The 56,701-nt window shown below is 70.8% G+C and carries 53 protein-coding genes and 1 riboswitch (1 of these 54 cut by a window edge); of the genes, 22 read left to right on the forward strand and 31 right to left on the reverse strand.

Annotated features, from left to right (window positions below; all coding sequences use genetic code 11):
• Nucleotides 1-147: 147 nt before the first annotated feature.
• A complete protein-coding gene (locus ACH4SI_RS29680) occupies nt 148-693 on the reverse strand; it encodes a hypothetical protein (RefSeq protein ID WP_398300972.1) in 546 nt (181 codons plus the stop codon).
• A 145-nt stretch (nt 694-838) separates the two neighbouring features.
• On the reverse strand, nt 839-1,540 hold the full coding sequence (locus ACH4SI_RS29685; protein ID WP_398300974.1) for an NAD(P)-dependent oxidoreductase: 702 nt from the start codon (nt 1,538-1,540) through the stop codon (nt 839-841).
• An 87-nt stretch (nt 1,541-1,627) separates the two neighbouring features.
• Between ACH4SI_RS29685 and ACH4SI_RS29690 the strand changes: the two genes are divergently transcribed.
• The 5 genes from ACH4SI_RS29690 to ACH4SI_RS29710 all read left to right on the forward strand — a co-directional run bounded on the left by ACH4SI_RS29690 (nt 1,628) and on the right by ACH4SI_RS29710 (nt 6,006).
• Complete coding sequence (locus ACH4SI_RS29690; RefSeq protein WP_398300976.1) at nt 1,628-2,251, forward strand: TetR/AcrR family transcriptional regulator; 624 nt, start codon at nt 1,628-1,630, stop codon at nt 2,249-2,251.
• The gene (locus tag ACH4SI_RS29695; RefSeq protein ID WP_398300978.1) at nt 2,248-3,207 is read left to right on the forward strand and encodes a heme A synthase; all 960 of its coding nucleotides are present in this window, start codon (nt 2,248-2,250) and stop codon (nt 3,205-3,207) included. The genes ACH4SI_RS29690 and ACH4SI_RS29695 overlap by 4 nt, the downstream gene beginning before the upstream one ends.
• A 173-nt stretch (nt 3,208-3,380) precedes the next feature.
• The gene (locus tag ACH4SI_RS29700) at nt 3,381-3,920 is read left to right on the forward strand and encodes a hypothetical protein (protein WP_398300980.1); all 540 of its coding nucleotides are present in this window, start codon (nt 3,381-3,383) and stop codon (nt 3,918-3,920) included.
• A 15-nt stretch (nt 3,921-3,935) separates the two neighbouring features.
• Nucleotides 3,936-3,992: a trp operon leader peptide gene (locus ACH4SI_RS29705; RefSeq protein ID WP_198268090.1), complete on the forward strand. Its 57-nt coding sequence runs from the start codon at nt 3,936-3,938 to the stop codon at nt 3,990-3,992.
• A 97-nt stretch (nt 3,993-4,089) separates the two neighbouring features.
• A complete protein-coding gene (locus ACH4SI_RS29710) occupies nt 4,090-6,006 on the forward strand; it encodes an anthranilate synthase family protein (RefSeq protein WP_398300982.1) in 1,917 nt (638 codons plus the stop codon).
• A gap of 166 nt (nt 6,007-6,172) precedes the next feature.
• Here ACH4SI_RS29710 and ACH4SI_RS29715 read toward each other — a convergent pair whose 3' ends face one another.
• From ACH4SI_RS29715 to ACH4SI_RS29735, 5 genes are all read right to left on the reverse strand, one after another.
• Nucleotides 6,173-7,624, reverse strand: coding sequence for an amidase (locus ACH4SI_RS29715; protein WP_398301399.1), 1,452 nt, complete (start codon nt 7,622-7,624; stop codon nt 6,173-6,175).
• A gap of 290 nt (nt 7,625-7,914) precedes the next feature.
• Nucleotides 7,915-8,943 carry a 6-phosphofructokinase gene (locus ACH4SI_RS29720; RefSeq protein ID WP_398300984.1) on the reverse strand — a complete coding sequence of 343 codons (1,029 nt, stop codon included), beginning with the start codon at nt 8,941-8,943 and terminating at the stop codon, nt 7,915-7,917.
• Nucleotides 8,944-9,108: 165 nt separating this feature from the next.
• Nucleotides 9,109-9,792, reverse strand: coding sequence for a response regulator (locus ACH4SI_RS29725; RefSeq protein WP_398301401.1), 684 nt, complete (start codon nt 9,790-9,792; stop codon nt 9,109-9,111).
• A gap of 37 nt (nt 9,793-9,829) precedes the next feature.
• Nucleotides 9,830-11,098 carry a MacS family sensor histidine kinase gene (gene macS, locus ACH4SI_RS29730; RefSeq protein ID WP_398301403.1) on the reverse strand — a complete coding sequence of 423 codons (1,269 nt, stop codon included), beginning with the start codon at nt 11,096-11,098 and terminating at the stop codon, nt 9,830-9,832.
• A gap of 65 nt (nt 11,099-11,163) precedes the next feature.
• Nucleotides 11,164-11,952 carry a lysophospholipid acyltransferase family protein gene (locus tag ACH4SI_RS29735; RefSeq protein WP_398301405.1) on the reverse strand — a complete coding sequence of 263 codons (789 nt, stop codon included), beginning with the start codon at nt 11,950-11,952 and terminating at the stop codon, nt 11,164-11,166.
• A 126-nt stretch (nt 11,953-12,078) separates the two neighbouring features.
• Between ACH4SI_RS29735 and ACH4SI_RS29740 the strand changes: the two genes are divergently transcribed.
• The gene (locus ACH4SI_RS29740; protein WP_398300986.1) at nt 12,079-12,894 is read left to right on the forward strand and encodes an alpha/beta hydrolase; all 816 of its coding nucleotides are present in this window, start codon (nt 12,079-12,081) and stop codon (nt 12,892-12,894) included.
• Nucleotides 12,887-13,594: a hypothetical protein gene (locus ACH4SI_RS29745; RefSeq protein WP_398300988.1), complete on the forward strand. Its 708-nt coding sequence runs from the start codon at nt 12,887-12,889 to the stop codon at nt 13,592-13,594. The genes ACH4SI_RS29740 and ACH4SI_RS29745 overlap by 8 nt, the downstream gene beginning before the upstream one ends.
• Nucleotide 13,595: 1 nt before the next feature.
• Here ACH4SI_RS29745 and ACH4SI_RS29750 read toward each other — a convergent pair whose 3' ends face one another.
• The 6 genes from ACH4SI_RS29750 to ACH4SI_RS29775 form a co-directional block, all read right to left on the reverse strand.
• Entirely contained in the window at nt 13,596-14,390 is a 795-nt protein-coding gene (locus ACH4SI_RS29750) for an endonuclease/exonuclease/phosphatase family protein (protein ID WP_398300990.1), read from the reverse strand.
• Between the two features lie 18 nt (nt 14,391-14,408).
• Nucleotides 14,409-15,350, reverse strand: a complete 942-nt coding sequence (locus tag ACH4SI_RS29755) for an ROK family glucokinase (RefSeq protein ID WP_398300992.1) — start codon at nt 15,348-15,350, stop codon at nt 14,409-14,411.
• Nucleotides 15,351-15,407: 57 nt separating this feature from the next.
• On the reverse strand, nt 15,408-15,890 hold the full coding sequence (locus ACH4SI_RS29760) for a DUF5304 domain-containing protein (protein WP_398300994.1): 483 nt from the start codon (nt 15,888-15,890) through the stop codon (nt 15,408-15,410).
• A gap of 121 nt (nt 15,891-16,011) precedes the next feature.
• Entirely contained in the window at nt 16,012-17,397 is a 1,386-nt protein-coding gene (locus ACH4SI_RS29765; RefSeq protein WP_398300996.1) for an ArsA family ATPase, read from the reverse strand.
• Between the two features lie 136 nt (nt 17,398-17,533).
• Nucleotides 17,534-17,971: an SRPBCC family protein gene (locus ACH4SI_RS29770; RefSeq protein WP_398300998.1), complete on the reverse strand. Its 438-nt coding sequence runs from the start codon at nt 17,969-17,971 to the stop codon at nt 17,534-17,536.
• Between the two features lie 66 nt (nt 17,972-18,037).
• Nucleotides 18,038-18,808, reverse strand: coding sequence for a metallophosphoesterase (locus ACH4SI_RS29775; RefSeq protein ID WP_398301000.1), 771 nt, complete (start codon nt 18,806-18,808; stop codon nt 18,038-18,040).
• Between the two features lie 252 nt (nt 18,809-19,060).
• Here ACH4SI_RS29775 and ACH4SI_RS29780 point away from each other — a divergent pair, with 252 nt between their 5' ends.
• Nucleotides 19,061-20,857 carry an AMP-dependent synthetase/ligase gene (locus ACH4SI_RS29780; RefSeq protein ID WP_398301002.1) on the forward strand — a complete coding sequence of 599 codons (1,797 nt, stop codon included), beginning with the start codon at nt 19,061-19,063 and terminating at the stop codon, nt 20,855-20,857.
• Between the two features lie 56 nt (nt 20,858-20,913).
• Here ACH4SI_RS29780 and ACH4SI_RS29785 read toward each other — a convergent pair whose 3' ends face one another.
• The 6 genes from ACH4SI_RS29785 to ACH4SI_RS29810 all read right to left on the reverse strand — a co-directional run bounded on the left by ACH4SI_RS29785 (nt 20,914) and on the right by ACH4SI_RS29810 (nt 27,973).
• Nucleotides 20,914-22,056 (reverse strand): glycosyltransferase family 4 protein, encoded by a 1,143-nt coding sequence (locus ACH4SI_RS29785; protein ID WP_398301004.1) that lies wholly within the window; start codon nt 22,054-22,056, stop codon nt 20,914-20,916.
• A 356-nt stretch (nt 22,057-22,412) separates the two neighbouring features.
• Nucleotides 22,413-23,636, reverse strand: coding sequence for a hypothetical protein (locus ACH4SI_RS29790; protein WP_398301006.1), 1,224 nt, complete (start codon nt 23,634-23,636; stop codon nt 22,413-22,415).
• Between the two features lie 90 nt (nt 23,637-23,726).
• Nucleotides 23,727-24,839 carry an NlpC/P60 family protein gene (locus ACH4SI_RS29795; protein ID WP_398301008.1) on the reverse strand — a complete coding sequence of 371 codons (1,113 nt, stop codon included), beginning with the start codon at nt 24,837-24,839 and terminating at the stop codon, nt 23,727-23,729.
• A 205-nt stretch (nt 24,840-25,044) separates the two neighbouring features.
• A complete protein-coding gene (locus tag ACH4SI_RS29800; RefSeq protein ID WP_398301010.1) occupies nt 25,045-26,070 on the reverse strand; it encodes an NlpC/P60 family protein in 1,026 nt (341 codons plus the stop codon).
• A 275-nt stretch (nt 26,071-26,345) separates the two neighbouring features.
• Nucleotides 26,346-27,704 (reverse strand): NYN domain-containing protein, encoded by a 1,359-nt coding sequence (locus ACH4SI_RS29805; RefSeq protein ID WP_398301012.1) that lies wholly within the window; start codon nt 27,702-27,704, stop codon nt 26,346-26,348.
• Nucleotides 27,705-27,727: 23 nt separating this feature from the next.
• The gene (locus ACH4SI_RS29810) at nt 27,728-27,973 is read right to left on the reverse strand and encodes a hypothetical protein (protein WP_398301014.1); all 246 of its coding nucleotides are present in this window, start codon (nt 27,971-27,973) and stop codon (nt 27,728-27,730) included.
• A gap of 144 nt (nt 27,974-28,117) precedes the next feature.
• Between ACH4SI_RS29810 and ACH4SI_RS29815 the strand changes: the two genes are divergently transcribed.
• Nucleotides 28,118-28,828: a rhomboid family intramembrane serine protease gene (locus ACH4SI_RS29815; protein ID WP_398301016.1), complete on the forward strand. Its 711-nt coding sequence runs from the start codon at nt 28,118-28,120 to the stop codon at nt 28,826-28,828.
• Nucleotides 28,825-29,106 carry an Lrp/AsnC family transcriptional regulator gene (locus tag ACH4SI_RS29820; RefSeq protein ID WP_385449028.1) on the forward strand — a complete coding sequence of 94 codons (282 nt, stop codon included), beginning with the start codon at nt 28,825-28,827 and terminating at the stop codon, nt 29,104-29,106. The genes ACH4SI_RS29815 and ACH4SI_RS29820 overlap by 4 nt, the downstream gene beginning before the upstream one ends.
• Before the next feature lie 17 nt (nt 29,107-29,123).
• Here ACH4SI_RS29820 and ACH4SI_RS29825 read toward each other — a convergent pair whose 3' ends face one another.
• The 6 genes from ACH4SI_RS29825 to ACH4SI_RS29850 form a co-directional block, all read right to left on the reverse strand.
• Complete coding sequence (locus ACH4SI_RS29825) at nt 29,124-30,485, reverse strand: aminotransferase class V-fold PLP-dependent enzyme (protein WP_398301019.1); 1,362 nt, start codon at nt 30,483-30,485, stop codon at nt 29,124-29,126.
• 153 nt (nt 30,486-30,638) lie between these two features.
• Nucleotides 30,639-30,756: riboswitch (SAM riboswitch) on the reverse strand.
• 516 nt (nt 30,757-31,272) lie between these two features.
• The gene (gene trpD / locus ACH4SI_RS29830) at nt 31,273-32,355 is read right to left on the reverse strand and encodes an anthranilate phosphoribosyltransferase (protein WP_398301021.1); all 1,083 of its coding nucleotides are present in this window, start codon (nt 32,353-32,355) and stop codon (nt 31,273-31,275) included.
• A 155-nt stretch (nt 32,356-32,510) separates the two neighbouring features.
• The gene (locus ACH4SI_RS29835) at nt 32,511-34,148 is read right to left on the reverse strand and encodes a cytochrome bc complex cytochrome b subunit (RefSeq protein ID WP_398301023.1); all 1,638 of its coding nucleotides are present in this window, start codon (nt 34,146-34,148) and stop codon (nt 32,511-32,513) included.
• On the reverse strand, nt 34,145-35,200 hold the full coding sequence (locus ACH4SI_RS29840) for a Rieske 2Fe-2S domain-containing protein (protein WP_398301025.1): 1,056 nt from the start codon (nt 35,198-35,200) through the stop codon (nt 34,145-34,147). Before ACH4SI_RS29840 ends, ACH4SI_RS29835 begins: the two co-directional genes overlap by 4 nt.
• Nucleotides 35,197-36,006 carry a c-type cytochrome gene (locus ACH4SI_RS29845; protein ID WP_398301027.1) on the reverse strand — a complete coding sequence of 270 codons (810 nt, stop codon included), beginning with the start codon at nt 36,004-36,006 and terminating at the stop codon, nt 35,197-35,199. Before ACH4SI_RS29845 ends, ACH4SI_RS29840 begins: the two co-directional genes overlap by 4 nt.
• Nucleotides 36,007-36,075: 69 nt before the next feature.
• Nucleotides 36,076-36,696 carry a heme-copper oxidase subunit III gene (locus ACH4SI_RS29850; RefSeq protein ID WP_398301029.1) on the reverse strand — a complete coding sequence of 207 codons (621 nt, stop codon included), beginning with the start codon at nt 36,694-36,696 and terminating at the stop codon, nt 36,076-36,078.
• Nucleotides 36,697-36,907: 211 nt separating this feature from the next.
• On the opposite strand from ACH4SI_RS29850, the gene ACH4SI_RS29855 reads away from it, so the two are divergent.
• Nucleotides 36,908-37,309, forward strand: a complete 402-nt coding sequence (locus ACH4SI_RS29855) for a hypothetical protein (RefSeq protein ID WP_398301031.1) — start codon at nt 36,908-36,910, stop codon at nt 37,307-37,309.
• 33 nt (nt 37,310-37,342) lie between these two features.
• On the opposite strand, the gene ACH4SI_RS29860 is transcribed toward ACH4SI_RS29855, so the two are convergent.
• From ACH4SI_RS29860 to coxB, 4 genes are all read right to left on the reverse strand, one after another.
• Nucleotides 37,343-38,596 carry an Ig-like domain-containing protein gene (locus ACH4SI_RS29860; RefSeq protein ID WP_398301033.1) on the reverse strand — a complete coding sequence of 418 codons (1,254 nt, stop codon included), beginning with the start codon at nt 38,594-38,596 and terminating at the stop codon, nt 37,343-37,345.
• 128 nt (nt 38,597-38,724) lie between these two features.
• Nucleotides 38,725-39,123, reverse strand: a complete 399-nt coding sequence (locus ACH4SI_RS29865) for a cytochrome c oxidase subunit 4 (protein WP_398301035.1) — start codon at nt 39,121-39,123, stop codon at nt 38,725-38,727.
• On the reverse strand, nt 39,120-40,859 hold the full coding sequence (gene ctaD, locus ACH4SI_RS29870) for a cytochrome c oxidase subunit I (protein ID WP_398301037.1): 1,740 nt from the start codon (nt 40,857-40,859) through the stop codon (nt 39,120-39,122). Before ctaD ends, ACH4SI_RS29865 begins: the two co-directional genes overlap by 4 nt.
• Nucleotides 40,856-41,818, reverse strand: coding sequence for a cytochrome c oxidase subunit II (gene coxB / locus ACH4SI_RS29875; RefSeq protein ID WP_398301039.1), 963 nt, complete (start codon nt 41,816-41,818; stop codon nt 40,856-40,858). The genes ctaD and coxB overlap by 4 nt, the downstream gene beginning before the upstream one ends.
• Nucleotides 41,819-42,221: 403 nt before the next feature.
• Between coxB and ACH4SI_RS29880 the strand changes: the two genes are divergently transcribed.
• Entirely contained in the window at nt 42,222-43,613 is a 1,392-nt protein-coding gene (locus ACH4SI_RS29880) for a cysteine desulfurase/sulfurtransferase TusA family protein (protein ID WP_398301041.1), read from the forward strand.
• A gap of 70 nt (nt 43,614-43,683) precedes the next feature.
• On the opposite strand, the gene ACH4SI_RS29885 is transcribed toward ACH4SI_RS29880, so the two are convergent.
• The gene (locus tag ACH4SI_RS29885; protein WP_398301043.1) at nt 43,684-44,658 is read right to left on the reverse strand and encodes a carbohydrate kinase family protein; all 975 of its coding nucleotides are present in this window, start codon (nt 44,656-44,658) and stop codon (nt 43,684-43,686) included.
• Nucleotides 44,659-44,818: 160 nt separating this feature from the next.
• Between ACH4SI_RS29885 and ACH4SI_RS29890 the strand changes: the two genes are divergently transcribed.
• Together ACH4SI_RS29890 and ACH4SI_RS29895 are read left to right on the forward strand one after the other, a co-directional pair.
• Nucleotides 44,819-45,043, forward strand: coding sequence for a hypothetical protein (locus ACH4SI_RS29890; protein ID WP_055551026.1), 225 nt, complete (start codon nt 44,819-44,821; stop codon nt 45,041-45,043).
• Between the two features lie 137 nt (nt 45,044-45,180).
• Complete coding sequence (locus tag ACH4SI_RS29895; protein ID WP_398301045.1) at nt 45,181-46,641, forward strand: hypothetical protein; 1,461 nt, start codon at nt 45,181-45,183, stop codon at nt 46,639-46,641.
• A gap of 68 nt (nt 46,642-46,709) precedes the next feature.
• Here ACH4SI_RS29895 and ACH4SI_RS29900 read toward each other — a convergent pair whose 3' ends face one another.
• The gene (locus tag ACH4SI_RS29900; protein ID WP_398301047.1) at nt 46,710-47,063 is read right to left on the reverse strand and encodes a HesB/IscA family protein; all 354 of its coding nucleotides are present in this window, start codon (nt 47,061-47,063) and stop codon (nt 46,710-46,712) included.
• A gap of 259 nt (nt 47,064-47,322) precedes the next feature.
• On the opposite strand from ACH4SI_RS29900, the gene nadA reads away from it, so the two are divergent.
• The 8 genes from nadA to ACH4SI_RS29940 all read left to right on the forward strand — a co-directional run.
• Nucleotides 47,323-48,501: a quinolinate synthase NadA gene (gene nadA / locus ACH4SI_RS29905; protein ID WP_398301049.1), complete on the forward strand. Its 1,179-nt coding sequence runs from the start codon at nt 47,323-47,325 to the stop codon at nt 48,499-48,501.
• 409 nt (nt 48,502-48,910) lie between these two features.
• Nucleotides 48,911-50,170: a cytochrome P450 gene (locus ACH4SI_RS29910; RefSeq protein WP_398301051.1), complete on the forward strand. Its 1,260-nt coding sequence runs from the start codon at nt 48,911-48,913 to the stop codon at nt 50,168-50,170.
• Nucleotides 50,171-50,240: 70 nt separating this feature from the next.
• Nucleotides 50,241-51,593 (forward strand): cytochrome P450, encoded by a 1,353-nt coding sequence (locus tag ACH4SI_RS29915; RefSeq protein WP_398301054.1) that lies wholly within the window; start codon nt 50,241-50,243, stop codon nt 51,591-51,593.
• Nucleotides 51,590-52,663 carry a polyprenyl synthetase family protein gene (locus ACH4SI_RS29920; RefSeq protein ID WP_398301056.1) on the forward strand — a complete coding sequence of 358 codons (1,074 nt, stop codon included), beginning with the start codon at nt 51,590-51,592 and terminating at the stop codon, nt 52,661-52,663. Before ACH4SI_RS29915 ends, ACH4SI_RS29920 begins: the two co-directional genes overlap by 4 nt.
• 63 nt (nt 52,664-52,726) lie before the next feature.
• Entirely contained in the window at nt 52,727-53,809 is a 1,083-nt protein-coding gene (locus ACH4SI_RS29925) for a terpene synthase family protein (protein ID WP_398301058.1), read from the forward strand.
• Nucleotides 53,806-55,149: a cytochrome P450 gene (locus ACH4SI_RS29930; protein ID WP_398301060.1), complete on the forward strand. Its 1,344-nt coding sequence runs from the start codon at nt 53,806-53,808 to the stop codon at nt 55,147-55,149. The genes ACH4SI_RS29925 and ACH4SI_RS29930 overlap by 4 nt, the downstream gene beginning before the upstream one ends.
• A gap of 8 nt (nt 55,150-55,157) precedes the next feature.
• A complete protein-coding gene (locus tag ACH4SI_RS29935; RefSeq protein WP_398301062.1) occupies nt 55,158-55,622 on the forward strand; it encodes an SRPBCC family protein in 465 nt (154 codons plus the stop codon).
• Nucleotides 55,619-56,701 carry the 5' portion of a cytochrome P450 gene (locus ACH4SI_RS29940; RefSeq protein ID WP_398301064.1) on the forward strand. The gene runs 117 nt beyond the window's last position, so 1,083 of the gene's 1,200 nt are visible here — the first part of the coding sequence; it begins with the start codon at nt 55,619-55,621; its stop codon lies off the right edge, out of view. The genes ACH4SI_RS29935 and ACH4SI_RS29940 overlap by 4 nt, the downstream gene beginning before the upstream one ends.

The raw sequence follows: 56,701 nt of genomic DNA on the forward strand, positions 1-56,701 counted from the left end.
AAAACAACACACCACCCCCCCCCCCCCCCCCCCCGGCGGCGCGGCCCCCCCCCCCCCCACCCCCCCCCCCCCCCCCCGCGCGGGCCCCCCCCCCCCCCCCGCGCCCCCCCCCACGGCCCGGAGCACACCGACCTACTGGCCCACGTGCTACTTGCTGACGTGCTCCATGCAGAGCGTGAACTGCGGCCTGCCGTTGCGGGTCAACTGGTACGTCGCGTACTGCGGATCGCAGGTGTAGTCCATGACCTCACGCTGTTTCACCTTGTAGTCCGCGGTGGTGCCACCGCAGTCCACGATGGAGAGGTCCGGGTCGCTCTCGGAGCCCTTGTTCTGGAGGCAGTCGCCGACCTCGGCGGCGGACGCGCTGGTGCTGTCCGTGCTGGGGCTGGTCGGGCTGGAGCTGTCGTGGTCGCCCACGGCGTACCAGATGCCGTACGCGATCAGCGCCAGCGGGATGGCGATCATCCGGATCTTCGTCTGACGGCTGAACCGGCTGAAGAAGCCGCGCCGGGGCGGAGGCGGCGGTGCCGGGGCGCCCGGGTAGGGCTGACCGTACGGCTGCTGGCCGTACTGGGGCTGGCCGTACGGGTACGGCTGCTGCGCCGGGTAGGAAGGGCTGTGGCCGCCGGGCGGCGGTGCGTTCGTGGACAGAGCGGTTCTCCCCGTTGAAGAGCATGCGTGATGACCGCGCATCAGAGCGATACGCGGGCCCTGTAACTTAACGGCCCTCACCGACACCCCCAGCGCCCGGGGTAGCGGCCTCCACACCGTCCACACACAAGGAAGGGAACCGTGCCCCAACCATGAGCACTGGCCGTCGAAGCCGTGTCGCCCGGAATCATGTGCCGATGTGCAACGCCTCTTTGAGGAACACGCGGGCGTAGCTCGGGGTGCCCTGAGTGGTGATCACCTCGATGCAGGCGCGAACGTACTGATCGTCGGTGACCTCGCGCAGGAGCACGTCGGCCAGGTCGGCGCGGGAGGTGAACATGCCGGGCAGCCGCTCGGGCGCGACGGCGATGCGGTAGTCGGTGACCGTCGTGGCGTCGAATAGTCCTGAGGGGCGGACGATCGTCCAGTCGAGATCGGTGGCGCGCACGATCTCCTCCATGCGGCGCGCGTCCTCGTAGAGCGGGCGCCCCATCGACAGCAGGATCGGCCCGACCACTTTGCGGTAGAAGAACTTCTCTTCGGGTGCGAGTCGGGGGTGCACGCCGATCGAGGTCACGCATACCAGCCGCCGCAGACCGTGCCGGTTCATCGCCGCCACGATGTTCCGCGCGCCCTGCGAGTAAATGGTGACCGGCTCTTTGGTGTACGGGACGCCGAGGGTCGACACCACGCGGTCATGGCCGGCCACCACCTCATCCACCGCCGCGGCGTTCAGAGCATCGGCGCCCGCCACCCTCAGGCGCGGATCCTCGATCGGGAAGGCTTCGGGCCGCCGGGTCACGGCCGTCACGGTATGGCCCTCCGTCAGCGCCCGCTGGGTGACGAGCCGTCCTGTCGGGCCGTTCGCCCCGAAAACCACGAGCTTCATGCGGGTCTCCCTGCTGCCGTGGCAGCTTGGTAGGCTACAGAATGCCGTTCCAGAGTCTGGAACATCGTTCTAATCGGGAGCATACACATGTCGGATCTGCCGGGAGTCGTCCGGCTGCGTGATCGACGCGAGGCGCTCACGCTGCGCACGATCCTCACCACCGCGCGCAGGCTGTTCGCCGAACATGGCTATGCCCGCACACCGATCCGCTCCATCGCCAAAGAAGCCGGCGTCGCGCCGCAGACCATCTACGCGCACTTCGGCTCCAAGGCCGGCGTGCTCAACGGGCTGGTCGATCTGATGGACGAGGAAGCCGGTCTGCCGGAGCTGCTGGCCGAGGCGGGGGAGATGACCGATCCCGACGCCCTGCTGGGACTGCTGGCCAGGGCCTGCCGCCAGGTGCGGGAACGCTGCGGCGACATCGTCACCATGCTGAATACCGGCGCCGCGGTCTCCCCGGACATCGCGACCACCCAGGCCGAAGGGGCGCGACGGAACAGGCTCGGGGTCGAGACGGTCATCGAGCGCGTCCGCGCCACCGGCCGCGACGTCCACCCCAAGGCTGTGGACATCGCCGTGGCCCTGATGAGCGCCGGCGTCCACGACAGCCTCGTCCTCGACGCCGGCTGGGCCCCCGAGGACTACGAAGCATGGCTCAAGGACACCCTCGTCACCGCGGTACTTCTGGATCGAGGAACCGAACCCCGATGAACCATGACCTGGCCGAAGCTGAATTGACCACCGGTCCTGGTCCCCAGCGCATGACAGGTCCGGGCCATGCGACGGTACGCCGATTAGCGGCCGCGTCCGTGGTGCTCAACCTCATGCTTCTGGTGTCCGGTGGGGTGGTGCGGCTGACCGACTCCGGACTGGGCTGCCCGACCTGGCCGCGGTGCACCGATGCCTCCTTGGTCACCACGCCCGAGATGGGCCTCCACGGCACCATCGAGTTCGGCAACCGCCTGATCGGCGTTGCCCTCGAACTGGTGGCCATCGCGCTGATCGTCGCAACTGTCCGTGCCCGGTCTCCCCGAGCGTGGCGCCGGCTGGCCGCAGCTCAGGCTCTGGCCGTGCCCGCGCAAGCGGTGGTCGGCGGGCTCCTGGTGCTCACCGACCTGAATCCCTACGTACGAGCCCTGCACTTCCTCAACTCGTTCCCGCTCCTGCTCGCCGCGCTCGCGCTACTGCACCGCACAAAGGACGACATCGGCCGGCGAGCGATACCAGTTCGCCGCGAGCTGCGACTGCTCACCGCCGGACTACTGGCCACGACCAGCGTCGTCCTGGTCCTCGGCACCTTGGTGACCGGCACCGGCCCCCACGGCGGCGATCCGCAAGCAGACCGATTGCCCCTCGCCCCGGACACACTCACCCAGATACACACGGACCTGGTGTACCTCCTGCTCGGCCTCACACTCGCCACAGCCGTCGCGGCCCGAGCCCTCCACGCCCCGCAACCGGTACAGCGTGGTATCACCATCACCATCGCGCTCATCGCGGGACAGGGTGTGTTAGGTCATGCCCAGTACCACGCCGGCGTACCCCCGCTGCTGGTCGGGCTGCACATGCTGGGCGCCGGACTGGTCTTCTGCGCGGCAGCCTGGACGCACCTCCGCACCCATGAATGGCCCATCGAACTCACCTCGGCGGGCAAACGCTCCGCATGACAAAGGTCCGTACCAAGCACACGCGGCATGGGTTGCGCAAGAACGGGCGTTCGGACATCCCCCGGCCACTTACGGCCATGCCGTGAAGAAAGCGCGATGGAACCATGCGCTCCTCGGACGCTGTTCGAGTGACCGGCCCACCCCGTGGCCGGTGCCATCCGAAGGAGTGCCCCATGAGGAAGTTACTCCGTCGCAGCGCCGCCGCTGTGGCGGCCGCCGCCTCGCTCGCGCTGATGTCGCTGACCGCCGCCCCGGCGGCCCAGGCGGCACCCGCCGCCAACCACGCCGGGATGACCTGGACCATCGCCGAGAAGCAGGCCGACGGCACGATCCGCGTGAGCTCCGACCCGTCGACCAACGCGTACCAAGGCGACACCCCGGCCACCGCCGTCCTGCCGATCCTGTGCCTCAGAGTCACCGGCGCCCCGGTGCCCGCCAGCATCAACCCGGACTTCTACCACCCCTGGGCGCGCGGCACCGTGGCGGCGACGCCGCCCGTGTCGGGCACCCAGTTGACCAGCCGGGCGGCTGCCGACGGCATTTGCGAGCAGTACTACGGGCCCGGCTGGCGGGAGGGCGAGCATCACGACGGGCGCTACGGCCCCAACCTGGAGTACGGCGGTGGCTGGTCCTTCTGGGCGTACGGCTACGTACCGGAGAACACCCGGTTCTGGACGGCCATCGACGGCCAGCCTGCGAACCCGTGGAACTGAGGTAGAGTCCTGGACATGCACGCGCGACTGACCATGACCTGGTGGTGGACCGCTCATCCGGCGGCCCACTGAATCGCGCGCACTGAAACAGACACACGCGAAGGCCGCCCGAGGGGCGGCCTTCGGCGTTTCCGCGGGTCGTTCCTCCTCTCCGGAAGGAACATCCGCCATGACGAACCCTGACGCTCGGACCGTCGTCGCCCGGCTGCTCGCCGACGACTGCCCGCCCTTCGCCCTGCTGCACCGCCGTACGCCCGGCCATGAGCCCGACACCGTCGAGGTGCTGATCGGCCCGGCCGGTGAGGTGGAGCGGCTGACCGACATCCCGCTGCCGACCGGGGCGCCGGAGGGCGGCGGCGCGGTGAGTGACGCGCTCGCGCTCGTACCCTTCCGGCAGATCCGGGAGCGCGGATTCGACGTGCGGGACGACGGGACGCCGCTGGCCGTGCTGCGGCCCGAGACCACGTACGCGCTGCCGCTCGCCGAGCTGCTGGACGCGCTGCCCACGCACGCCGTACGGGTCGAGGGCGGGCGCTTCGATGTCGGCGACGACGCGTACGCCGAGATCGTGAGCCGGGTCATCGAGGACGAGATCGGCACGGGGGAGGGCGCGAATTTCGTCATTCGGAGGACCTTTGAAGGGGAGATTCCGGGGTTCGCGAGTACCGACGCGCTCGCGCTCTTCCGGCGGCTGCTCGCCGGTGAGCGGGGGGCGTACTGGACGTACGTCGTACGGCTGGGCGGCGGGCGGACGCTGGTGGGGGCCAGCCCCGAGGTGCACGTACGGATGTCCGGGGGCACGGTCGTCATGAACCCGATCAGCGGGACGTACCGCTATCCGGAGGGCGGCGCGACGGCGGAAGGGCTGCTGGAGTTCCTGCACGACCCGAAGGAGGTGGAGGAGCTGTCCATGGTCGTGGACGAGGAGCTGAAGATGATGTGCACCGTCGGCGACATGGGCGGGGTCGTCGTCGGGCCACGGCTCAAGGAGATGGCGCATCTCGCGCACACCGAGTACGAGCTGCGCGGACGCTCCTCGCTGGACGTACGGGAGGTGCTGCGGGAGACGATGTTCGCGGCGACCGTCACCGGCTCCCCCGTGCAGAACGCGTGCCGCGTGATCGAGCGGTACGAGCCGGGTGGGCGCGGCTACTACGCGGGGGCGCTCGCGCTCATCGGCCGGGACGGCGGCGGCGCGCAGACCCTCGACTCGCCGATCCTCATCCGCACCGCCGACATCGACGGCGGCGGTGCGCTGCGGGTGCCGGTCGGGGCGACGCTGGTGCGCCACTCCGACCCGCGCGGCGAGGTCGCCGAGACGCACGCCAAGGCGGCCGGGGTGCTCACCGCGCTGGGCGTGCGGGAGGCGCCCGTACGGTCCGGCTCGGGCCCGCGGCCCCGGCTCGCGGACGATCCGCGGGTGCGGGCGGCGCTGGACGCGCGGCGGGCCGACCTGGCGCCGTTCTGGCTGCGGATGCAGGCCGCCGAGGGGTTGCTGTCCGGGGACGCGCTGGTGATCGACGCCGAGGACACCTTCACGGCGATGCTCGCGCATCTGCTGCGGACGGCGGGGCTGACGGTGGCCGTGCGGCGGTACGACGAGCCGGGCGTGCGGGAGGCCGCGCTGGCGCACGAGGGGCCGGTGGTGCTCGGCCCCGGGCCGGGGGATCCGAACGATCCCGCCGATGTGAAGATGCGGTTCCTGCGAGGGCTGGCGGCCGATCTGATGGCCGGGCACCGGCACGGGCTGCTCGGGGTGTGCCTGGGGCACGAGCTGATCGCGGCGGAGCTGGGGTTGGAGATCGTGCGGAAGGACGTGCCGTTCCAGGGGGCGCAGGAGCGGATCGACTTCTTCGGGCGGGAGGAGACGGTGGGGTTCTACAACACGTTTACCGCGCGGTGCGATGAGGGGGCGGAGGCGGAGTTGGCGATGCATCGGGTGGAGCTGAGCCGGGACGTGGCGACCGGGGATGTGCATGCCTTGCGGGGGCCGGGGTTTGCCGGGGTGCAGTTCCACCCCGAGTCGGTGTTGTCGCGGGGTGGGGTGGGGGTGGTGGCGGAGCTGCTCGCGGCTGTGCGGGTCTGACTGTTCCCCACCCCGCCCCTTCCCACAGCATCGGATATGCGGCTCCGCCGCGTGGGGGGGGCTCCGCCCCTGGCCCCCGCTCCTCAAACTCCCCCAGCGGTAGCTGGGGGAGGGACGGGTGGGCACAACCCACCCACCGTCCTCGACGGACACCCGGCATAACGCCCTACTTCGGTGCCTGGAAACCGCCGATCCTCTGCTCGACCAGTTCGGCCAGCCGCAGCGGGGTGCGGTCCTCGAACATCGGACCGATGAGCTGCACCCCCACCGGCAGGCCGTCGGGGGACAGGCCCGTTGGTACGGCGGTGGCGGGCAGGCCGGGCATGGTGGCCAGACCGGCCCAGACGAGCTGGTCGAAGAACGGGATCTCGACGCCGTCGATGTCGATCCGGCGTTCCAACAGATCGAGGTTGTGGTCGTGCGGGAACGCGGGAGTCGGCGTGATCGGGCACACCACGGCGTCGAACTCGGCGAAGAACTGCCGCCAGCCGTGACGGTGGAGCTCGCGACGGTTGTTCGCCTCCATCCAGTCGCGGTGGCTGAACACCATCCCGCGCAGCCGCGCCGCGTCGAGGCTCTGGTCGTCCGCGCTCAGCCCGGCGGCGCGGGTCCGCAGCAGGTCGTACGCCTCGACGGGAAAACGCGCAACGGAACCCGAGAACAGCAACTGCGTGTAGAGCGTCGCGGCTTCGGCCAGGTCGGGCAGCAGCGGAGTGTGCCGTTCGACGCGGGCGCCGCCGTCGACAAGCGCGTCGGCCACCCGGTTCACGCCCGCCCGCACAGCGGACCCGGTCGGGATGAGCGGATGCTCGTCGAGGACCAGGACCCGGAAGTCGCCGAGCCGCTGGTGACGCGCGGGCGGCAGTGTCACGTCGTACGCCTTGCCGTGCGTCAGCGGGTCCGGCCCGGCCATGACGTCGAGCAGGAGCGAGAGGTCGCGGGCGGTGCGCGCCATCGGGCCGACGACGGCGAGGTCGAGGTCGACCGGCAACGGCGGTGCCGGCGGCGCGACCATTCCGCGGGTTGCCGCCAGCCCGAGTGTCGGCTTGTGCGCATAGATGCCGCAGAAATGCGCGGGGGTGCGCAACGAGCCGGCGAGGTCGGAGCCGATGGACAGCGCGCCGAATCCGGACGCCAGTGCCGCCGCTGATCCGCCGGAGGATCCGCCCGACGTGCGAGCGTGATCCCACGGGTTGTTGGTGGTGCCGTAGATCTCGTTGAAGCTCTGCAGGTCCTGTAGCCCCAAGGGCACATTTGTCTTGCCGAGCACCACCGCGCCGGCGGCCTTCAGCCGCGACACCTGTACCGCGTCCTCGGCCGGCATATGGTCCCGGTACTGCGGCATGCCCCAGGTCGTGGGCAGCCCGGCAACGTTGTAGGACTCCTTGACCGTCACCGGAATACCGAGCAGCGGCCGATCCTCGCCGCGGGCGCGTGCCTGGTCGGCACCGCACGCGGCGGCCCGCGCGCGGTCGAAGTCCGGCACGCAGATCGCGTTGATCGCCTTGTCGTCCCGCTCGATGCGGGTAATCGCCTCGTCGGTCAGTTCCGCCGAGGTCACGTCACCGGCGCGTAAGGCAGCCGCGATTTCTTCGGCCGTATGAAAGTTCCATTCCATGAACGGGACCGTATCGGCCTCTGGAAGAGGCCATAAAATGCCGATTTGCACAACGGGATTCGCCCTCATAAAGGACCAGTGAGGACCAGTTGCGCGAGTTCTGCCCGTCGGATCACGCGCCTCGTCCAGCGACTCCTGGAGCCTCAACTCCTGCTCCGGGACGGGCGGGAGCAGCGCGACCTGCTCCGCGAGGATCGCCTGGGCCGGCTCCTCCTTCGACGTGAAGTGCGGACGCGAGTAAGGGCTCCCGCCGGGGCGGCGCCCCGGCGGGAGCGGCGGGAGCAGCGGGGTCAGCCGAAGAAGACCTCGGCCTCGGCGTACAGGGACGGGTCCACCGTCTTGAGGCGGGCCGTCGCCTCGGCCAGGGGGACGCGGACGATATCGGTGCCGCGCAGCGCGACCATCTTGCCGAAGTCCTGGTCCCGCACGGTGTCGATGGCGTGCAGACCGAACCGGGTGGCGAGCCAGCGGTCGAAGGCGCTGGGGGTGCCGCCCCGCTGGACGTGGCCGAGGACGGTCGTACGGGCCTCCTTGCCCGTGCGCTTCTCGATCTCCTTGGCCAGCCACTCCCCGATGCCGGAGAGCCGGACATGACCGAAGGAATCCAGGGAGTCGTCCTTGAGGACGGCATCGCGGTCCTTGGGCATCGCGCCCTCCGCGACGACCACGATCGGGGCGTAGCGGATCTTGAAGCGGGACTCGACCCAGGCGCAGATGCGGTCGATGTCGAAGCGCTGCTCGGGGATGAGGATGACGTTGGCGCCGCCGGCGAGTCCGGCGTGGAGGGCGATCCAGCCCGCGTGGCGGCCCATCACCTCCACCACCAGGACCCGCATATGGGATTCGGCGGTGGTGTGGAGGCGGTCGATGGCCTCGGTGGCGATGTTCACCGCGGTGTCGAAGCCGAAGGTGTAATCGGTGGCGGAGAGGTCGTTGTCGATGGTCTTGGGGACGCCGACGCAGGCGATGCCGTAGTCGCCGGAGAGCCGGGAGGCGACGCCGAGGGTGTCCTCGCCGCCGATCGCGATGAGCGCGTCGACCTCCTGCTTGGCCAGGGTCTCCTTGACCCGGCGGATGCCGTCCTCGCTGTTGAAGGGGTTGGTGCGAGACGATCCGAGGATGGTGCCTCCGCGCGGCAGGATGCCGCGTACCGCGCGGATGTCGAGGGGAACGGTGTCGTTCTGGAGGGGACCGCGCCAGCCGTCCCGGAAGCCGACGAAGTCGTAGCCGTATTCCTTCACGCCCTTGCGTACGACGGCGCGGATGACCGCGTTGAGCCCGGGGCAGTCACCGCCGCCGGTCAGCACTCCGACCCGCATCCTTTTCATCCCTTCTGCCGCTGAAATCCCGAGATTGGGCCCGGTACGGAGCTACGCTAACGGTGATCCAGGTCACAGGGGATGGGGCGGAAAGTGATTCCTGTGTCTGCCACGGGAGTTGGTTTTGAACTTCACCCGTTCGAGCGGACGGGCCGACGACGGTCGTCAGGCGTCGTCCAGTCCGGCCTCGATCGCGTACCGCACCAGCTCCACCCGGTTGTGCAGCTGGAGCTTGCCCAGGGTGTTCTGGACGTGGTTCTGCACGGTGCGGTGGGAGATCACCAGGCGCTCGGCGATCTGCTTGTACGAGAGCCCCTTGGCCACCAGCCGCAGGACCTCCGTCTCCCGCTCGGTGAGCTGCGGCGCGACCGGCTGGTCGGCGGTGGTGGGGGCGGGCTCGCTCGCCAGCCGCCGGTACTCGCCGAGGACGAGACCGGCGAGGCCCGGGGTGAACACGGCGTCGCCGACGGCGGTGCGGCGCACCGCGTCCAGCAGCTCTTCGGTGCTGGACGACTTCAGCAGATAGCCGGTGGCGCCGGACTTGACCGCCTCCAGGACGTCCGCGTGCTCACCGCTCGCGGAGAGCACCAGCACCCGCAGCTTGGGGTGGGTGGCGACGACCTCCTTGCAGACCTCGACGCCGGGCAGCCCGGGCAGGTTGAGGTCGAGCACCAGGACGTCGGGCTCGGCGGCCTTGGCCCGGCGGACCGCCTGCGGCCCGTCCCCGGCGGTGGCCACGACGTCGAACCCGGCCTCGGACAGATCGCGGGCGACCGCGTCGCGCCACATCGGGTGGTCGTCCACCACCATCACCGTCACCGGCCGCTCGGCTTCCCGGTCGTCGGTCATCGTGCAGTCGTCCCCCTTCGTCTTCACCGCTTCGTCTTCACCGCTTCGTCTTCACCGCCGGCTTCGGAACCGTCAGCTCCACCTCGGTGCCCTGGCCCGGCGCCGAGATCCATTCGGCGGTGCCGCCGAGGTCGCGCAGCCGCCCCCGGATCGACAGGGCGACCCCGAGCCGCCCTTCCCGCTCGGCGTCGGCGAGCCTGCCGTCCGGGATGCCGGGGCCGTCGTCCCGGACGGTGACCATCACCGCGGCCGGTTCGTCCTCCAGCAGGATCCAGGCCCGGGCCCCCTCGCCCGCGTGCACCCGTACATTGTCCAGCGCGGCACCGACAGCGGCCGCCAGCTCCCCCGCCGCGGCGGCCGGGAGGATCACCGGGGCGCCCGGTTCGGAGAAGGTGACCTGGGAACCGGCGTGCGGGGCGAGCAGGGCCCGCAGATCGCACGGGTCGGCGCTGTCCTCGGGCAGACAGGGGCGGGCGTCAGCGGGGGCGGGCGACGACGCCGGAGCCGTCGCGTCGTCCGTACCGTCACCCCCGTCGCCGCCCTCGCTGTGGCCGCCGTCTCCGTCTCCGTCGATACGGTCATCGGCCGCGCCGCGCGGCGGGGTGATCAGACCGGTGGCCACCAGCGAGCGCAGCGCGATCTCCTGCTCCCCCGCCATCCGGCCCAGTTCGGCCGCCTCGCCGCCGATCGCGGCGCCCCGCCGCTGCACCATGGCGAGCACCTGGAGCACGCTGTCGTGGATGTCCCGGGCCAGTCGCTCGCGTTCGCGGGTCGCCGCCTCGATACGCAGCGCGCGGGCCAGGGTCCGTTCACTGGCGCGGGCGACCTCCACGACGTACCCGATGGCCACGCTCGCCACCCACACCAGCATCAGCATGTGGACGGTGTCCTGGGCGAACCCGCCGCGCTCGATGATGTTGGCCGCGCACACGACGGACGACGCCCACGCGGCCCACCGCCAGCCGCCCTTGATGGCGAAGCCGAGGACCGCGCCCGCCGTCCATATGGAGGGCAGCGTGGGCGTGCCCTCGACGATGCGGTCGTGGTTGTCGACGAGCGGGGTGAGCAGGATGCCGGTGATCGCGACGGCCAGGTCGCCGGTCAGGAAGCGGCGGGTGCAGCGCTCGGCCGAAGAGACCATGCGGAAGGTCAGTGCCGTCCACACGGTCAGCACCGCCATATAGGCGGCGGCGCCGAACGGACGGTCATAGTCGTCGAACGAGTAGACGAAGAGACAGAGCGCGTAGACCAGAGTGAGCACCCGGTAGGCGGTCAGCGCGTGCCACAGCGGCTGCTCCACGGACATGCGTACGACACGCTCGCGCTTGGGCTGCAGCGCCAACTTCCCCCCACCCCCGGGCCCGGCGCGCGTTACGCCCCGGTCTTGTCCTTGTCTTTGCTCTCGCTCTTGTCGTCCGTGCTCTTGTCCGCGGCCTTCTCGGCCTTCTCGGCCTTTTCCTTCTCCCTCTCGGCCTGCTTCCGGGCCGCCTCCGCGTCCGCGATCTGCCGCTTGGCGGCGGTCGCGTAGATGTCGACGTACTCCTGGCCGGACAGCTTCATGATCTCGTACATGACCTCGTCGGTCACCGAGCGCAGGATGAAGCGGTCGCCGTCCATGCCGTGGTAGCGGCTGAAGTCCAGCGGCTTGCCGATCTTGATGCCGGGGCGCATCAGCTTGGGCATCACCTTGCCCGGCGGCTGGATCTTCTCGGTGTCGATCATCGCCACCGGGATGACCGGCGCGCCCGTCGCCAGCGCGACGCGCGCCAGCCCGCCGGGCTTGCCGCGGTAGAGCCGGCCGTCCGGCGAGCGCGTGCCCTCCGGGTAGATGCCGAACAGCTCACCGCGCTTGATGACCTCGATCCCGGCCTTGATCGCGGCCTCGCCCGCGCCCCGGCTGCCCGACCGGTCCACCGGCAGCTGGCCGACGCCCTTGAAGAAGGCCGCCGTCAGCCTGCCCTTGATCCCCGGAGTGGTGAAGTACTCCTGCTTGGCGATGAAGGTGACCTTCCGGTCGAGCATCGCGGGCAGGAAGAAGGAGTCGGAGAAGGAGAGGTGGTTGCTCGCGAGGATGGCCGGCCCCTCGTCGGGGATGTTCTCCAGCCCCTCGACCCAGGGCCGGAAGGCGAGCTTCAACGTCCCGCCCACCGACAGCTTCATTGCACCGTAGAACAACCGAGAACCTCCTGTATCCGACGAGGAGACCTTAACCTGCCTACCCCCGGTGGGGCGCGCCGCGTACGCTGAGGTCCCGTTGACCGCTTCACCACCGAACGGAGATCCGTGGTGCCGCTCCTGCCCGGAGCCGAGCCGTTCCGCCACGACGGCGGAGAGATCGGCGTCCTCGTCTGTCACGGCTTCACCGGTTCGCCGCAGTCGGTGCGCCCCTGGGCCGAGCACCTCGCCCGGCGCGGGCTGACCGTCTCGCTTCCGCTGCTCCCCGGCCACGGGACCCGGTGGCAGGACCTCGCGGTCACCGGGTGGCAGGACTGGTACGCCGAGGTCGACCGGGAGCTGCGGGCCCTGCGCGAACGGTGTGCCCGGGTCTTCGTCTGCGGGCTGTCGATGGGCGGCGCGCTCGCGCTGCGGCTGGCCGCCCAGCACGGCGCGGAGATCAGCGGCGTCGTCGTGGTGAACCCGGCCAACCGGATCCACGATCCGCTGGCCGTGGCCCTTCCGGTGCTGCGTCATCTGGTGCCTTCCGTCAAGGGGATCGCGAGCGACATCGCCAAGCCGGGTTCCCAGGAATGGGGATATGAGCGGATGCCGCTGCACGCCGTGCACTCGATGCGCCGCTTCTACCGGGTGGTGGACGCCGAACTGCCGCAGGTGACCCAGCCGCTGCTGGTGCTGCACAGCCCGCAGGACCATGTGGTGCCGCCCGCCGACTCCGAGCGCATCCTGAGCCAGGTCTCGTCCCGGGACGTCACCGAGCGGCTGCTGGAGCGCAGCTACCACGTGGCGACGCTGGACTACGACGCCGAGTTCATCTTCGAGGAGACGGACACGTTCATCACCCGGCTGACCGCGGGTATGGGAGAGGACAACGGGACGCATCCCGGGGACACCGGCGGGAAGGAGGGGGCGGCGGCCAGTGGCTGAGCGCGATTCGAACGAGAACGAGGCGGGGGCGCGCCGGGACGACGATGCCGCCTTCGCGGCGATCGTCGCCGCGTACGGGGAGGAGCCGCCGGACCCGCCTGAGGCGGAGCGGTGGCCCGTGGCCGAGAACCTGACGGAGAAGTGGGGCCGCGAGGACTCCCGGCGCGACGACACGCGCGACGACCCGCTGGACGAGCTGGACGACGGGCTGGACGACCGGTTCGAGGACGACTTCGACCCCGACGTCGAGGACGAGCGCCCGGGCGCGGCGGGCACGGACGCCCTCACCAAGGCCGACAAGGGCGACAAGACAGATCAGGCGGACAAGGGCGACAAGCTCGACAAGGGTGACAAGCCCGTCGGCAGCTTCATCGTGTACGCGCCGGGTGTGGGCCCGCGCGACTGGGATGCCGAGGAGCCCTCCGAAAGCGACTTCGACGAGACGGACGAGGGCCACTTCGTCCCGCCCGAGCCGCCGCCGCTCCCCGAGTCCGACACCACGTCCCGGTTCGCCTGGCTGGGTGTGCTGGGCGGGCCGCTGCTGCTGCTCGGCGTGGTGCTGTTCCGGGTGGAGATGACCTGGTGGATCACGACGCTGGGCGTCGGGGGCTTCCTGGGCGGCTTCGTCACGCTGGTGATGCGGATGAAGGAGAGTGACGACGAGGAGGACGACGACCCCGGCCGGGGCGCCGTCGTCTGACCTACGTGGATACCGGGGGCACCCGGGGCAGCCGGAGCGCGGCCAGGACCGGAAGGTGGTCCGTGGCCGCCCTCAGATCGGCGTCGTCGACACCGGGCAGCTCGGAAGGCACCCCGCAGCCGATGATCTCGATGCCGTCGGACGCGAACAGTGCGTCGATGCGGCGGCGCGGATCGCCCGGGTCGAAGGTGGCCCCGGACGAGGCCCCCCAGGGCTCGGTGGCCCAGCCGTCCCGCAGCGTGCCGGCGATACGGCGGAAGGCGCGGCCGTCGGGCTCCTCGTTGATGTCCCCGGCGGCGACGGCGTACGGGACGTCGAGCGCGGCGATCCGGTCCAGCAGCATCCCGGCCTGGTCGTAGCGCTCGGCCGCGGCCAGGCTCAGATGGCAGCTGAGGACGCCGAGCCGGATGGCATCGTCAGCGCCCCGGTGGCCGCCGCCGAAGCGCAGCACGGCGGTGGCGAAGCCCCGCCGGTGCAGGCCGGGGACACGGGGCAGCAGGATGTCCTCGGCCCGCTCGACGTGGGCGCGCAGCGAGGTGAGGATCATGGGACCGGCGGCGGTGGCCCCGCCCGTGACGTAGACGAGGCCGGTCTCGCGGGCCAGCCATGCGGCGGCCTTGCGCCAGCGGAAGAAGCGCGGCGCCTCCTGGACGCAGACCACGTCGGGGGCACAGGCCCGGATCACCCGGGCCAGCGCCTCGCGGTCGTCGCGCAGTGAGCGGATGTTGTAGCTGAGCACCCGCACCACGGCCGCGTCGGGGCCGGTGGTGGAGGCGGGCAGATCCGCGAGCGCCACGCTCCCCCCCTTCGGGTATCAGCCCTGGCGGGCGAGGTCGGCGGCGCCGACGAGCCCCGCCTTGCCGCCGAGCTGGGCGGCGAGCACCTGGGCGTGCGGCCGCCACTGGTTGCCGACCAGCCAGCGGCGGAACGACTTGCGGATCGGCTCCAGGACGAGATCGCCCTCGTCGGAGACCCCGCCGCCGACGATGAACGCCGAGGGGTCGAAGAGCGAGGCGAGGTCGGCGAGCCCGGCGCCCGCCCAGCGGGCCAGCTCGCGGAAGGAGTCGATGGCGACCGGGTCGCCCTGGCGGGCGGCGTCGCTGATGTGCTTGCCCTCGATGGTCTCGGGGGTGCCGTCGCCGAGGCCGAGCAGGATCTCGGCGTTCTCCGGGGTGGCGGCGGCGCGCTGCTTGGCGTAACGCACCAGGGCCCGCCCTGAGGCGTACTGCTCCCAGCAGCCCTGGCTGCCGCAGCCGCACAGCAGACCGTCGGGGACGACCCTTATGTGGCCGAACTCGGCCGCGACGCCGAACCGGCCGCGGTGCAGCTTGCCGCCGATGATGATGCCGCCGCCGAGGCCGGTGCCGAGCGTGATGCACACGACGTCGTCGTGGCCGGCGCCGGCGCCGAACCGGTACTCGCCCCACGCCGCCGCGTTCGCGTCGTTCTCGATGACGACGGGCAGGCCGACGCGCTGCTCGACCTTGTCCTTCAGCGCCTCGTGCCGCCAGTTGATGTTGGGCGCGAAGAGCACGGTGGCGCGCTTGTCATCCACGTAACCGGCCGCGCCGATGCCGACGGCCTCGACGTCATGACCGGTGCTGACCTTGCGCACCGCATCCGCGATGGCGTCGACGACGCCCTCGGCGGTCGGCGGGGTCGAAACCTTGCTCGTTTCGAGAATCGAGCCCTCTTCGTCGACCACGCCGGCCGCGATCTTCGTGCCGCCGATGTCGACGCCGATGGTGAGTCCCATGAGTCCCTCAGTTATTTGGTCGAACCCCGCCACGGCTAACGGTACCGGAGGTAGCGCTCAATCGAGGTCGATGTGTTCACTACTCGAACCCTGACCTTCGTCTCCATCAGACGTCCGCCCGCTGTCGCCGCTCTGGGTCCAGCGCTGCTCCTGGCCCGTCACGGCGGCCCGGTAGGCGGCGAGCAGTTCGCTTCCGGCACCGGCGAGATGCTCGAATACGTCGGGATTGCGCTCTATGACCGGCTCGACGGCCGACTTCGCTCCTGCGATCAACTGTTGTACGGCCCCCTGCACCGCCGTACCGGCGAGCGGGGACTGCGCCCCGGTCAGCTTCTCCGCGACGGCCTCGGCCAGCTTGCGCAGTTCCTCGGCGGCGCTCCCCGGCTCCTCGCGGCCCTCGCCGCCCTCCCGGGCCCGCCGCCGGGCCTTCTCCGCGGCCAGATCCTCGGCGCAGGCGCGCTCCCAGGCGTCAGGGTCGATCTCGGTGACCGGTACGTCGGTGCCCGGGGCGTCTGCGGGGCGCTCGGTGGCATCGCTCATGGCGAACTCCTGCGGCGGGGAGGCTGGCTGCCCGGTCCGTTCGTTCAACCGGGCTTGCTCTCGACGTTACCGGAACGACGGGCGAGGGTCAGAGCCCGCGGCAGGCGCACAGGAAAGCGGATCAGGGGCGCTTGGGCCACAGGTCGGGGTCCGGGGTGAAGCGGACCTGCAGATGACCTTCGCGCAGCCCGGCCCCGGAGACCGTGCAGCGGCGCAGCGCGGACGGCAGCGGCAGGACGCGGTGGAACGAGCCGACCGTGACGATCAGTTCGTCGCCGCGCCGGACCAGGCCGAGACCGTCCCGGTCGGCGCCGGGCAGCGGCAGCCGCCACAGCAGCACGCCCTCGTCGGCCAGCCGGTCCTCGACGCTCCACGGGTCGGCCGCCGGGCGGTCCGGCCGCGGGTCGGGCGCCCCGACGGGACCGGCCAGCGCGGCCAGCCCTGCGGTCGGGCGGGGGCCGCCGGCCTCGCCCGGACGGCCTCCGCCGGGGCGGACGACGATGGGGTCGCCGTCGGCGGAGCCACCCTCGCCGGGGACGACGATGACGGGGCCGCCGCCGGTGGGGCCCGGATCGGTGGCGTCGCCGAGGCCCTGCGGATCGCGGCCCAGATGCGGCAGCTCGCGGACCGGGACGGCCGGCGCCCACTGCTCGTACAGCTCCTTCAGCGCGGCCTGCTGCTGCCCGGACAGCGCCCCGAGCCAGGGGTCGGGGGTGCCGGTGGGCAGCAGCCGGTTGGCGATGACCGACTCCACCCGGCAGCCGTGCAGCGCCAGCCCGGCGCGGGCGGTGCGCAGCGCGCGGTCGGCGAGCGGTCCGGGGTCCACCACCACGCGTACGGTCGTGGCCTCCGACTCCAGGACGCCCTGGACTCCGGCCAGCTCGTGCTCCCAGCGCTCGGCCAGCTCGTACAGCTTCTGCGCCGGCATCGGCATCCCGGCCAGCTGCGCCAGCATCGGCCGCAGCGCGCGGGCCGCCTGCCGCTCGGCGGGCAGCAGCCGCCGCAGATAGCGGCGCAGCTGTTCGGGCAGGGCGAGCAGGGCGACGGTCTCCGGCGCGGGCGGCAGGTCGACCACGAGAACGTCCCAGCCGGTGCCGGGCGGCGCGGTGTGCGCGGCGCGCAGCGCGCGCAGCAGCGCGACCGACTCCACGCCGGGGAGTGCGGTCAGCTCCTCGCCGTCCAGCGGGGTCGAGCCGAGCATGTCGAGCATGCCGCGGCCGCGGTCCTGAAGGACGGTCAGCTCGTCGCGGAACCACTCCTCGGTGACGACCCGGGCGGCCCACAGGCCGGGGGCGAGCGCGACGGGTACGGACCACGGCAGCCGGTCGGCGCTGCGCCCGGGCGCGCCGCGCAGCGGGGCGATGCCGAGCAGCGCCTCGGGCGTGCCGTCCCGGTCCGCGGTGAGCAGCAGGGTGCGCTGTCCCTCGCGGGCGGCGGCGAGGGCCGTCGCGGCGGCCACGGTGGTGCGGCCCGCGCCGCCCGTACCGGTGACGAGGACCGTACGCATGAAAGAAGCCTCCGGCAGGGGGTTTCGTGGGTGTGCGGTGCGGCTCCCAGTGGCCGCCCCCGCCGGAGCGTACCCCGCCACCGGCCCGCGCCCCGCCTGCCGTCGGCCGCGCGCCGAGCCGGGCGCCGAAGAGGGGTTACGCGGCCTCGACGCGCTTCTTCAGGCCCGCGAGCGCCCGGTCGATGATGACCTTCTCGGCCTTGCGCTTGATCATGCCGAGCATGGGGATCTTGACGTCGACGGTGAGCTGGTACGTCACCTCGGTGCGCGCGCCGCCGTCCCGCGCGGCCAGCCGGTAGGAGCCGTCGAGGGTGCGCAGCATCTGGGACTTGAGCAGGGACCAGCTGACCTGGTCGCCGTCCCAGGTGTACTGGAGCGTGTAGTCGTCCTTGATGGCCCCGGCGTCGAGCACCATCCGCACCTGCTCGCCGCGCCCCTTCTCGTCCTTGGTGAGGATGTCGGCCTCCTTCACCTCACCGGACCACTCCGGGTAGCGGTCGAAGTCGGCGATCACCTCCATCACGTCGGCCGGTGCCGCCTCGATCACGATGCTCGAGCTGGTGTGTTCCGCCATCGCCGTGGCTCCTCCGTACCGGTCCGCCGCATGGGATGTCTGCCGGTGAAGGCTATCGCGCGCGGGTCACCACTCCATGGTCCAGGGGGTGCCGGTGGAGGCGAAATGTCCGACGTTGACGCATTCGGTGGCGCCGATCCGCATGCGGCGGGCGAGCGGCTGGTGGACGTGGCCGAAAAGCGAATAGCGGGGACGGATGGTGTGGATCGCCTCCAGCAGCGCCCTGCTGCCGCGTTCGAAGCGGCGGGCGACGGTGTCGTAGCAGAGGTCCGGCACCTCGGGCGGGATGTGGGTGCACAGCACGTCCACCTCACCCCGGCCGCCGAGCGCCGCGATCTTCTCGGCGTACGTCTCGTCGTCGATCTCGTACGGGGTGCGCATCGGCGTGCGCAGGCCCCCGCCGACGAAGCCGAAGACGAGACCGCCGATCTCGACCCGCTCGCCGTCGAGGATCGTGGTACCGGGTTCGACGTATTCCGGCCAGAGTGCCGGTATGTCGACGTTGCCGTAGGTGGCGTACGTCGGGGCGGGGAAGGCGGCGAACAGCTCGGCGTACTGCCTGCGTACGGCGGACTCGATGGCCGCGCCGCGATCGAGCCCCGCCCACAGCCGGTTGCCCAGCTCGCGGGCCTCCTCGAAGCGGCGGGCGGTGCGGAGTTCGACCAGGCGGTCGGCGTTGTCGACGCCGAAGAGGTCGGGGAAGATGCCGCGGGAGTGGTCGGCGTAGTCGAGGAAGAGGACGAGGTCGCCGAGGCAGATCAGGGCATCCGCCCCGTCCGCCGCCTTCCCCAGATCCTGGCTGTTCCCGTGCACGTCACTCACCACGTGGACTCGCATGCGTGTCACCCTAAGACCAGTGACCATCCGTCCGTAAGGTGTTCCGCTCGCAGTGACCCGCGTCCACCTGCGGTTCCTTCTGGGCCGCGATGGCCGTCGGCTAGTCTGCGCGCAGGACGGAGGCGGTGTGTGACGCATAAAACATCTGTACGAAAACCCCTATCCCGGAGCCATACCGATGGGTAACGTCCGGGCAGTCCTGCACCCCCTTTTGCCCTGCAGCGGCGCCGGCGCCCACGAGGAGCAGCAGTCTTGCGCGAGTTCAGCCTTCCGGCCCTGTACGAGGTTCCGGCCGACGGCAATCTGACGGACCTCATCCAACGCAACGCGGCGCAGCATCCGGATGTGGCAGTGGTCGGCCGCAAGGTCGACGGTCGCTGGGAGGACGTCACCGCGGCGGACTTCCTGGCCGAGGTGCGCGCCGCGGCCAAGGGCCTGATCGCGGCCGGGGTGTCGGCGGGCGACCGGGTCGGTCTGATGTCGCGCACCCGTTACGAGTGGACGCTGCTGGACTTCGCCATCTGGAGCGCGGGCGCCATCACCGTGCCGGTGTACGAGACGAGTTCACCGGAGCAGGTGCGGTGGATCCTCGGCGACTCGGGCGCGGTCGCGGTTCTCGTCGAGACCGGGGTGCACGAGGCGGCCGTGGAGTCCGTACGGGACACCCTGCCCGCACTGAAGCACGTCTGGCAGATCGAGGACGACGCGATCGGGGCGCTGCGGAGCCTGGGTTCGGACGTCAAGGACGAGACGGTGGACGAGCGCTCCTCGCTCGCCAACGCGGACTCCCCCGCCACCATCGTCTACACCTCGGGCACCACCGGCCGCCCCAAGGGCTGCGTCCTGTCGCACCGCAGCTTCTTCGCCGAGTGCGGCAACGCGGTGGCCCGGCTCAAGCCCATCTTCTCCACCGGTGAGTCCTCCGTGCTGCTCTTCCTGCCGGAGGCGCACGTCTTCGGGCGGTTGGTGGAGATTTGCGCGGTCCTGGCACCGATCAAACTCGGCCATGTTTCGGACATCAAGACGCTCACCGATGAACTCGCTTCGTTCCAGCCGACCTTGGTGCTGGGCGTGCCGCGCGTCTTCGAGAAGGTCTACAACTCGGCGCGGGCCAAGGCCCAGGCCGAGGGCAAGGGGAAGATCTTCGACAAGGCCGCCGACACCGCCATCGCCTACAGCAAGGCGCTGGACACCCCGGCGGGCCCGTCCTTCGGTCTCCGGCTCAAGCACCGGGTCTTCGACCGGCTGGTCTTCGGCAAGCTGCGCGCCGCCCTCGGCGGCCGCGCCACCCACGCCATCTCCGGCGGCGCCCCGCTGGGCGAGCGGCTCGGCCACTTCTACCGGGGCATCGGCTTCACGGTGCTGGAGGGCTACGGCCTGACCGAGTCCTGCGCGGCCACCACCTTCAACCCGTGGGACCGGCAGAAGATCGGCTCGGTCGGCCAGCCGATGCCGGGCACGGTGGTCCGTATCGCCGACGACGGCGAGGTGATGCTCCACGGGGATCATCTGTTCACGGAGTACTGGAACAACGAGGCGGCGACGGCGGAGGCGCTGGCCGACGGCTGGTTCCACACCGGGGACGTCGGCACCCTCGACGAGGACGGCTACCTCACCATCACCGGCCGCAAGAAGGAGATCATCATCACCGCGGGCGGCAAGAACGTCGCCCCCGCGGTGATCGAGGACCGCATCCGGGCGCACGCCCTGATCGCCGAGTGCATGGTCGTCGGCGACGGCCGCCCGTTCGTGGGCGCGCTGATCACCCTGGACGAGGAGTTCCTGCCCCGCTGGGCCGCCGAGCACGGCAAGCCGGAGGGCGCGACCGTGGCCGACCTGTGCGAGGACGCCGATCTGCTGGCCGAGATCCAGACGGCGGTGGACGACGGCAACGCGGCGGTCTCGAAGGCGGAGTCGGTGCGGAAGTTCCGGGTGCTGACGCAGCAGTTCACCGAGGACTCGGGGCATGTGACGCCGTCGCTGAAGCTCAAGCGGAATGTGGTGGCGAAGGACTTCGCGACGGAGATCGAGGCGCTGTACGGCGGCTGAGCCGTTGTGCGGGCCCGGGGCTTGTAAGGCCAGACCCCGGGCTCTTTGCCCTGGTCCTAGAGAAGTGACCGCAGCCGGTCGGCCAGCAGGTCCCAGCGCCAGCGCTCCTCGACCCAGGCGCGGCCCCGCTCGCCCATCCGGCGGCGCAGCGGCTCGTCCTGCAGCAGGGCGACGATGCGCTCGGCGCTCTGCTCCGCGGAGCCGCCCGGCACCACCCACCCGGTCTCGCCCTCCAGCACCGCGTCCGGCGCGCCGCCGGAGTCCCCGGCGACGACGGGGAGCCCGGTCGCGGACGCCTCCAGGTAGACGATGCCCAGGCCCTCGACGTCCAGCCCGCCCCGCCTCGTACGGCACGGCATGGCGAAGACGTCGCCCGCGCCGAAGTGGGCGGGCAGCTCCTCCCAGGGCACCGGGCCGGTGAAGCGTACGGATTCGGCCACGCCCGTCCTCTCCGCGAGACGGCGCAGGTCCTTTTCGTACGGGCCGCCCCCGACGATCAGCAGCACCGCGTCCGGCACCCGCTTCAGGATCCGCGGCATGGCCTCGATCAGCGTGTCCTGCCCCTTGCGCGGCACCAGCCGCGATACGCACACCACGACGGGCCGCTCCGCGAGCCCCAGCCGGGCCCGGATCTCGTCCCCGCCCGAGCCGGGGTGGAACGTCTTCTCGTCCACCCCCGGCGGCAGTTGGACCATGCGGTCGGCCGCCTCGGGGGTGAGGGCGGCGGCGATGCGGGAGCGGGTGTACTCGCCGAGGTAGGTGATCGTGTCCGTCCCCTCGCCGATCCGGCGCAGCAGGGCGCGGGAGGCGGGGAGCTGGGCCCAGGCCGCCTCGTGCCCGTGCGTGGTCGCCACCAGGCGTCGCGCCCCTGCCTTGCGCAGCGCGGGCGCCATCAGCCCGAGCGGGGCCGCGGCCCCGAACCACACCGATCCGCAGCCGTGCTCGCGCAGCAGCTCGGTGGCGCGGCGCGTGACGCGGGGGGTGGGCAGCAGCATCGTCGTACGGTCGCGGATGACGGGGAACGGCTGCTCGGCGTCGAACCGGGCGGTGGCCTCGGCGCCCTCCTCGCCGCGCTTCCAGGTGGACGCGTAGACGACGACCCGCTCCGGGTCGAGGCGGAGGGCGATGTTGTGCAGGAACGCCTGGATCCCGCCGGGGCGGGGCGGGAAGTCGTTGGTCACGAGCAGGGTCTTGTCCATCGGGCCCGACAGTACCGGGTGGGTGCGGCGCGGTGCCGTGTCCCCCACCCCGCCCCTACCCGATTCCGGGGCTCCGCCCCGGCCCCCGGTTGGGGGCTCCGCCCCCAAACCCCCGCTCCTCATTCGCCGGAGAGGCTGGGATGTCCCGGCCGGGGCTCCGCCCCTGGACCCCGGGTTCTGGGCAATCGTTCCGCGAGGGGGCACCTCCCAGCGGTAGCCGGGGGAGGGACGGGTGGGCACAACCCGGCCACCGGCCCGCACCCAGCGACGAAACCCCAAGCGCCATCCGGCGGAGCCGCATCCAGCGCAGGGGACCCGGGGCAGCGCCCCGGTGTCGGGGAGGGGCGGGGTGGGGGCTAGCCCAGGACCTCCGCCACGTACTTGCGCCACTCGGCCGTGAACTTCGGCAGGCTCACGTCCAGTACGTCCCGCAGGCCGTCCTCCACCGCGCCCTCGCGCCGCGGGGCGGCGCCGACGGCGCGGTAGAGGGCTACCAGCTTCCGTTCGCCCCAGCGGTCGGCGATCATGCGGCAGGCCAGCCAGCCCTGTTCGTAGGCTTCGGAGAGGCGGTCGGGGCGGCTGCCGAAGCGGAAGGCGTCGTCGGGCGGGAGGGCCTTCGGGAGACGGCCCGCGGCGACGGACTCGGTCAGTTCGGGGGCGACCTGGCTGGGGGTGCGGCCGGGGATGCGGTAGCCGGTCCAGTCGGCGAAGCCCTCGGAGAGCCACAACGGGGTGGCGGCGGTGGTGGCGGCCCGGGTGGCGACATGGGCCGTCTCGTGGGTGATCACAACCTGGCGCCCGAAGTCGCCGAGCGCCCGGTACGCGTCGGGGTTGACGATCACGCGATCGGCGGGTGAGGAGTCGCTCGCGCCGCCGACCTCGCCGGTGGTGACGGCCGCGATGCCCCGGTAGCCGCCCGCGGAGGCACCCAGCAGGGCGGCCATCCGGCTCAGCGAGGCGGGCACCTCGACGACGACGCGCCCGGCCCAGGAGCCGGGCCAGACCCGGTCGAGGGCGGGCACGGCCCGGTCGGCGGTGGCGGCGACCCCGCGCAGCAGCCTGCGGTTCTGGCCGACGCCGAGGACGAGGCTGTGCTTGCCGCGGACGACGTCGACCCGGCCCTGGTCCCACAGCTGGTCGACGCCGCGCTTGCCGTCCACCCGGCCGTCGTCGTCGGCGACGAACCAATGCCCGTCGCGGTGCGCGAGCGTCAGGTACTGGGGGGCGACGACGGGGGCGGTGTCGTATCCGGCGAGCCGGTAGCGGAGTTCGACCTGGGCGGCCAGGCGGCGGCCGGTGCCCAGGGCGGGCCGGAAGCCGCCGGTGTGCACCAGCCGGTACGTCCAGGAGCGCAGCGGTACGGCGGACAGCCGGCGGAACACCTGCCGCTGCTGGGCCCGGTAGCCGGCCGAGCCACGGTCGACGGTGGCGAGGAAGGCTGCCGCGTCCCGGCCGCGCACCGCCGCGGCCCGCTGGTCGAGCATGCGCTGCACGGCGCGGCCGTCGCGCCCGGCGGGGTCGTCGGGCGGAACGGTCGTGCCGCACGCGCAGAGCGCGGCCAGCGGCAGCGCCCACACCACCGGCAGACAGAGTGCCGCCCGCCATCGCCCCGATCTCCACCGACTCCACCGACCCGTCACGCCATAGATCGTACGAGCCGCCGCCGCGCTTCAGACGCGGGTGATGGAAAAGATCGGCATCATGCCGACGGGGTCGTAGCGGACCGCCGCCCCGGGGTAGGGCGCGTGGATCACCTGCCCGCCGCCGGCGTACATGGCGACGTGCCCGGCGTCGGAGCGGTAGACGATCAAGTCGCCGGGGCGGGCCTGGGACAGCGGGACCGGCTGCCCGGCGTGCGCCTGGGCCTGCGAGGTGCGGGGGATCGCCACCCCGGCCCGGCGGTACGCCCACTGGGTCAGCCCGGAGCAGTCGAAGGCGGTGGGCCCGGCCTGCCCCCAGGCGTACGGCAGGCCGAGCGCGGCCCGCACCGCGCCGAACGCCGCGGCGGCGCGCGGCGAGGCCGGCGGCAGATCAGTCGTAGCGTGCGCGCCACCGAGGGGCACGCCGGGCACGGCGTACGCCCCGTGCCCGCCCCCATCCCCGGCGCGCGAGGCGCGGGCGTACGCCTCCCACTCCCCCGGTCGCAGCGCGCCCAGCAGCCGTCGCGCGGTGGCCAGCCTGCGCTGGACCTCGCGCTTGTGGCGGGCGACGGCCAGGCGGTTGCGCTCCAGCTTCACCAGCTGCGCGGCGGCCTCCGCACGCTGCTGCGCCAGGGTGCGCTGGGCGCGCGCCAGGACCCGCAGCTGACCGGCCTGGCGGCTGGTGATGCGGTCCAGCATGGCGGCCCGGTCGAGGTAGCGGGCCGGGTCGGAGGAGAGGAGGAGGGCGAGGCCCGGGTCGAAGCCGCCGGTGCGGTACTGCCCGCCCGCGATCGCGCCGAGCGCGACCCGCATCCGGTTGACCCGCTCCTGGCCGCGGGCCGCCCGGTCCTGGAGGCGGTCCACCTGGCGGCGCAGCCGATGGGCCCGGGTGCCGGCCGCGTTGTAGCGCTCGGTGGCCTGTTCCGCCTGCTCGTAGAGCCGGTCGATCCGGTCGGCGGCGGCCCGGTCGGCGGAGGGCGGGGCCGAGATCCGGGCCGCGGGGTGGCCCGCCGGGGTGTCCTGGGGTTCGGCCACGGCCGGGGCGGCCAGCGCGGCGCCAGTGGCGGCGGCCGCCGAGGCGGCGGTCCAGACGACGGTGGCCCGGACGGGCCCGTGCTTCGAGACACGGCGAAAGGACGCCATGGGAGCCGCACTCCCTTCCGCGGAGTCGGTGAGGAACTGCGCGCAGACAGTAGCGGCGCGAGCACCCCGGGGCCAAAGCCGATCGCGGGCACACAAACTGACGCCCCGCCGGAGACCGCAGGTCACCGACGGGGCGGGAGTCGTGTGGAGTTGTGGCGATTCGCCCGAACGGAGGGGTTCCGCGAGGTTTGAACGCCTTACGCCGTCAGACCCTCACACCGAACTGGAACGGCATGTTGTCCATCGACTCGAAGCGCACGCCGGCGCCGGGCTTGGGTGCGTGCAGCACCTGCCCGTTGCCCGCGTACAGGCCTATGTGGTGCAGGTCGCCGTAGAACAGCACCAGGTCGCCGGGCTTCAGCTCGCCGCGGCCGATGCGGCTACCGGCGTTGGCCTGGTCCTGCGAGATGCGCGGCAGCTGGACCCCGGCCTGCTGGTACGCCCAGCCGGTGAGGCCGGAGCAGTCGAAGGAGGACGGGCCGGTGGCGCCCCAGACGTAGGGCGAACCGATCTTGGTCTTGGCGGCAGCCAGCGCGGCGGCGGCACGCTGCGAGTCGGGCACCTCGTTGCCCAGGTCGGCCCGGCTGCTGGAGCGGTTGGCGCGCTCCTTCTCCTCCTGCGCCATCTTGGCGCGTTCCTGCTCGGTGAGGGTGTTGAGCAGGTTGCGGGCCTTGGTGAGCTTGCCCTGGATCTGCTTCTTCTTCTCGCCCAGGGCCTTCCGGGTGTCCGCCAGGTCCTGGAGCTTGGTGGACGCCTCCTCGCGCTGCTGCTTGAGCGTGCGCTGCTTGTCGGCGATCTTCCGCAGGGACTCGGCCTGCTTGCCGCTCACCTGGTCGAGGGTGGACGCCTTGTCGAGGTAGGTGTCCGGGTCGGAGGAGAGGATCAGCTGTACGGAGGGGTCGATACCGCCGGTGCGGTACTGGGCGGTGGCCATCGCACCCAGGCCGTCGCGCAGCTTGTTCAGGTCCTCCTGACCGCGCGCCACGTTGTCCTGGAGGTCGCCGACCTGCTGCTCCAGCTTCTCCTGCTTCTCCTTGGCGCCGTTGTACTTCTCGGTCGCCGCCTCCGCCTCTTCGTAGAGCTTGTCGACCTGCTCCTTGACGTCCTTCTTGTCCTGCTTCGGAGCGGCCTGAGCGGCCTGGGACGTGAGGGCGACGGCGGCAGCGGCGGTCGCCGTCAGAACGGATACCCGAGTGCGGCTCGGCTGCTTGGGTCGACGGTGGGACGCCACGAAGGCGAGCTCCTTCTTCCTCCGGCCGCCTACCAGGGGTTGAGGTGCGACCCCGGCTCCACGGATACACCGCGGACTCGGCGGTACCCCCGCTGTCACCCCGGATGGGTGATCAACCGAGCGAAGGTTCGAGCCGACATTAGTAACCCTGCCGTGATCCGTTCAAATCCCGGCGACAAAAAAATCGGCCACGGACGCATCTTTTACAAACATCGCACGGGCAGTGACGGCCAATTGACGCTGCGCTGATGATTATCGGCCGCCAGGCGCACCCGTCAGGTGCGCGCAAGTCGCTTCAGCAACAGGGCGGATGCCACGGGGCGCGCTCCGGCGCGTGCGACCCCGTCCGCGACCTCGCGGTCGGTCGACACCACGACCACCGGACGCCCCGGCGGCTCGGCCCGCACCAGCTGCCGGATCAGCTCGTCCGCCGTCACCCCGGGCTTGCTGAAGAGCACCCTGACCCCGCGTGGCGGCGCCAGCAGCACCGGGGCCGCCAGCTCCGCCCCGTCGAAGACACAGGTCATCTCCGCGCCCGTCTGCGCCGCGAGCACGGCGAGCCCGCCCAGCAGCCGCAGCCGCTGCTTCTCCAGCGGCATGGTCGGATAGCCGGTCTTGGTGACGTTGTATCCGTCCACCACCAGATGCGCCTGCGGCAGCGCCAGCAACTGGTCCAGCAGCGCCGGGTCCATCTCCGACAGCGCCCTGGTCGCTATGTCCTTCGGCGTCATCTTCCCCGGCTCGACCGCGTCCACCGAGTCCGCCGGGTGCATCGACGCGGGCGGCAGCGCCAGTTCGCGACGCAGCCCCTGGGCCGCGTCCAGCACCGTGTCCAGCAGCAGCCGCAGCCGCATGTCCTCCACGCTGCGGCCCTCGCGCACCGCCCGGCGGCTCGCCTCCAGCGCCGACTCCGCCTCCGCCAGCCGGGCCCGCAGCCGCCGCGCCTCGCCGTCGGCGGCCGCCTGCCGCGCCGCGGCCTCCGACCGCACGGCCTCCAGCTCGCCCTCGGCCTTGCGCAGCGCCGCCGCCCCGCGCTTCACGTCGCTCTGCGCGCTGCGCAGCTTGCGCTGCGCCGCGTCCGTCTCCTTGCGGGCCGCGTCCAGCTCGGCGCGGACCCGGTCCGACTCCTTGCGCGCCGCCGCGCGGGCGGCCGCCAGCTCCTCGCGCAGCCGCTGCAGCTCGCGCTCCGTCTCCTCGCCGGCCCGCTCGGCCGACGCCCGCTGGGCTTCCTCGCCGGCCGCCTCGACCAGCTTCACCCAGCCCGTCGGGCGCAGTACGTACGCGGCCGCCGCCACGTCCACCGGATCCGCGGCCGCGGGCGGCGAACCGCCCTCTATGGCCTCGGCCAGCTCCGTCTGGGTGTCGCGCAGCCGCTGGGCGATCCGCTGCCGGAAGACGGGGTCGCTCTCCACGGCGGCGGCCATCGCGTTTCCCGCGAACTTCGCGCGCCGGTTCGGGGTGAAACGGGCGTACTGCCGCAGCTGGGGTGGCAGTTCGGTGACCGTCAGACCACCGAACGCGTCCGCGACCAGCGCCACCACGCGCCGCCGCACCCCTTCCGGCAGGGGGCGGTCCAGCGCCTCGGTGACGCCCTCGGCGTCACCGGCCGCCTCGCGGCCGCCCGTCCGGTCCACGACCTTCTCCTCGCTCCGTCTGGTCAGGCGCTCGCGTTCGTACTCGGACGGTCCACCAGCTCGATCTGGTCGACCGCGTTGCACCAGCGACAACGCACTGACTCAATGGTCTCACTGAGCACATCGCGCTCCTCGACCCGAGGCTCCCCGGCGAGGTCGAGGTGGACGAACTCGACCGCCTTCGTCGAGCGGGTCACATCGAAACGGGTGAGGTTGCCGCACAGCGTGCAGCGCCAGCGGGTCTCGGCGTTGGGCGTGGGAACGGCCATGGTGTCGCGTCCTCGCTTCTCGGCTCATCGGCGTCCTGTCACCCTACGGCCTGAGCCCCCGGCCATGGCGGGCCCGTACCCCCCTCCCCCGGGCGGCGGCGAGGCGCTCTGGGCAGGTTGTGCCGGGTACGCGATGATCTGACCATGATCGAGAAGTCGGCGGGGTCCGGCCGTCCCGTGATGACGTACGCCCTCATCGTCACGTGCTGCCTGATCTTCGTCCTCGGACCGGCCTCCGGGCTCGACCCCCGCTACGGCTCCGGCGGGGACCTCCTCCAGGCCCAGACCTCGTACTTCGAGCGCTGGGGAGTCGTCCCCAGCGCCCTGTGGAGCGGCACCCCCGCCGAGCCGCTGACCCCGCTGACCGCGCTCTTCGTCCACGGCAACTGGCTGCATCTGCTCGGCAACATGCTGTTCCTCTACGTCTTCGGGGCCATGACCGAGCAGCGCATGGGGCGTATGCATTTCGCCCTCTTCTACCTCGTCACCGGCTATCTCGCGCTCCTCGGCTACGCCGCCGCCCATGCCTCCTCCCCGCAGACGCTGGTCGGCGCCTCCGGCGCCATCTCCGGCGTCCTCGGCGCCTTCCTCTGGCTCTTCCCGCGCGCCCGGGTGACCAGCCTGTTCCCGTTCCTGTTCTTCCTCCCGCTGCGCTTCCCCGCCTGGGCCGTACTGATCTTCTGGGTCACCCTCCAATGGCTCGCCGCCCGCCAGGCCGACGCCCGCCCCGGCGTGGCCTACCTCGCCCATCTCGTGGGCTTCACCCTGGGCTTCCTCTACGCATGGGCCCGCTTCGGGCGGCCGGATAGAGTGGGCGGCGCAGCCAGGTCCAGCGAGGGAGAAAGCCAGCCGTGATCACTTCGATCGTGCTCATCAAGACCAGCGTGGACCGGATCCCGGAGACCGCCGAGAAGATCGCCGCGCTGGAGGGCGTGAGCGAGGTCTACTCGGTCACCGGCGCGCACGATCTGATCGCGATGGTGCGGGTGGCCCGCCACGACGACCTCGCGGACATCATCACGGGCCAGATCAGCAAGTTGCCGGGGGTGGCCTCCACCGAGACCCACATCGCCTTCCGGACGTACTCGCAGCACGACCTGGAGGCCGCGTTCGCCATCGGCCTCGACAGCTAGGCGCAGCCGGGCGCGCCCTAGCGCGCGGGCACGCAGCGGCCGTCCTCCGTGCGGTAGTCCCACTGCGCGCCGTCCCGGACCAGCTCCTTCACCGCCCGGACGAAGCGCTCCACATGCTCGTCCGGGGTGCCCGCGCCGAAGCTGACGCGGATCGCGTTCAGGGAGCGCTCCCCCGGGGCGGCCTCGGGCGCGCCGCACTCCCCCGGCTCGCCGGGCTCGCTGTCCAGCAGGGTCCGCAGCAGCGGATGCGCGCAGAACAGCCCGTCCCGTACGCCGATCCCGTACTCCGCGGACAGCGCCGCCGCGAAGTGCGAGCTGTTCCAGCCCTCCACCACGAACGACAGCACGCCCACCCGCGGTGCGTCGTCGCCGAACAGCGACAGCAGCCGCACCTCCGGCACCTCCGCCAGCCCCTCCCGCACCTTCGCGATCAGCTGCCGCTCGCGCGCCACCAGGCCGTCGAACCCGGCCTCGGACAGCGCCTTGCACGCCGAGGCGATCGCGTACACCCCGATCACATTCGGCGAACCCGCCTCGTGCCGCGCCGCGGTGGTGTGCCACTCGACGTCCACCCCTCCGTCGTCCCGCCGCGCGACCTTGCGGCTCGCGCCGCCGCCCGCCAGATACGGCCGCGCCTCGCGCAGCCAGTCGGCCCGGCCCGCTAGGACGCCCGCCCCGAACGGGGCGTACAGCTTGTGGCCCGAGAACGCCACCCAGTCCACGTCCGCCGTCGCGATGTCCACCGGGTGGTGCGGGGCCAGCTGCGCGGCGTCCAGGACGATACGGGCGCCGTGCGCATGCGCCGCCGCGGCCAGCGCCTCCACCGGCCACAGCTCACCCGTCACGTTCGACGCGCCCGTCACGCACACCAGCGCCGGGCCCCCGTCCCGCTCCGCCAGCGCCTTCTCCAGCGTCTCCACGGCCTGCCGCGGCGAGCGCGGCGCGCTCAGGTAACGCACCCGCACGTCCTCCCGCTGCTCCCACGGCAGCAGCGAGGCGTGGTGCTCGGTCTCGAACACGAACACCTCCGTACCGGCGGGCAGTACGGCGGCCAGCAGGTTGAGCGAGTCGGTGGTCGAGCGGGTGAACACCACCTGGTCGTCCTCCCGGCACCCCAGAAACGCCGCGACTTCCTTGCGGCTCGTCTCGAAGAGATCCGTCGACAGCTGCGACAGATAACCCGCCCCGCGGTGGACGCTCCCGTAGTACGGGGCATAGGCGGCGACGTCGTCCCACACCCGCCGCAGGGCGGGCGCGCTGGCCGCGTAGTCGAGCGCGGCGTAGGTCACCTCACCGCCGGTGACCAGGGGCACGGTGACGTCGCTGCCGAGGACGGGGAGCGGGGTGGCGGTCTGGACAGCAGAAGGGCACACGGACATGGCGAATTCTCCTGATGGGTGGCAGGCATGCGGAACATCGCTCGACGCACGGCTGATCCGGGCGGAGCCTTGCGGAAAACGGGCGCTGCGGCCCTAGCGCATTCGCTGCGTCACGGAAGAACTCCCTCGACCACCAGGACCCCTAGTGCGAGGGGTCCGCGCTTGCCGCGCGCCTCGCTGCGAGCGGCCTGGTCATCACCCGGGGCACCCCGCCACGGACGGAGGGTTGCCGGACAGCGGGCCGGGGCCGAAGTCGCTGTCGCTCGTGACCTGGAGGGATTGTGCCACACCGCGAGGCGGCGCCCACCCTCTGTCCGCATCGCGGACATGTTCCCCACCCCGCCCCTCCCCGAACCGGGGGCAAGCCCCCGGCCCCCGGGTGGGGGCTCCGCCCCCACACCCCCGCTCCTCAAGCGCCGGAGGGGCTGAGTGGTGGGGCACCGGAGGTGAGCCATTGCCGCCCCGGGCCCCGGGCGGGGGCCGGGGCCGCCGCGCCGCCGGCTTGGCTCCCTCGCCCACAACCGTGCGCGCCGGACGGGGGCGGGTGATCGTACTCGCGTACCGGAGCCGGGGGTCCGGGGGGCTCGCCCCCGGTTACGGGAAGGGGCGGGGTGGGGAAAGAACCGCGCCCCTGGGGCCCCGCCCCTCCGCCATGGCCCGCAACCGCGCCCGCCGACCCGACGGCGGTGACGACACGGCCGAGCCCCGGGGCCTGCCCGCCGCGCGGCGGAGCCGCACATCGGTGCTGTGGGAAGGGGCGGGGTGGGGGAAGAATCGCCACCGCGCGCTACGACGCGTTGCTCGCCCTCACCCATCGCTCCAGGGCCTCCCTCGCCGCGCCCGAGTCGATCGACTCGGCAGCTCGGGCGGCGCCCGTCGCGATGCGGGTCTTGAGCGGGGTCGTGGGAGGGTCGCGGTGCCAGTCCAGGGCCGCCAGGGCCGCGCCCGCGTTCAGGAGGACCGCGTCGCGTACAGGGCCCGTCTCGCCCGCCAGAACGCGGCGTGCCACGTCCGCGTTGTGCGAGGCGTCGGCGCCGCGCAGGGCCTCCACGGGGGCCAGTGCGAAGCCGATGTCGCGCGGGTCGAAGGTCTCCTGCCGGACCGTGCCGTCCCGCACCACCCACACCTGGGAGGTCGCGGTCACGGTCAGTTCGTCGAGCCCGTCGTCGCCCCGGAAGACCAACGCCGAGGAGCCGCGCTCGGCCAGCACCCCGGCCATGATCGGTGCCATCCGGGCGTCGGCGACGCCCGTGACCTGGCAGCGGACCCGGGCCGGGTTGGTGAGCGGGCCGAGGAAGTTGAACGGGGTCGCGATGCCCAGCTCGCGGCGGGCCGCCGCGACGTGCCGCAGCGACGGGTGGAACTTGACCGCGAAGCACATGGTGATGCCCGCTTCCTCGGCGATCTCGGCCACCCGCGCCGGGCTGAGGTCCAGGTTGACGCCGAGCTTCTCCAGGACGTCGGAGGCGCCGCTCGCGGAGGACGCGGCGCGGTTGCCGTGCTTGACCACGCGCGCGCCCGCGCCGGCCGCCACGAGGGCGGACATGGTCGAGATGTTGACGGTCTTGGCGCGGTCGCCGCCCGTGCCGACGATGTCGACGGTCGGCCCGGGCACCTCGATCGTCTTGGCGTGCCCGTACATGGCGCGGACGAGGCCGGACAGCTCGGCGACGGTCTCACCCTTGGCCCGCAGCGCTACCGCGAACCCGGCGATCTGGGCGTCGGTGGCCTCGCCGCGCATGATGCGGTCCATGGCCCAGGCGGTGTCGTCGGCGCTGAGGTCCTGGCCGTCCAGGAGGGAGCTGAGCACGTCCGGCCAGGTGCGGGCCGTCGCGGTGCTGTCGCCTCCGGCTGGGGTCACAACGTCCATGGTCCGCTCCTGAGTGGCTAGATCCGCGCTCGATCAGGGCAAGCCTATCGGCGCGTGCGGCATCCAGAACCACGACCAGGGCCCCGGGCCGGACGCGAGGTCCGGGCCGGGGCCCTGGTCTGTGGCGTACAGACGTCGGCAGACGTCAGCGGGCGTCAGTGGTGGCCGTGGCCGCTGGTGATCTCCTTGTACTCCTCGGAGGTCGGCTTCGGAATGAAGGCGTCCTTGCCGTAGTAGGACTTGGACAGCCTGGCCCGCAGCTTCTGCGACGCCTTGACCTTGCGGCGGACGCCGTTCTCGTCGACCTCGGGGCCGATCTCGTACGCCTTCGGCTGCTCGTGCTGGGTGAGCACGTGCAGCTGCTCCTGCGTGAGCGGCTCGTGGACCTCGATGAACTCACCGTGCGGCAGGCGCTTGATGATGCCGGTCTCGCGACCGTGCAGCACCTTCTCCTTGTCGCGCCGCTGGAGGCCCATGCAGATCCGCCTGGTGACGACGAACGCGATGGCCGGGCCGGCGAAGAAGGCGATCCGCACGAACCAGGTGATCGAGTTGATCGACAGCTGGAAGTGGGTGGCCCACAGGTCGTTGCCACCGCCGATCAGCATCACGAAGTAGGCGGTCAGCCAGGCGACACCGAAGGCCGTACGGGTCGGGGCGTTGCGCGGGCGGTCCAGGATGTGGTGCTCGCGCTTGTCGCCGCTGATCCATGCCTCGATGAAGGGGTAGAGGCCGATCGCGAAGAGGACCAGCGGGAAGGCCACGATCGGGATGAACACGCCCAGGACGAGCGTGTGACCCCAGGCGGTGATCTCCCAGCCGGGCATGACACGGACCAGACCCTCGGCGAAGCCCATGTACCAGTCGGGCTGGGCGCCGGTGGACACCTGGTCGGGCCGGTAGGGGCCGATGGTCCAGATCGGGTTGATCGTGGCGATCGCCGAGATGACCGCGATGACGCCGAAGACCAGGAAGAAGAAGCCGCCCGCCTTGGCCATGTAGACCGGCAGCAGGGGCATGCCGACGACGTTCTTGTTGGTCTTGCCGGCGCCGGGGTACTGCGTGTGCTTGTGGTAGAAGACCAGGATCAGGTGCGCCACCAGCAGGCCGAGCATGATGCCCGGCAGCAGCAGGACGTGGACCGGGTAGAGCCTCGAGATGAGGTCCATGCCCGGGAACTCGCCGCCGAACACGAACATCGAGATGTAGGTGCCGACGACCGGGATCGACAGGAACACGCCCTCGATGAACCGCAGACCGGTGCCGGAGAGCAGGTCGTCGGGGAGCGAGTAGCCGGTGAAGCCGGTCAGCATGCCGAGGAAGAACAGCAGGAAGCCGAACAGCCAGTTGATCTCACGCGGCTTGCGGAACGCGCCGGTGAAGAAGACGCGCATCATGTGCACGAACATCGCGCAGAGGAAGACCAGCGCGGCCCAGTGGTGGATCTGCCGGATCAGCAGACCGCCGCGCACCTCGAAGCTGATGTCGAGCGTCGAGGCGAAGGCCTCGGACATCCGGACGCCCTGCATCGGGACGTACGGGCCGTGGTAGACGACCTCTTCCATGCTGGGGTGGAAGAACAGCGTCAGGTACACACCCGTGAGGATGATGATGATGAAGCTGTAGAGCGCGACCTCACCCAGCATGAAGGACCAGTGGTCCGGGAAGATCTTGCGCATGTTGGCCCGGGCGAGGCTGTAGATGCCCAGCCGGCCGTCGGCCCAGTCGGCGACGCGCTCGCCCGCGGGCGCTTTGCCGCGCCGCTGCGTGTCCGTGTGCGTTGCAGTACTCATCCGCGCTCCCAGTAAGCAGGACCGACGGGCTCCGAGAAGTCGCCCATGGCTTCGAGGTACCCCTGGTCATTGGCCTTGATCCGCAGCTGGGGCAGTGCGTGACCGGCCGGACCGAAGATCACTCGGCCACCGTCGGAGAGGTCGAACGTCGACTGGTGGCACGGGCACAGGACGTGGTGCGTCTGCTGCTCGTACAGGTTGATCGGGCAGCCGACGTGGGTGCAGATCTTCGAGAAGGCGACGATGCCCTCGTGCGACCAGTCCAGCTCGCGCTTGTCCTTGATGTTCTCCGGCTGGAGCCGGACGAGCATCAGGGCGGCCTTGGCGATCTCGGTCTGGAAGTCGTGGTCCTCCTCGCTCATGCCCTCGGGCATGGCGAAGGTCAGGGAGCCCACGGAGATGTCCTCGGGCCGCAGCGGCTGCATGGTGTTGTAGTTCATGAGCCGCTTGCCCTTGGCCCACTTGGTGTGCCGGAGCTTGGTGCCCGGCAGCGGGCCGAGGTCGCGCAGCAGCACGACGCCGGAGAGCGGCACCAGGGCGAGCGCGCCGAAGAGGGTGTTGCGGGCGAGCTTGCGACGGCCGAAGCCGGACTCCTTGGCGCCCGCCCGGAAGTCGTCGAGGACCTTGGCCTTGACCTCCGGGTCGGCCTCGATGGCGTGCCGCTCGTCGGCGATCTCCACGTCGGACATCAGGGTGCGGGCCCAGTGGACCGCACCGGCGCCGATGGCGAACAGCGCGATGCCGAGGGTGACGCCCAGCGCGAAGTTCAGCGCGCTGATGTGACCGATCGGGAAGACGTAGATGTACTTGTCGACCGGCAGCGCCACGTAGGAGGCGATGAAGGCGATCGTCGCCAGCATCGAGACCGTGAAGAGCAGGGCGACGGTGCGCTCGGACCGCTGGGCGGCCCGCTCGTCGATGTCCTGCTGACGGTGCTCGTGCGGGGGCAGCCCCGGGTCCGCGAACGGGTCTTCCACGACCGCGGTCGCGCCGCCCTCCGCCCGCTCCGCGGGCAGCTTCTCTTCTGCTTCTGAAATCTCGTGGCTACTCATGACTTCTTGGCCTTTGCGGTCCGGGCGGCGACCCAGATGGTGAGGACGATCAGCGCGCCCATGCCGAAGACCCAGGCGAAGAGGCCCTCACTGACCGGGCCGAGCCCGCCGAGCTCAAGGCCACCGGGGGTCTTGGACTTGTCGCTGTTGACCGTGTCGAGGTACGCGATGATGTCCTGCTTGTTCTTCTCCGGCATCGTGGTGTCGGGGAAGGAGGGCATGTTCTGCGGGCCGGTCTGCATGGCCTCGTACAGATGCTTCTTGCTCACACCCTCGAGGGACGGCGCGTACTTGCCGTTGGTGAGGGCACCGCCCTTGCCGGCGAAGTTGTGGCACTGCGCGCAGTTCGTGCGGAAGAGCTCTCCGCCCTTCGCGACATCCGCGTCGTCGGTGCTGTACTGGCTCTTGGTGGGCGTCACCGGCCCGGCGCCGAGCGAGGAGATGTACGCGGCAAGCTGCTCGGTCTCGGCGTCCGAGTAGATCTTCTTCTTCTTCGGCACCTGGGCGCCCGGCTGCTGGGCGGGCATCCGGCCGGTACCGACCTGGAAGTCGACGGCGGCCGAGCCGACGCCGACCAGACTCGGGCCGTCGGAGGTCCCCTGACCGCCCGTACCGTGGCAGCTGGCGCAGCCGACGGAATAGAGCTTCTTGCCCTCCTCGATGGCGAGGGACTGGGCGGAGCTGTCATCGGCCTTCGCCTCGCTCGGCGAGAACGCGGCGTACAGCCCCCCAGTGACCGCCAGCGCGAAGAGTAGGACGACGAGCGCAGCCAGCGGATGGCGCCGTCGTGCGGAGAGCTTTTTCACGGATTACCCCGGTGTCAGGATCTTCTGCGTCGATGCTTTAAGGACGTGCTTCCGGTCGCGGTGACCGGCTTACTTGATCATGTAGATCGTGGCGAAGAGGCCGATCCAGACGACATCGACGAAGTGCCAGTAATAGGACACGACGATGGCCGCCGTCGCCTGCTGGTGGGTGAACCTCTTGGCCGCGTACGTCCTCCCCAGGACCAGCAGGAAGGCGATGAGTCCGCCCGTCACATGCAGTCCGTGGAAACCGGTGGTCAGGTAGAACACCGAGCCGTACGGGTCGGAGGAGAGCGAGAGCCCGTCCTTCTTGACCAGTTCGGTGTACTCGAAGATCTGACCGCCGATGAAGATCGCGCCCATGATGAAGGTGACCACGAACCAGGAGCGCAGCTTCCTCACGTCGCCACGCTCGGCGGCGAAGACACCGAGCTGGCAAGTGAGGGAGGAGAGCACGAGGATCGTGGTGTTCGTCGCCGAGAACGGGAAGTTCAGCGAGGACGCCATTTCCTTCCAGTGCTCGGCTCCGGTCACCGATCGCAGGGTGAAGTACATCGCGAAGAGGGCCGCGAAGAACATCAGCTCGGAACTCAACCAGATGATGGTTCCGACGCTGGTGAGGTTCGGCCGGTTGACCGACGGGTGCGCGTGCCCGGTTTCTACTGTCGTTGCTGTCGCCACGACCGACATTATGTCGGTCGCTTATCCGGCCCTCACTCCCGGGGGTGCCGTTCGGAGTGTCCAGGGCGGCGTCAAGGGCATCGATGCTGCTCGTCGCGGCTGTTCCGGGTGATCCCTCGAAGGGGGGAGAGATCCGTTCGCCCCCTCCTCCGGAAGGCTGTACGGGAGTAACATCCGCCACAGGAGCCCGGTAGTCCCCTTGGCTGATGCGGAGGAATCGATGCGGCCGACCGCCACGGTGCTGGTCTACAGCGACGACGCGAACACCCGCGAACAGGTGCGGCTCGCGACCGGTCGCCGGCCCGCCGCCGACCTGCCTCCGGTGGAATTCGTGGAGTGCGCGACCCTCCCCGCCGTCCTGACGGCGCTGGAGGACGGCGGGATCGACGCGTGCGTCCTGGACGGGGAGGCCGTCCCCGCGGGCGGGATGGGCGTCTGCCGGCAGATCAAGGACGAGATCTTCCAGTGCCCGCCGGTGGTGCTGCTCATCGGCCGCCCGCAGGACGCCTGGCTGGCCACCTGGAGCCGCGCGGAGGCAGCGGTGACGCATCCGCTGGACCCGGTGGCCCTGGTGGACGCGCTGGCCGGACTGCTCCGCAAGCGGCTCGCGGTGGACGCCTGACCGCACGCGGTGCGGTGTCACGGAGTCACGGGGTCACACCATGGGGCGCAGCCGGGCCGAGTCGGCCGGGGTGCTGCCGTCCCGCTGACCGGCGACGAGGGCGCTGCCCTGGCGCCAGTCGGCCCAGGCCATGTTCCAGTCGCCGTAACCGTTGCCGAACGTGGCCATGTTGTCGCCGTTGCTGTTGATGACCTTGACGATGTCGCCGAGGTGCACGGTGTTGAAGAACCACCGGGCGTTCTCGGTGGACATGCCGGTGCAGCCGTGGCTGACGTTGGCGTACCCCTGCGAGCCGGTCGACCAGGGCGCGGCGTGGACGTATTCACCGCTCTCGGTGACCCGGGCCGCCCAGTAGACCATCAGGTCGTAGGAACCGGCGCCGAGGCCGATGCTGGCGCCCGTCATCCGTACCGCCGACTCCTTGGCCAGGATCACCTTGGTGCCGTTACGGGTATCGAACCCGGGCATACCGGTCGTGATCGGGATGGTCCGGATCACCTGTCCGTTCCGTCGTACCGTCATCTGGTGGGTACCGGAGTCGGTCAGGGCCTCGATCCGGTCGCCGGTGGTGATCCGCAGCCCCTTGGACTTGCTGCCGTAGAGCCCGCTGCCGATCCTGATGCCCTTGAGGTTGGAGCGCACCTTGACGGTGGCGTGCGCGGGCCAGTACTCGGCCGGGCGGTAGTGCAGCGTCTTGCTGTTCACCCAGTGCCAGACGCCGTCCACGGCGGGCTGTGAGTCGACCTTCAGGCCCCGCTCGACCACGGCCCGGGCCGAGGGGTCCTTGACCGCGCGGCTGAGCTTGGCGGTGACCGGCTGGCCCACCCCGTACTCGCCCGACTTCGGCCCGAAGGTGACCTTCAGCAGCTTGCGCGCGGAGCTGGTGGTGAAGTTGATCGTACGGCGGCCCGGGGAGCCGCCCGAGTCCTCCGTGGACACCCGCAGCGTGTAGTGGGCGCCCGCCGCCAGCGGCACGGTGGAGCGCCACCGGCTGCCGTCCGGCGTCAGCTCGCCCCGTACGTACCTGCCCGCCGCGTCGGTGGCGGTGACGTCCGTGATCCGGCCGTCGTCGCCCTTGGCGGTCACTTGGAGCGGCCGGTCCGGATCGGCCTTGCGTGCGCCGCTCTCACCGCTGAAGGAGATCTGGTCGGCGGCGTCGTACGGCTTGGCGGACAGCGGGTCCGAGGAGGGGCCCCCGCATCCGCTGAGACCCGCTATCAGCGACGCCACCAGCAGGGCACTGGCGAGCACCGCCCGGGTTCGAGGAGATCGAGGTGTGTGGTTCATGCGCTCACGCTATGGACGCGCGCGGCGGACGGCGCGCCGGGCGAGGCAGCAGGGTGACGGGCGAACCGAGCCCCCCAAAAAAAGGGGCCCGGCACCCTTGCGGGTGCCGGGCCTCCTACGCGATACGGCTACTGGTTCTGGCTCTCGCCGCGGTAGTACTCGAAGACCCACCCGAAGAGGCCGACCATGATGATCGGGGCGGAGAAGAACAGCAGCCACCAGCCGAAGATCACGCCCAGGAAGGCCAGGGCGCCACCGACGCCCAGGGACAGCGGCTGCCAGCTGTGCGGGGAGAAGAAGCCCAGCTCACCGGCGTCGTCCGCGACATCGGCGTCCTGGTTGTCCTGCGCCCCGGCGTCCACCCGGCGAGCGGTGAACGCCAGGTAGAAGCCGATCATGATGCTCAGCCCGAAGGCGAGGAACAGCGCCGTGGTACCGGCGGGCTCCTTCGACCACACGCCGTAGACGATCGCCATCACCAGGATGAAGACGGCGAGCCAGATGAACATCCGGCCTTGGACCTTCACTTGCCGGCCTCCTTACCACCCGCGAGGGCCTTGTCATCGTCGGCCGCACCCTGGTGCTCGAGCTGGTCGAGCGCCGCGATCTCGGGGTGGTGCAGGTCGAACGCCGGCGATTCGGAACGGATCCGCGGCAGGGTGAGGAAGTTGTGCCGCGGCGGCGGGCAGGAGGTGGCCCACTCGAGCGAGCGGCCGTAGCCCCACGGGTCGTCGACCTCGACCTTCTTGCCGTACTTGGCGGTCTTCCAGACGTTGTAGAGGAACGGCAGGATCGACAGGCCGAGCAGGAACGAGCTGATCGTGGAGATCGTGTTCAGCGCGGTGAAGCCGTCGGCCGCCAGGTAGTCGGCGTACCGGCGCGGCATGCCCTCGGCGCCCAGCCAGTGCTGCACCAGGAAGGTGCCGTGGAAGCCGATGAACAGCGTCCAGAAGGTGATCTTGCCGAGCTTCTCGTCCAGCATCTTGCCGGTCATCTTCGGCCACCAGAAGTGGAAGCCGGAGAACATCGCGAAGACCACGGTGCCGAAGACCACGTAGTGGAAGTGGGCCACCACGAAGTACGAGTCGGAGACGTGGAAGTCCATCGGCGGCGACGCCAGGATGACGCCGGTGAGACCACCGAAGGTGAAGGTGATGAGGAAGCCGATCGCCCAGAGCATCGGGGTCTCGAAGCTCAGCGAGCCCTTCCACATCGTGCCGATCCAGTTGAAGAACTTGATACCGGTCGGAACCGCGATCAGGAACGTCATGAAGGAGAAGAAGGGCAGCAGCACCCCGCCGGTGACGTACATGTGGTGCGCCCACACGGTCACGGACAGACCCGCGATGGAGATCGTCGCGGCGACCAGGGTGAAGTAACCGAACATCGGCTTGCGCGAGAAGACCGGGATGACCTCGGAGATGATGCCGAAGAACGGCAGCGCGATGATGTACACCTCTGGGTGTCCGAAGAACCAGAAGAGGTGTTGCCACAACAACGCCCCGCCATTGGCCGCGTCGAAGACATGCGCCCCGAATTTACGGTCCGCCTCCAGGGCGAACAGCGCGGCGGCCAGCACCGGGAAGGCCAGCAGGACCAGAACGGCGGTCAGCAGCACGTTCCAGGTGAAGATCGGCATGCGGAACATCGTCATGCCGGGAGCGCGCATGCAGATGATCGTGGTGATGAAGTTGACCGCACCGAGGATCGTGCCGAAGCCGGAGAAGGCCAGACCCATGATCCACATGTCGGCGCCGATGCCCGGCGAGCGGACCGCGTCCGACAGCGGCGAGTACGCGAACCAGCCGAAGTCGGCCGCGCCCTGCGGGGTCAGGAAGCCGCCCACCGCGATGAGCGAGCCGAAGAGGTACAGCCAGTACGCGAACATGTTCAGCCGCGGGAACGCCACATCTGGCGCGCCGATCTGGAGCGGCATGATCCAGTTCGTGAAGCCCGCGAACAGCGGGGTGGCGAACATCAGCAGCATGATCGTGCCATGCATGGTGAACGCCTGGTTGAACTGCTCGTTCGACATGATCTGCGTGCCCGGGCGGGCCAGCTCGGCGCGCATGAAGAGCGCCATCACGCCGCCGATGCAGAAGAACGCGAACGACGTGACCAGATAGAGCGTGCCGATCGTCTTGTGGTCCGTGGTGGTCAGCCACTTGACGACGACATTGCCGGGCTGCTTGCGGCGCACCGGCAACTCATCCTCGTACGAGGCGGTTGCGTCGGCACCCTGGGGTTCGTTGAGGATGCTCACTGGGTCTTGGTCTCCGCGTTCTTGGCGGGGTCCGTCTGCGCAATGCCCGCCGGGATGTATCCCGTCTGGCCCTTCTTCGCCAGGTCCTTCAGGTGCTGCTGGTAGCGCTCCGGTGAAACGACCTTGACGTTGAAGAGCATCCGGGAGTGGTCGACGCCGCACAGCTCGGCACACTTGCCCTTGAAGGTGCCCTCCCGGTTCGGGGTGACCTCGAACCGGTTGGCGTGGCCCGGGATGACGTCCATCTTCATCAGGAAGGGGACCACCCAGAACGAGTGGATGACATCACGGGAGGTCAGGATGAACTCGACCGACTCACCCTTCGGCAGCCACAGGGTCGGACCCGGGTTGCCGTTCTGCGGATTCCGCTCGCCGGGGGTGCCGGTGTCGTAGACGCCCTCGGCGCCCTTGGGGGCGGTGGCGAGCATCTTGTCGGGGATGGACGCCACCTCCTTCGGGGTGGCCTTGGGGCTGGCCGGGTTCCCGTCCACGTTCTCCATGTAGTTGAAGCCCCAGCTCCACTGGTAGCCAACGACGTTGACCACGTGGTCGGGCTTCTTGGAGGTCTTGAGGAGAGCGTTCTCATCGCGCGCGGTGAAGTAGAAGAGCACCGAGACGATGATGATCGGGACCACGGTGAACAGTGCCTCGAGGGGCATGTTGTACCGGACCTGCACCGGGACCTCGACCCTGGTCCGGGTCCTGCGGTGGAGGATGACCGACCACAGGATCAGGCCCCAGACCAGCACGCCCACGGCGAGCGCTGCAGCCCACGAGCCCTGCCACAGGGAGAGGATCCGCGGCGCCTCCTCTGTGGCCGGGGTGGGCAATCCGAGGCGGGGGAAGTCCTTGGATGTGCAACCGGTGGCGGTCGCCAGGACCGCGCCCGCGGACAGCGCCTGCAGCAGCTTCCGCCGCACCGGGCGCCGCGACGAGCGGTCGGAGCCGTTGGGACTCACGTAGCGCCTTCCCGAGAGTCTCGCCCGCGCGGTCGGCCGCGGCCGTCATCTGGTCGGTCGCCGGCCCGGTGCGGGCAGGGGTTTGGATGTTTATGCGGACCAAACCCTACTGGACGCCATTTGGCGCTGCGCGGGGAGGGTGCCCAACGCGCCGGGCCCCTCCCCGAAGGGGTGGCGTCGCCCAGGGAAAGCCGTGGAATCTCAACGGAATGACCTGCTCCACCAGCGTTTTCCGGGCCCGGGGGCGGTGCGGGGTGTTGCCGGGGGACGGCCGGGGTAGAGGTGGTGCGGGCACCGCCCCGTTCGTGTGATGCCGCGCGTCGGCACGCCGTACGCCCGTGCGTGGCAATTCCGCTTTTTTGTCATGAGCCGTGCGCCGGGAACAGGGGCTAGCGTTCTTTACGTGCCCTATTTCGACGCGGCCTCGTCCGCACCGCTGCATCCCGTTGCCCGGCAGGCGCTGCTCGCCGCCCTCGACGAGGGGTGGGCCGACCCGGCCCGGCTCTACCGCGAGGGGCGGCGCGCCCGGCTGCTGCTGGACGCCGCGCGGGAGACGGCCGCCGAGGCCGTCGGATGCCGCCCGGACGAGCTGTCCTTCACCCCCTCGGGGACCCGCGCCCTGCACGACGGCATCGCCGGGGCGCTCGCCGGGCGCCGGCGGGCCGGGCCGCGGCTGATCGTCTCCGCGGTGGAGCACTCCGCGGTGTTCCAGGCCGCGGCGGCACACGAGGCGTCCGGCGGTGCGGTCACCGAGGTCCCGGTGGACCGTACGGGCCGGGTCGCGCCGGACGCGTACGCTGCGGCCCTGCGCGAGTCCCCCGACGGCGTCGCGCTGGCCTGCCTCCAGTCCGCCAATCACGAGGTCGGCACGGTGCAGCCGGTGGCCGCCGCGGCGGAGGCGTGCGCGGCGGACGGCGTGCCGCTGCTGGTGGACGCGGCGCAGTCGCTGGGCTGGGGCCCGGTGGAGGGCCGGTGGTCGCTGCTGACCGCGAGCGCCCACAAGTGGGGCGGCCCGGCGGGGGTCGGGCTCCTCGCGGTGCGCAAGGGCACGCGGTTCCGCCCGGCCCCGGTGGACGAACGGGAGTCGGGCCGCGCCCCGGGCTTCGAGAACCTCCCTGCCATCGTCGCGGCCGCCGCCTCGCTGCGCGCCGTACGGGCCGAGGCCGCCGAGGAGGCGGAGCGGCTGCGGGGTCTTGTGGACCGTATCCGGGCCCGGGTGCCGGAGCTGGTGCCGGACGTGGAGGTGGTGGGCGACCCGGAGCGGCGGCTGCCGCATCTGGTCACCTTCTCGTGTCTCTATGTCGACGGAGAGGCGCTGCTGCACGAGCTGGACCGGGCGGAGTTCTCGGTCTCGTCCGGGTCGTCGTGCACCTCCAGCACGCTGGTCCCCAGCCATGTGCTGCGGGCCATGGAGGTGCTGTCCGAGGGCAACATCCGGGTCTCGCTCCCGCGCGGGACCTCGGGGACGGACGTGGAACGGTTCCTCGCGGTGCTGCCGGGCGTGGTGGCCGGGGTGCGCGAGCGGCTGGGCCCTCCGGCTCCGGTCGGCGCTCCCGCTCCTGGGCCCGATTCCGATGTGGTCGTCGACTCGCTGGGCAAGCGGTGCCCGATTCCGGTGATCGAACTGGCCAAGGTCATCGGCGAGGTGCCGGTGGGCGGGGTGGTGACCGTGCTGTCCGACGACGAGGCGGCCCGGCTGGACATTCCGGCGTGGTGCGAGATGCGGGGGCAGACGTACGAGGGCGAGCGCCCCGCCGAGCGCGGGACGGCGTACCGGGTGCGCCGCCGGACGTAGGGCCGGGGGGCGGACATACGGCGGGGCCGGGGGAACGTTTCCCCCGGCCCCGCCCGTACGCGTCCCGCCGTCAGGCCAGGTGGTCGCTGATCTCGGCCGCCGCGTCGTCGCCGTACGCCTTGGCGAAGCGCTCCATGAAGTGGCCGCGGCGCAGCTCGTACTCCTGCGTGCCGACCGTCTCGATGACGAGCGTCGCGAGCATGCAGCCCATCTGGGCGGCGCGCTCCAGCGGGAGGTTCCAGGACAGGCCGGTGAGGAAGCCCGCGCGGAAGGCGTCGCCGACGCCCGTCGGGTCGGCCTTCTGCTCCTCCTCGGCGCAGCCGACGACGATCGGCTCCTCGCCCTCGCGCTCGATCCGGACGCCCTGGGCACCCAGCGTGGTGATGCGGGTGCCGACCTTGGCGAGGATCTGCTCCGAGGTCCAGCCGGTCTTGGTCTCGATCAGCGCGGCCTCGTACTCATTGGTGAAGAGGTACTTCGCGCCTTCCACCAGCACCCGGATGTCCTCGCCTTCCATGCGGGCGAGCTGCTGCGAGGGGTCGGCGGCGAACGGGATGCCGCGCGAGCGGCACTCCTCGGTGTGGCGGACCATCGCCTCCGGGTCGTCCGCGCCGATGAGCACCAGGTCGAGACCGCCGACCCGGTCGGCGATCGGCTGCAGCTCGATCTGGCGGGCCTCGCCCATGGCGCCGGTGTAGAAGGAGGCGATCTGGTTGTGGTCCTCGTCCGTGGTGCAGAGGAAACGCGCGGTGTGCAGCGTCGCGGAGATCCGGACGGACTCGGTGTCCACGCCGTGCCGGTCCAGCCAGGCGCGGTATTCGGCGAAGTCCTCGCCGGCCGCGCCGACCAGAATCGGGCGCAGCCCGAGCACTCCCATGCCGAAGCAGATGTTCGGGGCGACCCCGCCCCGGCGGACTTCGAGGCTGTCGACCAGGAAGGAGAGGGAAACCGTGTGCAACTGGTCGGCGACCAGCTGATCGGCGAAGCGTCCGGGGAAGGTCATCAGATGGTCGGTGGCGATGGAGCCGGTGACGGCGATGCGCACGAGAGCTGCTCCTGTTTCGGGGCGGCGGCGAAATCGGACGCTTCACGCTATCGACTTCCCCGGCCACTTACGAACGGGAGGAACTACCACGTAGTAGGGCATACGGTGCAGAGATGACGGGGCTCGTGCCCGTGCGGGCCCCCTCGGACCGGGAGGACCCATGCCGCAGCACGTCACCCCCGCCCAGGCCGCCGCCGGGGCGATCGAGCCCGACTCGCTGGCCGAACTGCGTGGCTACGGGGCACGGATGGCGCCGCACTGGGCGGTCCCGGTGGTCACCGTATCGCCTCCCGCCGCGCCCGTGTCCCCCTCGCGCATCCGCGGGATCACGGTCCCCGCCGCGTCCGCCGATCTGGTCGGCGGCATGTCCGACTACGGCGACTGAGACGCGGCTCGCAGCGGCGGCCGAAAAGCGTCGGAGGCACCGGAAGGAACCAGCCGCCCCTTCACCCCGTCACACCGGCAACCCCCTCGCGAGGGCAGTAGGCCGGACAACGTGAGCGGAGCGGAAGGAGAGAAACGGTGAGCACCGAGGAGACCGACACCCCGCAGACCCCCGACGACGACCATCAGCAGCCGCGTCGGCGTTCCCGGCTGGCCGTCGTATCGGTGGCGGCCGCGGTGCTGGTCGCCGGTGGCGGCGGCGCCTACTGGGCCTCGACCGCGGCGAACGGCGGCGGCTCCCAGGGCCCGGGCTCGGCCGGCCGGGACGGATCCCCCCGGCCCCTCGCACTGGACGCGTACGCCGCCCCGGCGGGGAACGACGGACACGACGGGATCGCGGTCGGCGAGCCCGACCCCCACGGCAGCGGCCGCTATGTGGTCGACGGAAGGCTGCCGGACGGCCCCGACGAGGCACCCGTCTACCTGACCGACGCCAAGGTCGGCAAGGCCGATGTGGCGCGGCTGGCGAAGGCCCTGGACGTCTCCGGCAGCCCCCGCGCCGACAACGGCAACTGGAAGGTCGGCGGCACCGGGGACGGCAGCGGCCCGGTGCTGCGGGTGAGCCAGAAGGGCCCGGGCAGCTGGTCGTACTCCCGCTTCGGGACGCCGGGCGGCGACACCTGTGTGCACCCGCCGGGCGCGGGGCCGAAGGCCGACAAGAGCTGCCCGACCTACCGCGAGGGCAAGAGCGGCAAGGGCGACAAGAGCGACGACGACAAGGCCGTGTCCGAGGAGAAGGCCAAACGCACGGCCGAGCCCGTGCTGAAGGCGCTCGGGCTGACGGACGCGAAGCTCGACGCGAGCGGCCGCTACGGCGCCGTACGCATGGTGAACGCGGACCCGGTGCTGGACAAGCTGCCCACCCAGGGCTGGACGACCAGCCTCCAGGTGGGCGCGGACGGGCAGCTGACCGGCGGGAACGGCGCGCTGGCGACGCCGAAGGAGGGCGACAGCTATCCGCTGATCAGCGCGCAGCAGGCGCTGAAGAAGCTCAACGCCACGGCCCCCAGGAGCGGCGCGGGCGGATCCGGGAAGGTGACCGTGAAATCGGTGACCTTCGGGCTGGCCGCGCACTCCGTGGAGGGGCGGCGGGCGCTGGTGCCGTCGTGGATCTTCAAGACCGAGCCGACGGGGGCCAACGGCGTCGCGGCGACCCTCCCCTACCCGGCCGTGAAGCCGGAGTTCATCAAGAAGAAGAGCGGTGACGCCCCGGGCCAGGGCCGGAAGGGCGAGAAGCGTAGCGAGCCGGGCACGCCGGGCCGCGGCTCCAAGGCCGACGACATCACCTCGTACAGCGCGGACGGGAAGACGCTGACGCTGCGCTTCTGGGGCGGCGTGTGCGACACCTACTCGGTCTCCGCCGACGAGACGTCGAAGAAGGTGACGGTCGAGATCACGAGCAAGCCGAAGCGTCCGGGCCAGGCATGCATCCTCATGGCCAAGGAGATGACGAAGAAGGTCACGCTCGACAAGCCGGTGGACGGCCGCGCGGTCGTGGACAAGTCCACGGGCGAGAAGGTCCCGGCGCAGAAGAAGTAACCCGAGCGACAACGCCGGAGGCGGCGGGCCCGGATGGACCCGCCGCCTCCGTATGCCGCTGCGAGGGCTCAGCTGAAGGAGTCGCCGCAGGCGCAGGAGCCCGTGGCGTTCGGGTTGTCGATGGTGAAGCCCTGCTTCTCGATGGTGTCCACGAAGTCGATCGAGGCGCCGCCCAGGTACGGGGCGCTCATCCGGTCGGTCACGACCTTGACGCCGTCGAAGTCCTTGACGACGTCGCCATCGAGCGAGCGCTCGTCGAAGAAGAGCTGGTAGCGCAGGCCGGAGCAGCCACCGGGCTGGACGGCGACGCGCAGCGCGAGGTCGTCGCGGCCCTCCTGCTCCAGCAGGCCCTTGACCTTCGACGCGGCGGCGTCGGACAGGATGATGCCCTCGCTCGCGGTGGTCTCGTCCTGAACGGTCATCTGCTTCTCTCCCGGGTCGTACGGACTGCTTGCCGTCGGCTTCAACCAACGGCGCCCCGGATTCATTCCGGGCCCAGCGCATGTTCCTGGCTCTTCATGCTCGCACATGGGGCCCGTGGACCGTAATGCGTCACATCGACGCGATGCCCATCGTCAACATGACGTGAAGCGGTTATGATAGATAGCGTCATTTTGACGATTAGGGTTTCCGTCTCCGTGTCCCGATGCGGATCCGAGTGAAGAAAGAAGGGTGCGTGTCGTGACCACCGCCCAGCCCCTCGACGTCCAGCCGACCCCGCTCGCGCTGCTCCTGCTCGGCCGTGACGCCGACCCGAGGAGCGAACGCGGCGTGGAGTGCCCCGGCGACCTCCCCGCGCCCTCCGACCCGGACCTGGTGGCCCGGGCCCGCGCGGCCAAGGAGAAGCTCGGCGACAAGGTCTTCGTGCTCGGGCACCACTACCAGCGCGACGAGGTCATCGAATTCGCCGATGTCACCGGTGACTCCTTCAAGCTCGCCCGTGACGCGGCCGCCCGGCCGGACGCCGAGTACATCGTCTTCTGCGGTGTGCACTTCATGGCGGAATCCGCCGACATCCTGACCGGCGACGCCCAGCAGGTCGTCCTCCCCGACCTGGCGGCGGGCTGCTCGATGGCCGACATGGCCACCGCCGAGCAGGTCGCCGAATGCTGGGACGTGCTGACCGAGGCGGGCGTCGCCGGGACGACGGTGCCCGTCTCATACATGAACTCCTCCGCCGACATCAAGGCCTTCACCGGCCGCCACGGCGGCACGATCTGCACCTCCTCCAACGCCCGCCGGGCCCTGGACTGGGCCTTCCAGCAGGGCGACAAGGTGCTCTTCCTGCCCGACCAGCACCTGGGCCGCAACACCGCGGTGCGGGACATGGGCATGTCGCTGGACGACTGCGTCGTCTACAACCCGCACAAGCCCGGCGGCGGGCTGACCGCCGAGCAGCTGCGCGCCGCCAAGATGATCCTGTGGCGCGGCCACTGCTCCGTCCACGGCCGCTTCTCGCTGGAGTCCGTGCGGGATGTCCGTGAGCGCATACCGGGCGTCAACGTGCTGGTGCACCCCGAGTGCAAGCACGAGGTCGTCGCCGCGGCCGACCTCGTCGGCTCGACCGAGTACATCATCAAGACCCTCGAGGCCGCCCCGGCCGGCAGCAAGTGGGCCATCGGCACCGAGCTGAACCTCGTCCGGCGGCTGGCGAACCGATTCGCCGACGAGGGCAAGGAGATCGTCTTCCTCGACAAGACGGTGTGCTTCTGCTCGACCATGAACCGGATCGACCTGCCGCACCTGGTGTGGGCCCTGGAGTCGCTGGTCGCGGGCAAGGTCGTGAACCGCATCCAGGTGGACGCCGAGACGGAGGCCCACGCGAAGGCCGCGCTGGAACGGATGCTGGCGCTCCCGTAGCCCCTCCCCGTATCGCCCCACCCCGACTTCGGGGTGGGGCGGTGTCGTTCTATGCGCCGGTAAATAAACCCTCCGCAGCCACTTTGATGCAATCGAATAGTCTTGCGCCTGGTCGCACAGGACTGCTAGCGTCTCCACGGATCAAGGGAACGGGGGCTCCTATGCTGGCATTTCTGCCGCTTCACACGACGCGTAGCGTTTTCACGGCTATCCCATTCGCCCGCGTCACGCCCGGGCACTTCCGGTAAGGCCGACCCTTCTCGGCGCGCGTCTGTCGCGCCACTGCTCTCCACATCACCACTGGCGTTTCCAGCGGCATTGACGTGCTCCGCCACCCGGGAGCGGCGCGTCGCGGAAAAGCCATGGCTCCATCCTGCACGGACACAAAATCTCTGCAAAGGACGTGTACGTGAGCGACCGCATTTTAGAGGACAGTCAGCTCGACCCTGCCGAGCTGTTCGATCCCATGAGCCCCCAGTTCATCGCGAACCCGCACGACGCCTATCGCGTCGCCCGCGAAAAGGCGCCCGTCTGCCCGGTGACGGAGCATGGCCCGTGGGTCATTACGGGACGCGAAGAGATGGCTCAGGTGCTGCGGGATCCACTGCGGTTCACCAGCCGGAACAACACGCACGGCGCATATGAGCTGACCGAGGAATGCCAGGAGCTGCTCTCCGGCTCGCTCTTCTATCGGGTCACCTTGTTCAATTCCGACCCCGAGACCCATGGCCGCTTCCGCTCGCTGGTCAACGAGGAGTTCACTCCGCGCGCGCTGCGCCGCCGCGAGCCCGCGATCCGGGAGCTGGCCGAAAAGCTGGTACGGGACATCAAGGACGCCGGAAGCGTCGACCTCCTCTCCGGCTTCGCCTACCCGCTGCCGATGACGGTGATCTGCGACATCATCGGCGTCCCCGCGCAGGACCACGCCACGGTCAAGGCGTGGAACAACGACTGGCTCCTCATGCAGGTCATGCCGCTGCCCCCGGAGGAGCAGCTGCGCTGCGCGAAGAGCGTGCTCGCCTACGAGGAGTACTACCGGGGCCTGCTCGCCGACCGGAGCCGGCGCCCGGCCGACGACCTGCTCAGCGTGCTCGTCGAGGCGGCCGCCCAGCAGGACCCGGTCTGCACCCTCGACGACGCAGTCCTCGCGCTTCAGGTCATCCTGGCCGCCGGCCATGAGACGACGACCAACCTCATCGCGAACACCGTCCACCAGCTGCTCCGGGACCGGAGCCTGTGGGAGCAGGTCGTCGCCGACCGCGGGCTGATTCCCGCGGCGGTCGAGGAGGGGCTCCGGTTCGACACCTCCGTGCAGGGCGCGCCCCGGCTGGCCGCCGAGGACACGACAGTCGGCGGCGTGACGATCCCGGCCGGCGCGAAGGTGCACACGATGTTCGCGGCGGTGGGCCGCGACCCCGGGCTGACCGAGGATCCGGAGACCTTCCGGCTCGACCGCAGCGGCCCGCCGCGCCACTTCGCGTTCGGCCACGGCATCCACTTCTGCCTCGGCGCGAGCCTGGGACGCCTGGAGAGCCGCATCGCACTGGAGACGCTCGCCGAGGCCCTGCCGGGCCTCGAACTCGCCCCCGGCTTCGAGCCGCAGCACATTCCGGGCGGGTTCGTCTTCCACGGCCTGTCGGCCCTTCCCGTCACCTGGCCGACCGGCTGATTCCCGGCTCTTCGCAGGTCGCACGGAATTTCAGAGGTTTCACGGATCCGCTTCTTCCTGGGAGTCGTCCATGGCCGCCATCACCGCTGCCCCGAATGTGCCGATCACCCCTGGCAGGCTGCCGCTCATCGGTCATGCCTTCGCCATGTGGAGAAACCCCCTCAAGTTCTTCAATTCAGTGAGCGAGCAAGGTCCGCTCGCCCGTATTCAGCTCGGCCCGCTGCACGCCTATCTCGTCAGCAACCACGACCTGCTGTACGACATCCTGGTGCGCAAGGCCAAGGACTACGAGAAGGGGATGCAGTACGACCGCGTGCGCACCATGCTCGGAAACGGCATTCTGCTGTCCGAGGACGAGTTGCACCGGAGCCAGCGGCTGCTGATGCAGCCGGCTTTCCACCACACCCAGATCGCCACCTATCTGGGAATTATGCGGGACAGCGCCACCGCCGTCTTCGACTCGTGGGAGGACGGCCAGCGGGTGAACATGTATCCCATGTTCTACGAGCTGGCCGTCCGGATCGTCATCAAGGCGCTCTTCTCCACCGACATGGCCGAGCACGACATCAAGGAAGTGTATCGGTGCATGCCCGTCGTCATTTCGGGTGTGGAGCGGCGCGCGGCCGTTCCGCCCGCCTTGCTCGACCGGGTTCCCACGCGCGGCAGCAAAATGTTCCACAGCGCCATCGGCCGACTCACAAAGGTGGGCCGTCGCATCGTCTCGGATCTCGACTCCCAGAAGGACCGCACGGCCAATGATCTGATGGCGAGGCTTTTCGCCGCGCGGGACTCGGGAAATCCGAACGTCACGGACCAGCAGATCCACGAAGAGTTCATGACCATGCTGACCGCCGGCTCCGAGACGACGCCGAGCGCGATGTCCTGGACGGCGTACCTGCTGGGCGAGCACCCCGACGTCCAGCGGAAGCTGCAGGCGGAAGTGGACGCCGTGCTGGAGGGGCGTCCGGTCACGGCGGAGGATCTGCCGAAGCTGGAGTACACCCGCCAGGTGGTCACCGAATCACTGCGGATGTACCCCCCGGTCTGGGCGCTGGGCCGCCGGACCAGGGTGGACACCCAGCTGGGGAAGCACCGGATCCCCCGGGGGACCGAGGTGCTGTACTCCATCTACGCGGTCCACCACGACCGCACGATCTACCCGAAGCCCGCCACGTTCGACCCGGACCGCTGGCTGCCGGAGCGCCGGCGGGAGATCCCGCGCAGCGCGTTCATGCCCTTCGGTGCGGGCGTCCGCAACTGCATCGGGGAATCGTTCGCGTGGAACGAGATCCAGGCCGTGATCGCCACGCTCGCCTCGAAGTGGCATGTGCGGCCCACCAGCGACAAGCCGGTGGAGCCGATCGCGATGGGCGCCCTGGTGCCCGGGCCGCTTCCGATGACCGTCGTCCGGCGCAAGATATGAGCGGACCGGCCCTCACCCTCGAAGAGCACGCCGCCGTCCGCACCCAGATCGAGGACAAGCTCCGCTCGTTCCTCGACTCCAAGGTCGGCGAGATCACCAACACCGAGACCCGCGGCGTACTCCAGCATCTGCGCGACTTCGCGCTGGGCAACGGCAAGCGCATGCGCCCGCTCTTCTGCTACTGGGGGTGGCGGGGCGTCCTGGGTGAGGACCGCGCCGAGGAGGACATCCTGTCGGTGGCGGCCGCGGTGGAGCTCTTCCACGTGGCCGCGCTGATCCATGACGACATCGTCGACCGCAGCGACCTCCGGCGCGGGTCGCCGACGATGCACCGCAGATACGCCCGGCTGCACGAGGAGTCGTGCTGGAACGGCGAGAGCGGCCACTTCGGCCTGAGCGCGGCGCTCCTGGCCGGGAACGCCGGCATCGTCTGGTCGGACGAGCTGTTCCACGACGGCTGGCGCGCCAGCCGCTCGCCGGGCGCCATGTCCCTGTTCTCCGGGCTGCGCGCCGACGCCATCCACGGGGAGTACCTGGACCTCTTCGGCGAGGCACGGACCGGTTCGGTGGCGGAGGCCCTGGAGGTCGTGCGCTACAAGACGGCCGGTTACTCCGTGCGCGATCCCCTGCGGCTCGGTGGCGTCCTGGCGGGCGCGACGGACGAGGTCCTCGCCGCGTACGGGACATACGGGCTGCTGCTCGGCGAGGCCTACCAGATGCGCGACGACCTGTTCGGGATCTTCGGGGAACCGCGGACGACCGGAAAGTCGAATGTCGACGACATCCGCCAGGGCAAGCTGACCGTGCTCATCACGATCGCTCGGGACCTGGCCGGGCCGCGCGAGGCCAAGCTGATCGACGGGCTCTACGGAGCACCCTGGGTCGACGACGAGGGAGCCGCCGAGGTCAGGGACGTCGTGGAGCGTGTCGGCGCGCGGGCGGTGGTCGAAGACATGATCAGCGACCGGTATGCGGGCGCGCTGCGCGCGCTGGAGGGCGCCGCCATCCACCCCTCCGCCCAGGAGGCGCTGCGCGAGCTGGCCCACGCCGCCGTGGACCGCCGGACGTGACCCGAGGCCGCGCCGCCGTCGCTCACCACCTTTCTCGTTCCGCCTGCCTTCAGGAGCGTCGCCATGCCACGGACCCGAAGCCCCTACGTTCCCGGTGAGGAGTTCTACCTCCCCGAGTTCCCGTATCTGCTGCCCGCGCTCTCCCACCCGGAGACGGCCGCCATCCACCGGAGTTCGAACGACTGGGTGCGCGAGAACATGCGTTTCGCCCTGGACGGCGACCGGGAGATGGACCAGCTCCTGGAGGAGGGTGCGGCGCTGTGGACCTGCTACGTCCTGCCGACGGCGGAGCGGCAGCGCCTGCAGCACCTGTGCCACTACACGGAGTACCTGTCCGTCTTCGACAACGCGATGGTCGACCGCAAGAAGATCGGCAGGGACGTCGACGCCGCGAAGGAGATGTTCGCCCGGGTGGTGAACATCCTCGACGACCGGGCGGTCGGCGGCGACTTCGAGTGGGGCCACGTGCTCCAGGGCATCTGGCGCGAGATGCGCGCCCAGCTCCCCGACCGGCAGTGGGAGCGCTTCCTCGGTGAGGTCCGCCGATTCCTCTCCGGCTGCGTCGCCGAGATCACCTCCCGGCGCGACGACGAGGTCTTCGACCTGGAGAGGTATCTGAACGTCCGCCGGGACAGCGTCGGCATGGGGATGTACTTCGTGCTCGGCGAGTACGGCCTGGGCATCGACCTCACCGATCAGCTGGAAGCCCACGCCGAGCTGCGGAAGCTCATCGACATCGCGCTCGAGCACATCATGCTCACCAACGACCTGTTCTCCTTCCGCGCCGAGGCCGCGATGGACGACTACGTCAACGCCCTCTCGGTGCTGCGGCTGAGCGAGAACATGGACCTCCAGTCCGCCGTGGACCGGCTCTTCCGCGTCATCGAGGACCGGCGGAACGACTTCATGGCGGCGCGGAAGGCGATCGAGGACGGCGAGCTGGGCGGCGACCCCGCCGTGGCCGCCTACCTCGACGCGGTCTGGCACATGATGGCCGGCAACCTCCAGTGGTCCTACGTCACCTCCCGCTACAACGGCATCGGGCACAGGTGGAACGGCTTCCGCTCCGGAGTGGTCACCCTGCACGCGGAGCGGACGGTGTTCAGCGACCGTCCGTACCACAGCCTGGGGCGGCGGTCCGCATGACCGGCATCGCGACGTACCGGGTGGCGCGCGGCCGGGTGCCGCTCGCCGGACACACGCCGGCGCTGGTGCGCAGCCCCTTCAGGTTCCTGCGGTCGCTGCAGGGCCAGGCCGACATCGTGCGCGTCGATTTCGGCACCGCCCCGACGTACTTCCTCACCGAACCGAAGCTGATCAACACCCTGCTGACGGACCACGACGGCGTCCTCGACAAGGGCCGCTTCTACGACAAGGTGCGGCCACTGGCAGGGAACGGCGTCGTCCTGGCCAACGGCGACGAGCACCGGCGGCAGCACGCCATGGTCAAGCCCTCGGTGCATCGCGTCCAGGTCAGCCGCTACGCCGAGGTGATGAGGGACGTCGCCGCCGGGCAGGCCACGTCCTGGCGCGCCGGAGAGCGGATCGCGGCCGACAAGGAGATGCACGCGATCACCCTGCGCATCCTGGCCAGCACGATGTTCGGCGCGGGTGTGGACGCGCGCGCCGTCTCCGAACTGGTCCGGCTGCTGCCCGCCGTCCTCAAGGGCATCATGTGGCGGACGGTCGTGCCCGACGCGGTCAACCGGCTGCCGCTGCCGGTGAACCGGCGGTTCGACAAGGCGTTCGCCGAGCTGCGCGAGGCCATCAACCGGATCATGCGGACGTACCGCGACCAGGGCATCGACAACGGCGACCTGATGTCGGTGCTCCTGGCGACGCGGGACGAGAAGAGCGGCGAGCCGCTGACGGAACGCGATGTGTGCGATCAGATCGTCGCGGTGACCATGGCCGGTGCCGAGACCGCCGCCACGGCGCTGGCGTGGACGTTCTACGAGATGGCCCGGCATCCGGAGATCGAGCGCAAGGTCGCGGAAGAGGTCCGGGACGTGATCGGCGACCGTGACTTCGAGATCGGCGACGTGGCCGGGCTGGAGTACGTCAGGCGCGTGCTCCAGGAGTCGCTGCGGCTGCGGCAGCCCATCCTGGTCATCTCGCGCCGCACCACCCGGCCGATGGACCTCGGCGGCCGGAAGGTTCCGGCCGGCACCGAGCTGTTCTACAGCCCGTACGGGGTCTTCCGCGATCCGGAACTGTACCCCTCCCCGGAGCGGTTCGACCCCGACCGGTGGCTGTCCCGCCCGGCGACGAGTCTTCCGCGCGGCGCGTTCGTCCCCTTCGGCGGTGGCCCCCGGCACTGCTTCGGCGAGCACTTCGCCTGGACCATGATGGCGGCCGTCATGGTCGAGGTCACCCGGCGCTGGCGGCTGGAGCTGCCCCCGGGCTTCCGGGCGCGCGAGATGCCCTGGGCCACCGTGAACCCCAGCTCGCTGCCCATGACCGTGCTCCCCCGGGCCGGACGGTGACGGGCGCCGTGCGACGCGTGGAGACCAGCGTGCACATCTCCGCCGAACCGGCGCGGGTCTGGGCGGTCCTGACGGATTTCGCGGACTATCCGCAGTGGAGCCCCACGCTCCGGCGGATCAGCGGCACCCCGGCCGAGCACGCCCGGCTGGCGGTCACCGTGGCGGGACCGGGCGGCCGGGAGTGGACGATCAGGCCGGTGGTTCTCGCGGCCGAGCCCCGCCACGTGCTGCGCTGGCGCGCCCGGCTGCTGATGCCCGGAGTCCTCACCGGGGTGCACGAATTCGTGCTGACGCCGGAGGGCGACGGCACCCGCGTCGTCCACGCCGACTCCTTCTCCGGAGTCGCCGTCCCCGCGCTCGGCCGCTTCCTGACGCGGAACGCCTCCGGTATGCGCGACCAGAACTCCGCGCTCAAAGCCCGGGCCGAAGCGACGAGTCAGTCAGACCGGATCATCCAGAAGGACAGTCGATGAGTGCCGATCAGTGCCCCATGCGGATTCCCGTCAAGCGCGACGGAGTGTTCGACCCGCCGCCCGAACTGGCCGGGCTGCGGACCCATTCCCCGGTGGCTCCCCTGACCTACGCCGACGGCCATGTCGGCTGGATCGTGACGAGCTACCGGCTCGCCCGGGAAGTCCTTCAGGACCCGCGCTTCAGTTCCCGGCCGGAACTGCGGCACTCGGCGGTCCACGAAGTGCTGGGGGACGGCTCCCCGCCCGAGGAGGACGTGCCGGGGATGTTCGTCGGCATGGACCCCCCGGAGCACACCCGCTACCGGAAGCTGCTGACCGGTGAGCTGAGCGTGCGGCGGATGCGGCTGCTCGAAGAGAAGATCGAGGCCACGGCGCACCGCCTGATCGACGACCTGTGCACCCCCGCGAAAACGGCCGACCTGGTAACGGAGTTCGCGGCCCCGCTGCCCTCGCTGGTGATCTGCGACCTCCTCGGCATCCCCTACCCGGAGTGGGAGCGGATCCGGCCGGTGTCCGAGCACATGCTGCGGACGGACTCCACGGCGGACGAGGTCAAGGAGTGCTACCGGACCATCTTCGAGTTCCTCGGCGAGGCGGTCGAACGGCAGCGGCGAGCGCCCCAGGACGACCTGCTGGGAGGGCTGGTCTCGACCAGCGGGCTGTCCGACGTCGAGTTGACCAGCATCGCCTTCCAGCTGTTCACGGCGGGCCACGAGACGACGGCGAACATGCTGTCGCTCGGCACCTTCACCCTGCTGACCCACCCCGAGCAGCTCGCCGCGCTGAAGAAGGACCCGGCCCTGCTGCACGGGGCGGTCGAGGAGCTGCTGCGGTACCTCACCGTCATCCAGTTCGGCATCTCCCGGGGCGCGCTGGAGGACGTGGAGCTGGGCGGCGTGACCGTCAGGGCCGGGCAGACGGTGACGATCTCACTGCCGGCGGCGAACCGGGACCCGGAGCGCTTCTCCGACCCCGATGTGTTCGACATCCGGCGGCCGGCGGCCGGGAACCTGTCGTTCGGCTTCGGTGTCCACCAGTGCGTCGCCCAGCAACTGGCGCGGGCCGAGATGCGCATCGGC

It is taken from the genome of Streptomyces sp. NPDC021212 (assembly GCF_044332925.1).
In the GTDB taxonomy this organism is placed as follows: Bacteria; Actinomycetota; Actinomycetes; order Streptomycetales; family Streptomycetaceae; genus Streptomyces.

Coding starts and splice junctions, on each gene's coding strand:
- ACH4SI_RS29825 (WP_398301019.1), bottom strand. CDS start 30,485: ATGTCCGTGTGCCCTTCTGCTGTCCAGACCGCCACCCCGCTCCCCGTC.
- ACH4SI_RS29735 (WP_398301405.1), bottom strand. CDS start 11,952: ATGAAGCTGTCGGTGGGCGGGACGTTGAAGCTCGCCTTCCGGCCCTGG.
- ACH4SI_RS29785 (WP_398301004.1), bottom strand. CDS start 22,056: ATGGACAAGACCCTGCTCGTGACCAACGACTTCCCGCCCCGCCCCGGC.
- ACH4SI_RS29890 (WP_055551026.1), top strand. CDS start 44,819: ATGCCGCAGCACGTCACCCCCGCCCAGGCCGCCGCCGGGGCGATCGAG.
- ACH4SI_RS29710 (WP_398300982.1), top strand. CDS start 4,090: ATGACGAACCCTGACGCTCGGACCGTCGTCGCCCGGCTGCTCGCCGAC.
- trpD (WP_398301021.1), bottom strand. CDS start 32,355: ATGGACGTTGTGACCCCAGCCGGAGGCGACAGCACCGCGACGGCCCGC.
- ACH4SI_RS29680 (WP_398300972.1), bottom strand. CDS start 693: ATGCGCGGTCATCACGCATGCTCTTCAACGGGGAGAACCGCTCTGTCC.
- ACH4SI_RS29700 (WP_398300980.1), top strand. CDS start 3,381: ATGAGGAAGTTACTCCGTCGCAGCGCCGCCGCTGTGGCGGCCGCCGCC.
- ACH4SI_RS29685 (WP_398300974.1), bottom strand. CDS start 1,540: ATGAAGCTCGTGGTTTTCGGGGCGAACGGCCCGACAGGACGGCTCGTC.
- ACH4SI_RS29840 (WP_398301025.1), bottom strand. CDS start 35,200: ATGAGTAGCCACGAGATTTCAGAAGCAGAAGAGAAGCTGCCCGCGGAG.
- ACH4SI_RS29715 (WP_398301399.1), bottom strand. CDS start 7,624: ATGGAATGGAACTTTCATACGGCCGAAGAAATCGCGGCTGCCTTACGC.
- ACH4SI_RS29775 (WP_398301000.1), bottom strand. CDS start 18,808: ATGCGAGTCCACGTGGTGAGTGACGTGCACGGGAACAGCCAGGATCTG.
- ACH4SI_RS29900 (WP_398301047.1), bottom strand. CDS start 47,063: ATGACCGTTCAGGACGAGACCACCGCGAGCGAGGGCATCATCCTGTCC.
- ACH4SI_RS29695 (WP_398300978.1), top strand. CDS start 2,248: ATGAACCATGACCTGGCCGAAGCTGAATTGACCACCGGTCCTGGTCCC.
- ACH4SI_RS29850 (WP_398301029.1), bottom strand. CDS start 36,696: ATGTCGGTCGTGGCGACAGCAACGACAGTAGAAACCGGGCACGCGCAC.
- ACH4SI_RS29925 (WP_398301058.1), top strand. CDS start 52,727: ATGCCACGGACCCGAAGCCCCTACGTTCCCGGTGAGGAGTTCTACCTC.
- ACH4SI_RS29795 (WP_398301008.1), bottom strand. CDS start 24,839: ATGGCGTCCTTTCGCCGTGTCTCGAAGCACGGGCCCGTCCGGGCCACC.
- ACH4SI_RS29915 (WP_398301054.1), top strand. CDS start 50,241: ATGGCCGCCATCACCGCTGCCCCGAATGTGCCGATCACCCCTGGCAGG.
- ACH4SI_RS29755 (WP_398300992.1), bottom strand. CDS start 15,350: ATGGGACTCACCATCGGCGTCGACATCGGCGGCACGAAGATCGCGGCC.
- ACH4SI_RS29810 (WP_398301014.1), bottom strand. CDS start 27,973: ATGGCCGTTCCCACGCCCAACGCCGAGACCCGCTGGCGCTGCACGCTG.
- ACH4SI_RS29725 (WP_398301401.1), bottom strand. CDS start 9,792: ATGACCGACGACCGGGAAGCCGAGCGGCCGGTGACGGTGATGGTGGTG.
- ACH4SI_RS29815 (WP_398301016.1), top strand. CDS start 28,118: ATGATCGAGAAGTCGGCGGGGTCCGGCCGTCCCGTGATGACGTACGCC.
- ACH4SI_RS29720 (WP_398300984.1), bottom strand. CDS start 8,943: ATGCGGGTCGGAGTGCTGACCGGCGGCGGTGACTGCCCCGGGCTCAAC.
- ACH4SI_RS29930 (WP_398301060.1), top strand. CDS start 53,806: ATGACCGGCATCGCGACGTACCGGGTGGCGCGCGGCCGGGTGCCGCTC.
- ACH4SI_RS29920 (WP_398301056.1), top strand. CDS start 51,590: ATGAGCGGACCGGCCCTCACCCTCGAAGAGCACGCCGCCGTCCGCACC.
- ACH4SI_RS29855 (WP_398301031.1), top strand. CDS start 36,908: ATGCGGCCGACCGCCACGGTGCTGGTCTACAGCGACGACGCGAACACC.
- ACH4SI_RS29760 (WP_398300994.1), bottom strand. CDS start 15,890: ATGAGCGATGCCACCGAGCGCCCCGCAGACGCCCCGGGCACCGACGTA.
- ACH4SI_RS29835 (WP_398301023.1), bottom strand. CDS start 34,148: ATGAGTACTGCAACGCACACGGACACGCAGCGGCGCGGCAAAGCGCCC.
- ACH4SI_RS29860 (WP_398301033.1), bottom strand. CDS start 38,596: ATGAACCACACACCTCGATCTCCTCGAACCCGGGCGGTGCTCGCCAGT.
- ACH4SI_RS29770 (WP_398300998.1), bottom strand. CDS start 17,971: ATGGCGGAACACACCAGCTCGAGCATCGTGATCGAGGCGGCACCGGCC.
- macS (WP_398301403.1), bottom strand. CDS start 11,098: ATGTCCGTGGAGCAGCCGCTGTGGCACGCGCTGACCGCCTACCGGGTG.
- ACH4SI_RS29690 (WP_398300976.1), top strand. CDS start 1,628: ATGTCGGATCTGCCGGGAGTCGTCCGGCTGCGTGATCGACGCGAGGCG.
- ACH4SI_RS29765 (WP_398300996.1), bottom strand. CDS start 17,397: ATGCGTACGGTCCTCGTCACCGGTACGGGCGGCGCGGGCCGCACCACC.